Origin of the sequence: Streptomyces sp. NPDC017991, assembly GCF_044328075.1 — a bacterium.
GTDB lineage: Bacteria > Actinomycetota > Actinomycetes > Streptomycetales > Streptomycetaceae > Streptomyces.
In genome coordinates, this window is record NZ_JBIRGP010000007.1 from 248,952 (window position 1) to 306,622 (window position 57,671).

Consider the following 57,671-nt stretch of genomic DNA (forward strand, 5'->3'; position numbering starts at 1 on the left):
TAGTACTCGCCGACCCAGCGTCCGCCGGGGCCGACCTCCACCACCACCTCGGGGTCCTCGGCGGCCGGCTGCACCAGCCCCTCCGAGAGGTCCCGCAGTTCGATCTCGGGCGGCGCGGACGGCTCGTCGAGGATCTTGATCTCGGCGACCCGGTCCAGCCGGAAGGTGCGCCGGGCCTCCGAGCGGCGGCACCAGGCCTCCACGTACGTGTGCCCGACGCTGACCAGACGGATCGGGTCGATCTCGCGCTCGCTCAGCTCGTCCCGCGAGGGCGAGTAGTAGCGGATCCACAGCCTGCGCCGCTCGGAGATGGCCCTGTCGACGTCGGCGAAGACCCCGCCCTCCGCCTCGAAGGTGACCGACAGCCGGGAGCTGGCGCTCGCCGCCTCGCCGGAGGCGGCCTCCACCTTCGCGGTGGCCCGCAGCAGCGCCTGCCGGTCGCCCTCGCGCAATCCAGGCAAGGTCGACACGGCCCGCGCGGCCACAAGGAGCGCGGTCGCCTCGTCGGCGGCGATCCGCAGCGGCTCCGCGACGTCGTCCGGGTTGTGCCACCAGATCCGGTCGCCGTCGGTGTCGATGTCGAGCAGGTCGCCGCCGCGGAAGCTGGTCCCGCACAGCGGCAGCACGTCGAGGTCGGAGATCAGCTCGTCCTCGGTGATCCCGAAGGCCCGCGCTACGTCCTCGATCCGCGCGCCGGGGCGCTCACGCAGATACGTCACCAGGGACAGCATCCGTCGCGTCTGGTCGATCGCGTTCGTGGGCCTGGCCGGTTTTCCTGCCACTTTCCTACGTCCCCCTCAGCCCTTGGCCACAGCGCGCAGCCGGTCCACGACGTCGGCCCGCAGCTCGGCCGGCTCCAGGACCACCACGTCGGGCCCGAACTCCACCAGCCAGGCGTCCAGACCGTGCCCGTACGGAACCTCCAACTCGTCCCACCCGTCGCCGAGTTCCCGCACGGACGCCGCCTTGGCGCGCAGCGGGTAGCCCGAGCCCGTCCGCAGCCGGATCAGCGCGGAACGGTCGGTGATGTCACCGGCCCAGCCCGCGACGGTCTCCCGCACGGTGACGACGTCGGGCACCTCCACCGTGTACTTGCCACTGCGGGTACGGACCTTGCCGGTGATCCGGGACAGCCGGAAGACGCGCTCGGCCCCCCGGTCGCGGTCCCAGCCGGCCAGGTACCAGTGGCCGCGCCAGCACTCCAGGGCCCAGGGCTCCACATGGCGGGGCCCGGGGCGGGCCGCGGTCGCCTTGCGGTAGTCGAAGGTGACGGGACGCCGGTCGCGGCAGGCGAGCATCAGCGGCTCGAAGGCCGCCTCGTGCACGGGGATGCGCGGCTCCAGGGCCCCATGGGGCTCGTACGGGTCGACGCCCTCGGGCAGGCCCGCGGCGCGCAGCTTCTGCAGGGCGCCGCTCGCCGCGCCCGCGAGCCGGGCCTGCTGCCAGACCTTGGCGGCCAGCCCGAGTGCCGCGGCCTCCTCGGCGTCGAGCGTGATGGGCGGCAGCCGGTTGCTGTCGCGCCGGGCCAGATAGCCGACCTCGCCGTCGAGGTTCTCCACCGTCTCGATGACCAGGCCGAGTTCGCGCAGATCGTCCTTGTCCCGCTCGAACATCCGGTTGAAGGAGTCGTCCGAGCCGGCCTCCAGATAGGCCTCGATGGACTCACGGAGTTCGCGCTTGCTGAGGGGTCGCCGCGTCCCGAGCAGACACAGCGCCAGGTTCATCAGCCGCTCTGCCTTGGCAATGGCCATGGACGCCCTTCCTATGGTGCTTCCGACCGATGACCGTACCGCCCCCGGGTGTCGTGGCAAAAGCCGAGGGCCCATGCCCGGACAGGCATGGGCCCCAAGTGATCGAATCCGGTCGGACCACGATCACACGACAGAGGAAGAACGGGACGTCAGACCCCTACGAGGTCACAGACGAAGATCAGCGTCTCGCCGGGGCCGATGCGGGCACCGGCTCCGCGGTCGCCGTACGCGAGGTGCGAGGGGATGACCAGCTGACGTCGGCCGCCGACCTTCATGCCCTGCACACCCTGGTCCCAGCCCGCGATGACCTGACCGACGCCCAGCTTGAACTGGAGCGGCGTACCGCGGTTCCAGGACGCGTCGAACTCCTCGCCGGTGGAGAAGGCCACACCGACGTAGTGGACCGAGACGGTGTCGCCCGCCTTGGCCACAGGGCCGTCGCCCTCCCAGATGTCCTTGATGTCGAGGTCCTTGGGGGGCTCGCCGCCCGGGAAGTCGATCTCGGGCTTCTCGATGCTCACGTCAGTGCTCCTGCTCGTTCTCGGTGGGACAACCCGGACAGTCTGTCATCCTCAGCTCGTGGCCAGGATGTCGACCACGAACACGAGGGTGGACTTGGCGGGCAGCTCCTCGCCCTTGGCCTCGTCGCCGTACGCCTGGGCCGGCGGAATCACCAGCAGGACCCGGTCCCCGACGTGCTTGCCGACGAGCCCCTTGTCCCAGCCCGCGATGACCTGACCCTGACCGATGGCGGTGCTGAAGGGCTGGCCGGTCTTCCAGGACGAGTCGAAGAGCGTGGCCTTCGCCTTGCCCTCGTTGAGCTTCCAGGCGGCCCCGCTGTACTGCATGGTGACCGACTGGCCGCTCTTCACCTCGGCGCCCTTGCCCTCGATGAGGACCTTGTCGACGAGCTTGGCCGGCGGGTCGTTCTTCGGCACGGAGATCGTGGCGGGCGCCTCGTCGTCGGCCTTGATCTGCGGCAGGTCCGACGGGATCGCGGCCTGCTCGCCCTCGACCTTGTTCGGGACGACGTCGCCCACGTCGAGCGCGAAGACCAGGGTGTCGGTGCCCGTGACCCCCGCCTGCTGGTTGCCCTGGCTGCCGAAACCGGCGGCCGGCGGAGCGACGACCAGGACCCGGCTGCCCTCCTTCTGCCCCACCAGCGCCTGCGCGAACGCCGGGATGACCGTCTCGGAACCGGCCGTGATCAACTGCGGCGCCCCGCCCTCCTGGTACGAGGAACCGAGGTCCTTGCCGCTCTTCCAGACCTTGCCGGTGAAGTTCATCGACACCAGGTCGTCCTTCTTCACCACCGAGCCGTCGCCCTCGGAGACCGTGTGCACGACGAACTTGTCGGTCGGGTCGCCCTTGGGCACCTCGATCGTCGCCTTCTTACCGAAGGCACCCTTCACCGCGGGCATCGGCGACGCCGAGTCCACCGGCTTCGGCGCCGCGGCGTTGGACGCGGAGGACGACGCCGACGGATCGGCCTTGTCCTTGTCGCCCTTGTCGTCGTCACTTCCACAGGCGGACGCGGTCAGCGCCAGGGCAGGCACGATCAGGAGAGCAGCAAGTCGGCGTCGCACATCGATCCTCAGGTCGCTCGAATGGGGTCCGGCCACTCTAGGCCCTCACACCACCGGGCCGGGGCAGGCGGAACCGACCGTACCGATCGAGACATACAGAAGACATACAGAGGACGTGACAGGGGTCCTGCACCCCCGCGGCGCACAGGACCCCTGCCGTGCCGACGAACTCCTACATCCCGGCGATCAGCTTCTCCACCCGATCGTCGACGGACCGGAACGGGTCCTTGCACAACACCGTGCGCTGCGCCTGGTCGTTGAGCTTCAGATGCACCCAGTCGACGGTGAAATCACGGCGCTGTTCCTGCGCACGCCGGATGAAGTCACCCCGCAGCCGGGCCCGAGTGGTCTGCGGCGGCACGGACTTGCCTTCGAAGATCTTCAAGTCGTTGCAGATCCTCGCGGCCTGCCCCCGCTTCTCCAGCAGGTAGTAGAGACCCCGACGCCGGTGGATGTCGTGGTAGGCGAGGTCTATCTGGGCGACGCGCGGATGCGACATCGTCATGTTGTGCTTGGCGCGATACCGCTCGATGAGCTTGTACTTCATCACCCAGTCGATCTCGGTACCGATCCGGTCGAGGTCCTCCGACTCGATCGAGTCCAGCGTGCGGCCCCACAGCTCCAGAACCTGGTCCACGACGCCCGTACGGATACCGCGGCGCTCCACGAAGTCCACGGCCTTCTCGTAGTACTCGCGCTGCACCTCCAGCGCGGACGCCTCCCGGCCACTGGCCAGGCGCACCTTGCGACGGCCCGTGATGTCGTGGCTGACCTCGCGGATCGCCCGGATCGGGTTCTCCAGGGTCAGGTCACGCATCACCGTGCCCGCCTCGATCATGCGCAGCACGAGATCGGTGGCACCGACCTTGAGGAGCATGGTCGTCTCGGACATGTTCGAGTCGCCGACGATGACGTGCAGCCTGCGGTAGCGCTCGGCGTCCGCGTGCGGTTCGTCCCGGGTGTTGATGATCGGCCGAGAACGGGTCGTCGCCGAGGAGACGCCCTCCCAGATGTGCTCCGCCCGCTGACTGACGCAGTACACCGCGCCCCGCGGGGTCTGCAGCACCTTGCCGGCACCGCAGAGGAGCTGCCTCGTGACGAGGAAGGGAATGAGAATGTCCGCGAGCCGGGAGAACTCCCCGTGACGGGCCACCAGATAGTTCTCGTGGCAGCCGTAGGAGTTGCCCGCCGAGTCGGTGTTGTTCTTGAAGAGGTAGACGTCGCCCGCGATTCCTTCCTCGTGCAGGCGTCGCTCCGCGTCTACCAGGAGTCCTTCCAGAATGCGTTCGCCGGCCTTGTCGTGGGTGACGAGTTCCGTCAGGTTGTCACATTCGGGAGTGGCGTATTCCGGATGTGATCCCACGTCTAGATAGAGGCGGGCACCGTTTCGCAGAAAGACATTGCTGCTGCGGCCCCATGACACGACACGGCGGAAGAGGTACCGCGCCACCTCGTCGGGAGACAGGCGCCGCTGTCCCCTGAACGTACACGTGACGCCGTACTCGTTCTCCAGCCCGAAAATGCGGCGGTCCATGACTGAACATTACGCCTGATGGACTGTGCTGAAACGGGGTTCGGCTTCTACGTTTCGATCATTTCCGAACTTCCCTCCACCACCACACCGCCGCCCGTAGCTGCGAGGACCCGCCGCGTGGCCAGCAGAACGAGCAGCGCGGCACCCCCCGCCACCGCGAAGCCCCGCACCGCTCCGCCCCACTCGACGACCGGTCCCGCGAGGCCCGTTCCGACCGACGCGCCCACGGTGAACGTCGTCACCAGCCAGGAGAACGCCTCGGTGACCGTGCCCCTCGGCGCGTGCCGGTCGACGATGATGAACGCACAGGCGATGCAGGGCGCCAGGAAGACACCCGCGAGCGCCACCAGCGCCGTCATCGCCACCGCGCCCGGCATGAGCGTCAAAGGCAGGTAGCACAGCGCCAGAAGCGCCACCAGCACCCGCAGCCGCCGCTCCGGCTCACCGCCCCACTGCCGCGCCCCGTAGACCATGCCCCCGACGAGCGCACCGAGCCCGAGCGCCGCCATCAGCCAGCCGTACGTCGCGTCACCTCCGTGGTCGTCCGCGTACGACACGCCCGCGACCGTGATGGAGCCGAGCGCCATACCCACAAAAAGGAACGCGCCGAGGAGCGCGAGGAGCCCGCGCGAGCGCAACGCGCCGAGCCAGTGCGCCTCCCGCGGCGCCGAACGCCACGCGCGCGAGGGCCCCGAGACCACCACGGAGAGGGCACCCAGGACACCGATGACGTTGATGACGACCAGCGCGGCCCGGGCGGACCACAGCGACACGCACAGGGTCACCAGCAACGGCCCGACCGTGAACATGACTTCCTGCGCCACGGCGTCCATCGCGTACGCCGTGTGCACCTGCCCCTCCTTGCGGAGGACCGACGGCCACAGCGCCCGCAGACCGCCCTCCAGCGGCGGCGTGAAGAAGCCCGCGACCACCATGAGGACGTACGCGAGCGGCAGCGACTGCAGGCCGGTGAGGGCGAACACGGTCATCCCGAGGGCGGAGACGAGCGCGGCGGGCAACTGGATCCGCGGCTGCCCATACAGGTCCACGAGACGGCCGAGCAGCGGCTGCCCCACGGCGTTGGACACTCCGTAGACCGCAGTGAGCGCCCCCGCCAGGCTGTAGCTGCCGCCCTCGGCGCGCACGAAGAGCACGACGGCGATGGCACCCGCGGCGTTCGGCAGCCGGCCCACCAGGGTGCCCACGAGCAGCCGTGCCGCATGTCTCGTCCGGAGGATCTCCAGGTAGCCCGCGGCCATGTCCCGCCCCTCTGTCCCGTCCGATGTCCTGTCCGAGTCGTCGCGAACGTCGGAGGTTTTACGTATAACGTCGCTCGTCATACGTACCATGTGCGCTGTCCGCGAGTCCAGCAGAAAGACAGGTCGACGGTGGCAGCAGGCAGCCCCCGCCCCACGAGCCGTGACGTCGCCCAGGCCGCCGGAGTGTCACAGGCGGCCGTCTCCCTCGTGCTCGGCGACAAGTGGCGCGGACGGGTCTCCGAACGCACCGCCGAACGCGTCCGCGAAGCCGCCCGGGACCTCGGCTACCGGCCCAACCTCGCCGCCCGCAACCTCCGCCTGGGCAGCACCCGCACCGTGCTCCTGGTGGTACCCGCCCTCACCACGGAGTTCTTCGCGGGCGTGTACACCGGCGCGGCCCGCGTGGCCGCCCACCACGGATTCGGCGTACTGCTCTACCCCTCCCCCGAAGGCATCGGACCGGCCCGCGACCCCTTCGCCTCCGCACAGGCCGCCCTCGACGGCGTCATCGCCTCCTCCATGGCCGCGGACGCCCTCACCGCCATCCGCGGCGACCAGCTCCCCCTGGTCATGCTCGACAGCGACCCGGCCGGCAGCACCGGCGCGGCGACCGTCAACCTCGACATCCGCGACGGCGTCCGACAGGTCGCGGAACACCTCCTGGCCCTCGGCCACCGCCGCTTCCTGCACCTCGCGGCCGACATCCCGTCCTGGACCTTCGACATTCGCGCCCGCGAACTCGCCGAACGCCTGGCCGCCGTCCCCGGCACCGAACTGCGCACGGCCTCCGCCCCGATCACGATCGACGACGCCCGGGCCGCCGCGGAAACCGCCCTCTCCGCCCCCGGACCCCGCCCCACGGCCCTCGTCTGCGACGACGACAAACTGGCCGCCGGCGCCTACAAGGCCGCCCGCCGCCTCGGCCTGCGCATCCCCGACGACCTCTCCGTCACCGGCCTCGACGACCTGGCCCTCGCCACCGCCCTCGACCCCGAACTGACCACCGTCCGCCTGGACGCCGAACTCTTCGGCGAACGCGGCATGCAAGCCCTCCTGGCCGTCCTGGACACCCGCACCCCCTCCCCCGACGACATCCCGGTCACCCTGGTAATCCGAGGCTCCACGGCACGCCCGGGGATCTTGTAGGAGGCGCGGCTTTTTTTGGGGGCCGCGGGGAACGGCGCAATCCTTCGTCTTCAGGGGCGCGGGGAACGGCGCAGTCTTTCGTCTTCAGGGGCGCGGGGAACGGCGCAGTCTTTCGTCTTAAGGGGCGCGGGGAACGGCGCGACCAGCCCCCACCGGGCCCGTAGAACACCGCGTGCCCCCGGCCGGAAGAGGCCGAGGGCACGCAAGGTTCAAGAAGGTGAAGCAGGTCGAGAAGATCGAGGAGGTCGAAAAGATCACTCCTCGTCTTCAGGGTCCTCCGCCTCCGCAGCGGTGGAAGCCCCACCTTCCTCCAGCAGCCGACCGAGCTGCCGCCCCACAATCCGCTTGAACTTCCGCGCCTGCGGCCGCGTCCGGTCCAGCACAGCGACCTCCAGCCGCTCCGCCGGAATCTCCCGCTCACTGCCGTTCGTGTCACGCGACAACGCCTGAACGGCCAGCTTGAGCGCCTCGGCCAACGACATCCCGTCCTCGTGCCGCTGGTCGAGATACGTACTGATCGTCTCGGCGTTGCCGCCGACCGCCACCGACCCGTGCTCGTCCACGATCGACCCGTCGTGCGGCAGCCGGTAGATCTGATCGCCCTCGGGGGTCTCCCCCACCTCGGCGACCACCAGCTCCACCTCGTACGGCTTCTCCGCCGCGGACGAGAAGATCGTGCCCAGCGTCTGGGCATAGACGTTGGCGAGACCACGGGCGGTCACGTCATCACGGTCGTACGTGTACCCCCGCAGGTCGGCGTAGCGCACACCACCGATCCGGAGATTCTCGTACTCGTTGTACTTGCCGGCGGCCGCGAAGCCGATCCGGTCATAGATCTCGCTGAACTTGTGCAGCGCACGGGACGGGTTCTCGCCGACGAAGACGATGCCGTCGGCGAACTGCAGCACAACGAGGCTGCGGCCACGGGCGATGCCCTTGCGGGCGTATTCCGCCCGGTCGGCCATGGCCTGCTGGGGTGATACATAGAACGGCGTCGACACCGGCTATCCGTCCCTTTCTGTGGAAGTCACTGGATCACCTTGAAAACGGGCCGCTGCTAGAGCAGCGCGGCGCGCGGACCATCGGGCTGCTCCAGGCGCCGCTCGATGATCGCGCCGGCGATCTCGGAGGACTCCTGGTCCGTGAGCCGGCGGAAGCCGTCCTCGGTGATCACGGTGACGATCGGGTAGATCCGGCGGGCGACATCGGGACCACCGGTCGCCGAGTCGTCGTCTGCCGCGTCGTACAGCGCCTGTACGACGAGCGTCGTGGCCTGCTCTTCCGTCAGGCCCTTCTGGTACAGCTTCTTCATCGCACCGCGCGCGAAGAGCGAGCCGGAGCCCGTGGCCGCGAAGCCGTGCTCCTCGGAACGGCCGCCCGTCACGTCGTAGGAGAAGATGCGGCCCCTGTCGCGGTCGACGTCGAACCCGGCGAAGAGCGGCACCACGGCGAGGCCCTGCATGGCCATGCCGAGGTTCGAACGGATCATCGTGGAGAGGCGGTTCGCCTTGCCCTCCAGGGAGAGCGTGGTGCCCTCCACCTTCTCGAAATGCTCCAGCTCCAGCTGGAACAGCTTCACCATCTCGACGGCCAGGCCTGCCGTACCGGCGATACCGACGGCCGAGTACTCGTCCGCCGGGAACACCTTCTCGATGTCCCGCTGCGCGATGACGTTGCCCATCGTGGCCCGGCGGTCACCGGCGAGAACGACACCGCCGGCGAAGGTGACGGCGACGATGGTCGTGCCGTGCGGGGCCTCGATGACTCCCTGCATGGGCGGCAACTGCCGCTTGCCCGGGAGCATCTCCGGCTGGTGGTCGGACAGGAAGTCCATGAAGGACGACGACCCAGGCGTCAGGAAGGCAGCTGGTAGACGCCCGGTGCTACGAGTGTTGGCTTCCACGAGGATCCCTCCAAGTAGGCGGCAGCCCGACGAACTGCGTCGGGATCATCTCCCAACTTGCCGATGGCCGAATTGCAGTTGAAGCACAGTACGCCACGGACCCTACCCGTCTCATGGCAGTGATCCACATGAACGGCCGGAGCTTTCAGGCAGATCACGCAGAGCCCCATTTGGGAGGCGACCATCTCGTCCCGCTCGGCTTCGGTCATGCCGTAGTGGCGCTTAAGGTGACCCGCACGCCCCTTGGCTGCGCGACAGGCTTTACAACTCGTCGAAAGACCGTCAGAGGCTGTCGCGTTGCGGTGCCACTCATCATGCGGCTTGATCTCGCTACAGCTCCGGCAGAACTTGTGTCCGTCAGGCGTCTCCACTCTCGGCCGAACGTTCTCACCCTTCGCTACCTGACGGGACTGGTGATACTCCGCCCAGCACTCTCGGCAGTACGCCTGCAGCCCGTCCCGAGTCGCACTGTTGCCGGCGAACGCTGCCCGCGGTCTGGACTCTTTACACCGCGAACAGCGCTTCACCCTCAGCTCCCCTGACACTTACAGCCCCACACCCTGAACCTTCGATTCCAAGGCAATTAGCCCGACCGAGCCCCTACTGTCCACCCTTCTGAACAAATGAACGAACGAAGTCCTCGGCATTCTCCTCGAGGACATCGTCGATTTCATCCAAGACCGAGTCGACATCGTCGCTCAGTTTCTCCTGGCGCTCCTTGAGGTCCTCCGATGCCTGTGCCTCGGGCGCTTCCTCGACCTGCTCGGTCTCGCGCGTCGCCTTCTGCTGTCCGCCGCCGGTGTCCTTGGTCGCCATAACCCTCACCCCGCTCGGTTTCGACGTTCTTGATCAGACCCTACAAGCAGGGTCCGACATCGGCCCCACAGTTGCCACAACGTCCGGGAACCACCTCGATGATTCCCGGACTACGACTTTTCCACCCTGTCGGGCCGGATCGGCCCGGTGGTCGTTTCAGTTGCCCGACAGGACCTTGACCAGGTCTTCTGCCGTCCGACAGCGGTCGAGGAGCTCTTTCACGTGATTACGCGTTCCGCGAAGCGGCTCCAGGGTTGGAACGCGCTGGAGCGAGTCCCGGCCCGGCAGATCGAAGATCACCGAGTCCCAGGAGGCCGCCGCGACGTCGTCCGCGTACTGTTCGAGGCAGCGCCCGCGGAAGTACGCGCGCGTGTCCTCCGGCGGCTTCGTCTCGGCCCGCTCGACACCCGTCTCGTCCAGGAGCCGCTTGATCCGGCCACGGGCCACCAGGCGGTTGTAGAGGCCCTTGTCGGGCCGTACGTCGGCGTACTGGAGGTCGATCAGGTGCAGGCGCGCGGCGTCCCAGTCGAGGTCGTCACGGCGCCGGTAGCCCTCCATGAGCTCCCGCTTGGCCACCCAGTCCAGCTCGCCGGACAGGCTCATCGGGTCGGTCTCAAGCCGGCCCAGGACGTCCTCCCAGCGGTTCAGCACGTCCTTGGTCTGCTCGTCCGCGTCGGCACCGTAGCGTTCGTCGACGTACTTGCGTGCCAGCTCGAAGTACTCCATCTGGAGCTGGACCGCGGTGAGTGTCCGGCCGCTGCGGAGGGTGATCAGGCGCTTGAGGGTGGGGTCGTGCGAGACCTGGTGCAGGGTGCGCACCGGCTGGTCCACGGCGAGGTCCACGGCGATGAAGCCGTCCTCGATCATGGACAGGACGAGGGCGGTGGTGCCGAGCTTGAGGTAGGTCGAGATCTCGGAGAGGTTCGCGTCTCCGATGATCACGTGCAGGCGGCGGTACTTCTCGGCGTCCGCGTGCGGCTCGTCGCGGGTGTTGATGATGGGGCGCTTCAGAGTGGTTTCGAGGCCCACCTCGACCTCGAAGTAGTCGGCGCGCTGGCTGAGCTGGAAGCCGTGTTCGTGTCCGTCCTGACCGATGCCCACGCGGCCCGCGCCGGTGACGACCTGGCGTGAGACGAAGAACGGCGTGAGGTGGCGCACGATGTCCGAGAAGGGGGTCTCCCGCTTCATCAGGTAGTTCTCGTGCGTGCCGTAGGAGGCGCCCTTGTTGTCGGTGTTGTTCTTGTAGAGGTGGATCGGCTGGGCGCCGGGGAGCTGGGCGGCGCGCTCGGCGGCTTCGGCCATGATGCGTTCGCCGGCCTTGTCCCACAGGACGGCGTCCAGTGGGTTGGTCACTTCGGGGGAGCTGTATTCGGGGTGTGCGTGGTCGACGTACAGCCGTGCCCCGTTGGTGAGGATGACATTGGCCAGGCCGATGTCCTCGTCGGTGAGCTGACTGGAGTCGGCGGCTTCGCGGGCGAGGTCGAAGCCCCGCGCGTCCCGCAGCGGGTTCTCCTCCTCGAAGTCCCAGCGGGCCCGCCGGGCCCGGTGCATCGCCGCCGCGTAGGCGTTGACGATCTGGGACGAGGTGAGCATGGCATTGGCGTTGGGGTGGCCGGGGACGGAGATCCCGTATTCCGTCTCGATGCCCATTACTCGCCGTACGGTCATGCGGCCCTCCTTGCCCGGCGGCGTCCTCGGTCGGGGACGCCGCTCAAGTACCGCTGGCGCTCCGGTGCGTGTGCGGTGCCCGTCCCCGCACTGCGCGACTCGGCGGTACCGAAGAGCCTAGAGCGCCTTTGCACTGGTGGGGAGATCATTTGCGTCATTGCTCAGCTCCAGCTGTGCCCTGGAAAACAGTTGGCTGCGGGTACCCGGTGAGGGCACCCGCAGCCAGCCTGTCTTTTACAGGTACTGACCGGTGTTCGCCACCGTGTCGATGGAGCGTCCGGTGTCCGCGCCCTGTTTTCCGGTGATGAGTGTCCGGATGTAAACGATCCGTTCGCCCTTCTTTCCGGAGATGCGGGCCCAGTCGTCCGGGTTGGTGGTGTTGGGCAGGTCCTCGTTCTCCTTGAACTCGTCCACGCAGGCCTGGAGCAGATGGGAGACCCGCAGACCCTTCTGGGCGTGTTCGAGGAAGTCCTTGATCGCCATCTTCTTGGCGCGGCCGACGATGTTCTCGATCATGGCGCCGGAGTTGAAGTCCTTGAAGTAGAGGACTTCCTTGTCGCCGTTGGCGTACGTGACTTCGAGGAAGCGGTTTTCCTCGGATTCGGTGTACATGTGCTCGACGGCGGTCTGGATCATGCTCTGGACGGTGGTGCTCTTGCTGCCTCCGTGCTCTCCGACGTCGTCGGGGTGCAGCGGGAGCCGCTCGGTGAGGTACTTGGCGAAGATGTCCTTGGCCGCTTCGGCGTCCGGACGCTCGATCTTGATCTTCACGTCGAGGCGGCCGGGGCGCAGGATGGCGGGGTCGATCATGTCCTCACGGTTGGAGGCGCCGATCACCACGACGTTCTGCAGGCCTTCCACGCCGTCGATCTCGGCGAGCAACTGCGGGACGATGGTGTTCTCCACGTCCGAGCTGACGCCTGATCCGCGGGTGCGGAAGAGGGATTCCATCTCGTCGAAGAAGACGATGACGGGGGTGCCCTCGCTGGCCTTCTCACGGGCGCGCTGGAAGACGAGGCGGATCTGCCGCTCGGTCTCACCGACGTACTTGTTGAGGAGTTCGGGGCCCTTGATGTTGAGGAAGAAGCTCTTGCCGGTGGCCTGCCCGGTCACTTCCGCGACCTTTTTGGCCAGTGAGTTGGCGACGGCCTTGGCGATGAGTGTCTTGCCGCACCCGGGGGGCCCGTACAGAAGTACGCCCTTGGGTGGGCGCAGTTCGTGCTCCTTGAAGAGGTCGGGGTAGAGGTAGGGGAGCTCGACCGCGTCGCGGATCATCTCGATCTGGCCGCCCAGACCGCCGATCTGCTCGTAGCCGATGTCGGGGACCTCTTCGAGGACGAGCTCTTCGACCTCGCTCTTGGGCACGACCTCGTAGACGTAGCCGGAGCGGGGTTCGAGGAGGAGGGCGTCGCCCGGACGGATGACTACGTCCAGCAGTGGTTCGGCGAGCCGTACCACCCGTTCCTCGTCGGTGTGCCCCTGTACGAGGGCGCGCTCGCCGTCCTCAAGGATCTCTTTGAGGGTGACGATGTCGCCGACGCTCTCGTATTCCATGGCCTCGACCACGTTGAGAGCTTCGTTGAGCATCAGTTCCTGGCCGCGCCGGAGCTCTTCGAGCTCGACGCCGGGGCTGACGTTCACACGGAGTTTGCGGCCTCCGGTGAAGATGTCGGCGGTGCCGTCCTCGTTCGCTGCGAGGAAGACTCCGAAGCCGGCCGGCGGCTGTGCGAGCCGGTCGACTTCCTCCTTGAGTGCCACGATCTGGTCGCGGGCCTCTCGGAGGGTGTTGGCCAGCCGCTCGTTCTGCGCGGAGACGCCGGCCAGGTTGGTCTGCAGCTCGACGATCCGCTCTTCGAGAATCCTCGTGTGTCGCGGAGAGTCGGCGAGCTTGCGTCGCAGGACGGCGATCTCCTGCTCAAGGTAGGCAATCTGCCCGGACGGGTCGTCGGACCCTCGTCCCGGGCGGATGCCGCGGTTCATGTCGTCGTCGTGGGCTGCCACGGTCCTCACCTCCTCCAAGGGGAGCTGGACGCTTCCAGACCCTACCTGGGTGGGTGTCGATTGAAACCCCTAGATCAAAAGACTGTCGGGGTGTGTCCGATCTTCACCCTTGCGCTCTCCCTCACGCCAGTGGAATACCCACCCAACATGGTTGGGAAGCCGACAGAGGTAGGGTCGAACTGTTCAACACCCGTCAGAGCTGGCCCGATTCCCCGCCTTCAGGCCGCTCTGCGCAGGAAACGGCAGGAGAAATGACCGTGCAGCAGGAGGCCGGAGTCGACGGCGAGGCGCTTGAGGTCTGGATCGACCAGGACCTCTGCACCGGCGACGGGATCTGCGCCCAGTACGCGCCCGAGGTGTTCGAACTGGACATCGACGGGCTGGCCTATGTGAAGAGCCCGGGTGACGAGCTTCTGCAGACCCCGGGTGCGACAACGCCCGTACCCCTGACGCTTCTGCGTGATGTCGCCGACTCCGCGAAGGAGTGTCCGGGCGACTGCATCCATGTACGTCGCGTGTCGGACAGTGTCGAGGTCTACGGTCCCGACGCGGAGTGAGCGCGCGGGCACCTCGCGTGACGCGGGTGCCCGGTTCCTCCCGGTTGTCATTCTTCTCACCTGCGCGGGCTCACCCGCTCGGGTGCCCGGTCTCACATACTGCGGGCCGTGGGTGGTGTCGAGCGTATGAAGGCGCCGTTCTTCCACTGCCACTTGGCGCCCTCGTTCACGTCGGGGCAGCAACTCGGTATGTCGGGCGACGAGTAGCCGAGCAGGGTCGCGGTGACGGTGGCGTCGCGGAGGGCGAAGTCCTTCACGGACAGTCGGTCCTTGGGGTCCACGAGGGTGGCCACGACTCTGGCCTTCGAGGTGCCCTCGGACCTGGTGAGGACGTAGACGCCGCTGGGCGGGGTGCCGGATCCCGCGTCGCAGCGGACGACGGCGACCGTCTCGGGGAGGCCGTCGCCGTCGAGGTCGCCCGAGGCCTTCTTCTGGACGAGGACCTTCGCGGGGCCGCAGTCCAGGGGAAGGTCGGCGTGGGCCGGGTCGGGAGGCGTCACGGCCGCCGGGGCGCTCCTCGCCTCGATGCCGTGCGGGGCGGCCTTGGCCTCGTCGGGCTGCAGGAAGCCCGAGGCGGCGACGACCGCGGCGAGCGCTGCCGCCGTGGCGACCCAATGGATGGGGCGGGCGTGGGTGTGGGCCAGTTCCGGGACGGCGGAGTGCTGCACTAGGAAGTGTCTCCTGTGAGGGCTGTGCCGGTGGGGTGGCCAGAATGGTGCCACACGTCACACCGCGAGGGAACGGTGGGGTGGACGGTACTGGCGGAACGTCAAGGGAAACGCGCTGTGGCCGAGTTCCGAGGGGTCCTCGGGAACTCGGCCACGGTGCTTGCGCGTTGTGTGCGGCACAGGGCCGCTTTAGCGGCCGGCGGCTCCGCCGTCGGCGTTCGGACCGGTGTAGTCGTCGCCGTACGCGCCCTTGGAAGGGCGGCGGCGGCGCATGGGCGGCTCGACGCCGTCCGCGAGGCGGCGGGCGGTGAGCAGGAAGCCGGTGTGGCCGATCATCCGGTGGTCGGGGCGGACAGCCAGTCCCTCGATGTGCCAGTTGCGGACCATCGACTCCCAGGCGGACGGCTCGGCGAAGCAGCCGATCTCGCGGATGGACTCGACGGTCCGGGCGAGCTGGGTGGTGGTCGCCACGTAACAGCAGACGATGCCGCCGGGGACGAGCGCCTTGGAGACGGCCTCCAGGCACTCCCAGGGGGCGAGCATGTCGAGGACCACCCGGTCCACCTCGGTGTCCGAGAGGTTGTCCTGGAGGTCGCCGACGGTGAGCTGCCAGGCGGGGTGGGGGCCGCCGAAGTAGCGCTCCACGTTCTGCTGGGCGATCTCGGCGAAGTCCTCGCGGCGCTCGTACGAGTGGAGCATGCCCTGGTCGCCGACGGCGCGGAGCAGGAAGGTGCTGAGCGAGCCGGAGCCCACGCCTGCTTCCACAACGCGTGCGCCGGGAAAGATGTCGGCGAAGGCCAGGATCTGCCCCGCGTCCTTGGGGTAGACCACGGCGGCGCCGCGGGGCATGGAGAGGACGAAGTCGGGGAGCAGGGGGCGCAGCGCCAGATAGGCGACGTTCCCCGTGGTGCGGACAACGCTGCCCTCGGGTGCGCCGATCAGCTCGTCGTGCGGGAAGGAACCCTTGTGGGTGTGGAAGTTCTTCCCCGCTTCGAGCGTGAACGTGTAGTGGCGGCCCTTGGGGTCGGTCAGCTGTACCTGGTCCCCGACCTTGAAGGGCCCGCGTCGGCGGGCGGCACCGGTCGGTTCGGACATGTCACTCAGCCTACCGGCGATTGCGCAGGGCGCCGACCACGGTCCTGGTGCGCACAGGCCGGCGGAGTTCTACGGGGGGCTAGGAAGGCCTTGCCATGGCTTTTACGAAGGCCTTCTCCACGTCCGCCGCCGAGAGGACTCCATAGATCTCGCCGGAGTCCTCCACCACGAGGTATTCGGTGGCCGGGGTGGCGCGCAGGGCTTCCAGGAGGTCCTCGCCGGCCAGTTCGGCGGAGACGCGCATGCCGTCGGTGAGGTCCTGGGCGAGTCCGCTGACGGCGACCCAGGGGCGGCGGTGTTCCGGTACGCCCACGATGGCGGCCTCGCGGACGAGGGAGAGGGGGTCGCCGTCGGCGTCCACGACGACCAAGGCGCGGGCACCCGCCTCGTTGGCGCGGCGCAGTGCTTCGGAGAGCGGGGTGTGGGTCTCGACGGGGACCGCGCGCCGGGTGAGGGCGCGGGCTCTCAGTTCGGGCAGGTGTTCGCGCAGGCGGGCCACCCGGAGGCTGTTTCCGGCGCCGGTCCAGATGATTCCGGCGAGGATCGCGGCGAGCAGGGCGTCCATGACGGTGTCCATGCCGCCGATGTCCTGGGCGTCGGTGCCGAGGCCTCCGGAGTGGGTGAGCAGGGGCAGTCCGATGAGTACGGAGATCGCGAGGGCGCGGCCGACCCAGGCGGCGGCGATGGTGCCGCTCATGGGCTTGCCGGTGATCTTCCAGACGACCGCCCGGAGCATGCGGCCGCCGTCGAGGGGCAGGCCGGGGAGGAGGTTGAACGCGGCGACGATCAGGTTGGAGATCATCAGTCCGCCCAGCAGGACGCCGGGGACGGTGCCCGGTTCGACGGTCTGGAGGGCGAGGTAGAAGAGGCCGCCGAGGATGAGGGAGAGCAGGGGGCCGACGAAGGCGAGGACGAACTCGCGTCCGGGTGTCTCGGACTCCTTCTCGATCTCGGAGACGCCGCCGAAGAACTGCAGCTGGATACGGCGCACGGGCAGCTTGAAGCGCAGGGCCGCGACCGTGTGCGCCAGTTCGTGGACGAGTACGGAGGCGTAGAAGGCGACCGCGAAGAACAGGGAGACGAGGTAGCGGGCCATGCCCAGTTCGGGCAGGACGCGGTCGAGCTGGCCGCCGAAGACCCAGGTGATGAGCGCGGCGACGAGGAACCAGCTGGGTGCCACGTACACGGGTACGCCGAAGGGGCGTCCCATGAGGAGGCCGCCGCCGGGTTCTTTGGGCCGCTTGGGGGCGGGGCCCTTCCTGCCCTTCTTGCCGCCGGGCGCCGGGGTGGTGTGGGCCTCGGACCTGTGGGCCTCGGTCTCGTGGGTGGCGTGCGGCTGTCCGGTCGTGTGGCTGTCGGTCCCTGTGTCCGCCGGGGTCGGGGCGGGGTGGTGGCTCGTGCCGGTGCGCGGTGCGGGCGTCCGCTCTTCGCTGCCCTGGTCGTCCGTGGGTTCGGGGTGGGCCGGGCCCGTCGTTTCCGCCGTTTCCGTCGTTCCAGCCGGTTCCGTCGGGGTGCCGGCGTCGTGCGGCTGCTGGTCGGAGGGTGGCCGGGCCGTCGTGGTCGCCGGGTCACCGGGTCGCGGCTGACCCGTACGGAACTCGTCCGCGTCGTCAGTACCGGATCGCGGCTGACCGCTCCCGCCGCTCTCGTCCACGATGTCCCCTCGTTCGACGCGTGTCCCGCTCGCGATCATGCACGCGAGAGGTCTTGTGGTCGATGGTATGCGGCCGTCGCGGCGTGTTCGGCCCCGGCACCCCCTCCGTTTCCCGGGCGGGCGTACGGCGCGTAGGTCACCGTGTGTCGCGGTGTCAGTGGCGAGCCGTAAGGTCTGTCGACATGGAAACCAGCACCGACGGCGTCGCGCGGGACGGCTCCGAAGCCGTATCGGCGGACGACGTGGTCCAGCCGTCCGACGCCGTGGCCGCGCCGCCCGCGGTCCCCCCTGCCGGCCCGGCCGGTCCCGCCGGAGCCGTGGTGCCCCGGCCCGCCGACCCGGCCGCCGGGTCCGCGGTCGCGTCGCCGGGGGCCGAGGACGGGAGCGGCAGCGGGTCGGCGCCGGGTGCGGAAGCGCGGTCCGACGGCACCGGGCCCGGGCCCGGGGAGGCCGCGACCACGACGGGCCGGGCCGCCGAGAGCGGGTCCTCCGGTCGGGTCAGGGATCCCGCGGCTCCGACCTCGTTGTCTCCCTCGCGGGCCGGGGACTTCATGCAGTGTCCTTTGCTGTACCGCTTCCGGGTGATCGACAAGCTGCCCGAGAAGCCGAGCGAGGCGGCGACCCGCGGGACGCTGGTGCACGCGGTGCTGGAGCGGCTCTTCGACGCCCCGGCCACCGAGCGGACCGCGCCGCGCGCGAAGTCGCTGATCCCCGGTCAGTGGGACCGGCTGCGGGAGGCGAAGCCCGAGCTGGCCGAGTTGTTCGCGGACTCCGACGAGCAGAGCGCGGGCGAGAAGCTGACGCGCTGGCTCGGTGAGGCGGAGCGGCTGGTCGAGCGCTGGTTCACCCTGGAGGACCCGACCCGTCTGGAACCGGCGGAGCGCGAGCTGTTCGTGGAGGCGCAGCTCGACTCGGGTCTGAAGCTGCGGGGGATCATCGACCGGGTGGACGTGGCGCCCTCGGGTGAGGTGCGGATCGTCGACTACAAGACGGGCAAGGCCCCGCGTCCGGAGTACGCGGAGGGCGCCCTGTTCCAGATGAAGTTCTACGCCCTGGTGGTGTGGCGGCTGAAGCAGGTCGTCCCGCGCCGTCTGCAGCTCGTCTATCTGGGCAGCGGCGATGTGCTCACGTACGACCCGGTGCCGGCGGATCTGGAGCGGGTGGAGCGCAAGTTGCACTCGTTGTGGGAGGCGATCCGGCTCGCCACGGAGACCGGTGACTGGCGTCCGCGGCCCACCAAGCTCTGCGGCTGGTGCGATCACCGGGCGGTCTGTCCGGAATTCGGTGGTACTCCCCCGCCGTATCCGCTGCCGGTGCGGGTGCCCGGGTCCGGGGACGCCTGAGCGCGGGGGCCGTCGGCGTGCCCCGCGGGCGTAGCGGGTGACCCCCGCAGGGCAGAATGGGGCCGGACTAGCGAAGGAGACTCACGTGGCCATCCGCGTCCTACTGGTCGACGACCAGCCGCTGCTGCGCACCGGCTTCCGGATGATTCTGGAGGCGGAGCAGGACATCGCGGTCGTCGGCGAGGCCGGTGACGGTCTCCAGGCGATCGATCAGGTTCGTGCCCTGCAGCCCGATGTGGTTCTGATGGACATCCGTATGCCGAGGATGGACGGGGTCGAGGCGACCCGGCAGATCACCGGTCCGGGCCGGGACGGTCCGGCGAAGGTGCTGGTGCTGACGACCTTCGACCTCGACGAGTACGTGGTGGAGGCCCTGCGCGCCGGCGCCAGCGGTTTCCTCCTGAAGGACGCCCCGGCCAACGAGTTGGTGCAGGCGATCCGGGTGGTGGCTGCGGGCGAGGCCATGCTGGCGCCGAGTATCACCCGCCGGCTGCTCGACAAGTACGCGGGGCATCTGCCCTCGGGCGACGAGCCGGTGCCGGACACCTTGCACACGCTGACCGAGCGTGAGGTCGAGGTCCTGAAACTGGTGGCCCGGGGGCTGTCGAACGCGGAGATCGCCGCCGATCTGTTCGTCAGCGAGACCACGGTCAAGACGCATGTGGGCCATGTCCTGACCAAGCTGGGGCTGCGGGACCGTGTGCAGGCCGCGGTGTACGCGTACGAGAGCGGTCTGGTGCGCCCCGGCGCTCAGTGACCGTGCGCGGCCCGCGGTGACGGCCGAGAACGGTACCGGTGACACAGCAAGAATGGCCGCCCCCTTCTGGAAGGGGGCGGCCATTGTCATGGGGTCGTCAGTCGCTGCCCACTCCGCGGCCCAGCTCCCACAGCTGCAGCGTGGCCGACGAGTTGAGCGCGTACTCGGCGCCGGTGATGTCGTCCCGTACGGCGACGTACTGCTTGCCCTGCCACAGGGGCAGGAGCGGGACGTCGTCGGCGACGATGCTCTGGATCTCCTCGATGCTCTTCGAGGCGCTGAGGCGGTCGGCCTCGCGACGCGACTCCGGGATCAGGTCCTCCCGGATGCGCTTGTTCACGTACGGCGACGCGATGGTGTTGTCCTTGTCCAGGAACGGCGTCAGGAAGGTCTCCGCGTCCGGGAAGTCGGGGAACCAGCCCATGCCGTAGACGGCGAACTTGCCCTCACGCTGCTTGGGGCGGTAGGTCTCCCACTTCTCGCCCTTGATGTCGACGTCGAAGAGGCCGGTGTCGTTGAGCTGCTTCTGCAGTGTCTCGAACTCGACCTTGGTGGCGGCACCGTAGTGGTCCGTCGTGTAGTTCATCGTGAACTTCACCGGCGTCGTGATGTTCGCCGCGGTGAGCAGTGCCTTGGCCTTGGCGACATCCGGCTCGCCGTACTCGTTGAAGAACGAGTTGGCGTGGCCGGTGACGGTGGCCGGGACCATCGAGTACAGCGGGTCGGCGCCGGTGCCGTACACCTTGGAGGTCAGTTCGCCGCGGTTGACGATGTTGGCGATCGCCTGGCGGACCGCCTTGTCCTTCAGGGACGGCTTCTCGACGTCGAAGCCGAGGTAGCGGATCTCCAGGCCCGGCTGCTCGATCACATCGATGTCGCTGTCCTTGGCGTTCTGCAGCTTCTTGATCTGCTCGGGCGACATGGTGCGGGTCATCATGTCGATGTCGCCCTTGTCGATCGCGGCGCCCATGGAGTCCGTGTCCTCGAAGGAGCGCAGCTCGACCTTGTCGTTCTTGATGTCCGAGATCCCCTGGTAATAGGGGTTCTTGGTGAAGACGACCTTGGTGACGTCGTCGCCCTTGGTCTCGGCCTTGAGGCTGTACGGACCGGAGCCGCTGACCTCGAAGCCGTCCCGCAGCTTGTTCTTGGCGTAGTCCTTGGGGTTCAGGATGCCCGCGACCGGCGTGGACAGCTTGAACGGGAAGGTGGCGTCGGCGCTGTTGAGGTGGAAGATCACCTCGCGGTCGCCCTTGGTCTCGACGGCGTCGACGGTCGACAGCAGGGCGAAGACGCCCGTGTCGGCCTTGATCTGCAGCGCGCGGTCGATGGAGAACTTCACGTCCTCGGCGGTGACCGGGTCACCGTTGGAGAACTTGAGGTCCTTGCGCAGCGTGCAGGCGTACCGCTCGTTGCCGGAGTCGGTGAATCCGCACTCCTCGGCGGCCTCCGGAGTGGGGTCGCCGCCGCCGTTGGGCATGGCCATCAGGGTCTGGACCGTCTGGCGCAGCACGTTCCAGGCGCCGACGTCGTACGCGTAGGCCGGGTCGAACGGGGCCGGTGCCTCCTTCGAGGCGGTGAACCGGTCGGTGGTACCGACGACGATTGCGTCGCCGCCGTCGCCTCCACTGTCGGATCCGCCGCATGCGGCGAGGACAGAGGCGAGCAGACCGATCGCGGCCGGCAGCACCAAAGGCTTACGGTTCATGCTCGAAGTTCTCCAGAGCTGTCGATCCCGCGGGCCCGGCGTGCCGGGGTGTTGCGGTCGGGTTCACGGGGGTTACGGCGATGTTCTCGCGATGAGATTAGTCGGGACCGGCAGGACGGTTCGCAGGTACCGGAGTTGAGTTCCCATCACGCTGCGAGACCGGCCGTGGACGCACCGAAAAACCGACAGCGGAAGGATTCGTACACCGTTCCACAAATAAGGACACAAGGGCACGCCAGCGACCATCACAGAGGCCTACCAGGCACGCCGGGGGCCCTCTGTCGACCCCCTCCGCAGTGGCGAACGTCACACCTTCAACTGTGTGTGAGAGTACCGGAATTCGGCCATCCGAGGCGCGCGGCGGGTGATCGAATTATTCCGGTGCAGTGACCACGCGGTTTTTCCGCATTCACTCGCGCACCGTGGGTGAACGATTAGCGCTTTTCCGTCATCAGACCTCGGAGAAAAGGCAGGTCGACCTGTTCGAGGGATCGTACGACGGTCCTTCCGGCAGCCGGGGCGATGGGCGCCACGGAGGGTACGGCCACGACCTGGCAGCCCGCTGCCTCGGCGGCGGCCACGCCCGTCGCGGTGTCCTCGATGACCGCGCACCTGGCCGGATCCGCGCCGAGCCCGGCGGCGGCGATCAGATACGGGTCGGGGAAGGGCTTGGTGCGCTCCACCTCGTCGCCCGCGACGGTCAGGGTGAAGTTCTGCGCGCCGAGCGAGAGCAGTACGCGGTCGATGATGCGGCGGTGCGAGGCGGAGACCAGCGCGGTGGGGATGCCGTGCGCGGCCAGCTCCGCCAGGAGTCTCGCGGCGCCGGGCATCAGCGGGAGGGACCGGGCGATGCGGTTCTCGAACCCGTCGTTCAGCAGCACGGTGAGCTCGGAGAGGGTGATCGTGGCGCCGGTGGCCTCGATGAGGAAGCCGGCGCTGCGGGTCATGGGGCCGCCGACCACGACGTGGCGCCAGGAGTCGTCCAGCCGGTGGCCGAGCTGGGCGAACACCTCCACCTCGGCGTCCCACCAGAAGCCCTCGGTGTCGACGAGGGTGCCGTCCATGTCCAGGAGGACTGCCTGGAGGGTGGAGCTTTCGGCTGTCCGGGTGCCTGGCGGGGGGACCGTACTGGTCATAGGCGCACCTCCGTTTAGGGGACGAGAAGGCCGGTTCCCTCCTGGGGAACCGGCCTGCGCTGGACCGACAAGTGTACGTCGGTGCTCGCGTCGGCGCCTCTTTGGATGGCGGCCCCTGCCGGGGGGGGCGGGGGCGCGGGGTGTCTGGTCGGCTGACGGTGCGTCGTGGTTGCTCGCGCCGTTCCCCGCGCCCCTGAAAGACGAAAGACTGCGCTGTTCCCCGCGCCCCTGTGGGGCGCCCCCCCTCAGCGGGCGTTGAAGTACTTTGCTTCCGGGTGGTGGATGACGATGGCGTCCGTGGACTGTTCCGGGTGGAGTTGGAACTCCTCCGAGAGGTGGACGCCGATGCGTTCCGGTTCCAGGAGGCGGGCGATCTTCGCGCGGTCCTCCAGGTCGGGGCAGGCGCCGTAGCCGAGGGAGAAGCGGGCGCCGCGGTACTTGAGCGCGAACATGTCTTCGACGTCGGCCGGGTCCTCGCCGGCGAAGCCGAGTTCGGAGCGCACGCGCGCGTGCCAGTACTCGGCCAGCGCCTCGGCCAGCTGGACGGACAGACCGTGCAGTTCGAGGTAGTCGCGGTAGGAGTTCGCCTCGAAGAGCTTCGCCGTCTCCTCGCCGATCCGGGAGCCGACGGTGACGATCTGGAGGCCGACGACGTCCGTCTCGCCGGACTCCTCGGGGCGGAAGAAGTCGGCCAGGCACAGCCGGCGGCCACGGCGCTGGCGCGGGAAGGTGAAGCGGGTGCGTTCGTTGCCCTGGTCGTCCAGGAGGATCAGGTCGTCGTCCTTGGAGACGCAGGGGAAGTAGCCGTATACGACCGCCGCTTCGAGGAGGTTGCCGGTCTGCAGCTGGTCCAGGAGGCCGCGCAGCCGCGGCCTGCCCTCCGTCTCCACCAGCTCCTCGTAGGTGGGCCCGTCGCCCGTGCGGGCCTGCTTGAGGCCCCACTGGCCCTTGAACAGCGCGCCCTCGTCGAGCCAGGACGCGTACTCCTTGAGCTGGATGCCCTTGATGACGCGGGTGCCCCAGAAGGGCGGGGTGGGGACCGGGTTGTCGACGGCCACGTCCGAGCGGGCCGCGCCCTCCTCCGGGCGTTCCTCGACGACCGTCTGGGCGGTGGCCCGCACCCGGCGCTGCTTCAGCTCCGGCAGACTCGCGCCGGGCACGCCGCGCTTGACGGCGATCAGCGCGTCCATCAGGCGCAGGCCCTCGAACGCGTCGCGGGCGTAGCGGACCTCGCCCTCGTAGATCTCGTGGAGGTCCTGCTCGACGTAGGCCCGGGTGAGGGCGGCGCCGCCGAGGATGACCGGGTAGTCGGCGGCCATCTTGCGCTGGTTGAGCTCCTCCAGGTTCTCCTTCATGATCACCGTGGACTTGACCAGGAGCCCCGACATGCCGATGACGTCGGCACGGTGTTCCTGGGCGGCCTCCAGGATCGCGGAGACGGGCTGCTTGATACCGAGGTTGACGACGGTGTAGCCGTTGTTGGACAGGATGATGTCGACGAGGTTCTTGCCGATGTCGTGGACGTCGCCGCGCACGGTGGCCAGCACGATGGTGCCCTTGCCGTCGTCGTCGGTCTTCTCCATGTGCGGTTCCAGGTGGGCCACCGCGGTCTTCATGACCTCGGCGGACTGGAGCACGAATGGCAGTTGCATCTGGCCCGAGCCGAACAGCTCGCCGACGACCTTCATGCCGTCGAGGAGCGTCGCGTTGACGATGTCGAGGGCCGGGCGCTCCTTCAGGGCGTCGTCCAGGTCCTGTTCGAGGCCGTTCTTCTCGCCGTCGATGATGCGCCGCTTGAGCCGCTCGTCCAGCGGCAGGGCGGCGAGTTCCTCCGCGCGGCCGGCCTTGCGGGACTTGCTGGTCGCGCCCTCGAAGAGGGCCATCAGCTTCTGGAGCGGGTCGTAGCCCTCGCGGCGGCGGTCGTGGATGAGGTCGAGGGCGGTGGTGACCTCCTCCTCGGTGAAGCGGGCGATCGGCAGGATCTTCGAGGCGTGCACGATCGCCGAGTCGAGGCCGGCCTTGACGCACTCGTCGAGGAAGACCGAGTTGAGCAGGACGCGCGCGGCCGGGTTGAGGCCGAAGGAGATGTTCGACAGACCGAGGGTGGTCTGGACGTCGGGGTGGCGCTGCTTGAGCTGCCGGATCGCCTCGATGGTGGCGACGCCGTCGCCCCGGGACTCCTCCTGGCCGGTGCAGATGGTGAAGGTCAGGGTGTCGATGAGGATGTCCGACTCGTGGATGCCCCAGTTGCCGGTGAGGTCGTCGATGAGGCGCTCGGCGATCGCGACCTTGTGCTCGGGGGTGCGCGCCTGGCCCTCCTCGTCGATGGTCAGGGCGATCAGCGCGGCGCCGTGTTCCTGCGCGAGCTTGGTGACCTTCGCGAACCGCGACTCGGGGCCGTCGCCGTCCTCGTAGTTGACGGAGTTGATGACCGCGCGCCCGCCGAGCTTCTCCAGGCCGGCCCGGACGACGTCGACCTCGGTGGAGTCCAGGACGATCGGCAGGGTGGACGCGGTGGCGAAGCGGCCGGCCAGTTCCCGCATGTCGGCGACGCCGTCGCGGCCCACGTAGTCGACGCACAGGTCGAGCATGTGCGCGCCCTCGCGGATCTGGTCGCGGGCGATCTCCACGCAGTCGTCCCAGCGGCCCTCCAGCATGGCCTCGCGGAACTTCTTCGAGCCGTTGGCGTTGGTGCGCTCGCCGATCGCCATGTAGGCGGTGTCCTGGCGGAACGGCACGGTCTGGTAGAGCGAGGCGGCGCCCGGCTCGGGGTGCGGGTCGCGCGGGGCGGGTGTCAGGTCCCGTACGCGTTCGACGACCTGGCGCAGGTGCTCGGGGGTGGTGCCGCAGCAGCCGCCGATCAGGGAGAGGCCGTACTCGGTGACGAAGGTTTCCTGGGCGTCGGCGAGTTCGGGGGCGGTCAGCGGGTAGTGGGCGCCGTTCTTGCCGAGGACCGGGAGGCCCGCGTTCGGCATGCAGGACAGCGGGATGCGGGAGTGGCGGGCCAGATAGCGCAGGTGCTCGCTCATCTCGGCGGGCCCGGTGGCGCAGTTGAGGCCGATCATGTCGATGCCGAGCGGCTCCAGCGCGGTGAGCGCGGCGCCGATCTCCGAGCCGAGGAGCATGGTGCCGGTGGTCTCGACGGTCACGGAGACGATCAGCGGCAGGTCCACGCCCAGCTTGTCCAGGGCCCGGCGGGCGCCCAGCACGGACGCCTTGGTCTGCAGCAGGTCCTGGGTGGTCTCCACGAGCAGCGCGTCGGCGCCGCCGACGATCATGCCTTCGGCGTTCTGCTGGTAGGCGTCCCGCAGGAGCGTGTACGGGGCGTGGCCGAGGGTCGGCAGCTTGGTGCCGGGGCCCATGGAGCCGAGGACCCAGCGCTGCTGTCCGGTGGAGGCGGTGAACTCGTCGGCGACCTCGCGGGCGATGCGGGCCCCGGCCTCGGAGAGCTCGTGGACGCGTTCGGCGATGTCGTACTCGGCCAGGGCCGCGTGGTTGGCGCCGAAGGTGTTGGTCTCGACGCAGTCGACGCCCACCGAGAAATATTCCTCGTGGACGGAGCGCACGATGTCCGGGCGGGTGATGTTCAGGATCTCGTTGCAGCCCTCAAGGTCCTGGAAGTCCTCAAGGGTCGGGTCCTGCGCCTGGAGCATGGTGCCCATCGCGCCGTCGGCCACCACCACGCGGGTGGCGAGCGCCTCGCGGAGGGCGTCGGTTCGAGCCCGGCTGTAGGCCGACTCGGACGGAAGGGACGGGTTCGGCAACGAGGCCATGGAAGATGCTCCCTGGAGTGCGACGGCTGTCGGCTTTGCGCTTCTTGTGGAAGGCGCACGCCGTCAGGGTAGCCCGCGGCGGCGCCGGAGGGGCGGGAGCGTCCACGGGACGGACGCGCGATCCGTTCCCGGCGTCGGGCTGGATGCGTTCGCAACTCATCACGGCCGCCCATTAGCGGGAGGTCGGCGGCGAGCGGTAATGTTCGACATTGCCGAACGGTGGCAGCGAAGCGGCGACCGACGGTCCAAGGGGACGGAGGGCACGACGGCGATGGCACGGAACATCCAGTCGCTCGAACGGGCGGCCGCGATGCTGCGGCTGCTCGCGGGCGGGGAGCGACGGCTCGGCCTGTCGGACATCGCCTCGTCGCTGGGCCTGGCGAAGGGCACGGCCCACGGGATCCTGCGCACACTGCAGCAGGAGGGCTTCGTCGAGCAGGACGGGCCCTCCGGGCGCTACCAGCTGGGCGCCGAGCTGCTGCGCCTGGGGACGACCTATCTCGACGTGCACGAACTGCGGGCGCGCGCCCTGGTGTGGACCGACGACCTGGCCCGCTCCAGTGGCGAGAGCGTCTATCTGGGGGTGCTGCACCAGCAGGGCGTACTGATCGTGCACCACGTGTTCAGGCCCGACGACAGCCGGCAGGTGCTGGAGGTCGGGGCCATGCAGCCCCTGCACTCCACGGCGCTGGGCAAGGTCCTGTCGGCGTACGACCCGGTGGCGCACAGCGAGGTCCTGGAGGCCGAGCGCGAGGAGTTCACGGCGCGCACGATCAGCGCGCCGGAGGCGTTCGAGCACGTCCTCGACCTGACCCGCGCGCGCGGGTACGCGGCCGATGTCGAGGAGACCTGGACGGGGGTGGCCTCGGTGGCGGCGCCCATCCACAACCAGCGGCGGATGCCCGTCGGCGCGGTGGGGGTCACGGGGGCGGTGGAGCGTGTCTGCGACAAGGACGGCGGGCTGCGTCCCGAGCTGATCGCCGCCGTCCGCGACTGTGCCCGTTCGGTCTCCAGGGACCTGGGCGCCGGGCGGTTCTGAGTCCGCGCCGAGCCCTGGGTGGGGCCTGGCCGAGTCCGGGCCCGCGATCGTGGGAAGAAGGCCGGTACGTCGTCGACGTACCGGCCTTCTTCGCGCCCCGCCGGCCACGGAACGTTCCTGCTCGCACGCGGTGTGCGGCCGTTCTCATGATCGATGGGTCACAGCGGTCAGTAACGATCGTGTTTTCGGCAACAGGGGCCTTGACGAGGTGGTATTGGCGGAGCAAGACTCCCGTCCATCGGTCGGCATTGTCGAACACCTACCGGCAATACGCGTTAGAGTGTGACAAGGCCAAGGGCCGGCAACGACCTCACCTGAGGTCGCGAACCACCGGAGGGACCCGGGGTTCGCCTTCCCCTGGACGAAGGACAAAGGAGTCGCGGGTGTCCAGCTCCGACATCTTCATCGGCGAGACCATAGGTACCGCCATACTCATCCTGCTCGGCGGTGGCGTGTGCGCCGCCGTCACACTGAAGGCCTCCAAGGCACGTAACGCCGGGTGGCTCGCCATCACCTTCGGGTGGGGCTTCGCGGTGATGACCGCCGTGTACATATCGGCGCCGCTCTCCGGTGCCCATCTGAACCCGGCCGTCACCCTCGGCATCGCGATCAAGGACGACGACTGGAGCAACGTCCTGACCTATTGGTCGGGCCAGCTCCTCGGCGCCATGATCGGCGCGGTACTCGTGTGGATCGCGTACTACGGACAGTTCCTCGCGCACCTCACCGACCGCGCCATCGTTGGAGACCAGCACAGTGTGGGCGGCGCCGGTACACAGGACGTCAAGTCCGTGGAGGCCCGGGAGGCCAAGGCGGGTCCGGTGCTCGGTGTCTTCTCCACCGGCCCGGAGGTCCGGGTCGCGTGGCAGAACATCGCCACGGAGATCATCGGCACCATCGTGCTGGTGCTCGCGGTCCTCACCCAGGGGCTCAACGACAGCGGCAAGGGTCTCGGCACCCTGGGCGCGCTGATCACCGCCTTCGTGGTCGTCGGCATCGGTCTCTCGCTCGGTGGTCCGACGGGGTACGCGATCAACCCGGTCCGTGACCTCGGCCCGCGCATCGTGCACGCCCTGCTGCCCCTGCCCAACAAGGGCGGTTCGGACTGGAGCTACGCCTGGATCCCGGTCGCCGGACCGCTGATCGGCGGAGCGATCGCCGCGGGCATCTACAACGTCGCCTTTGCTTAGAGCTTTACAGCTTTGCTTGGAGCCGTACGTCCGCTCGGCGCCGACGTCCGTCCGGTACGGGACGGACGTCGGCCGGAGCCGGGAGCAATACGCCGTAAGCCAGCCCTTCATCCACGGACCTTCAGGAGCACACCGTGACCGACGCGCACACCGCCGGCCCCTTCATCGCCGCCATCGACCAGGGCACCACCTCCAGCCGCTGCATCGTCTTCGACCGGGACGGGCGGATCGTCTCCGTCGACCAGAAGGAGCACGAGCAGATCTTCCCGAAGCCGGGCTGGGTCGAGCACAACGCCGCCGAGATCTGGACCAACGTCCAGGAGGTCGTCGCCTCGGCCGTGGAGAAGGCCGGCATCACCCGCGACGACATCAAGGCCATCGGCATCACCAACCAGCGCGAGACGACGCTGCTGTGGGACAAGAACACCGGTGAGCCCGTCCACAACGCCCTCGTCTGGCAGGACACCCGCACGGACGCGCTCTGCAAGGAGCTCGGCCGCAACGTCGGCCAGGACCGCTTCCGCCGCGAGACCGGCCTGCCGCTCGCCTCGTACTTCGCCGGTCCCAAGGCCCGCTGGCTGCTGGACAACGTCGAGGGCCTGCGCGAGCGCGCCGAGGCCGGCGACATCCTCTTCGGCACGATGGACAGCTGGGTCATCTGGAACCTGACGGGCGGTGTGAACGGCGGCCGGCACGTCACCGACGTCACCAACGCCTCCCGCACGATGCTGATGAACCTGCACACCATGCAGTGGGACGAGAAGATCGCCGAGTCCATCGGCGTCCCGCTGAACATGCTGCCCGAGATCCGCTCCTCCGCCGAGGTGTACGGCGAGGTCACCGGCGGCAAGCTGGGCGATCTGCTCGGTGGCATCCCGGTCGCCTCCGCGCTCGGCGACCAGCAGGCGGCCCTGTTCGGCCAGACCTGTTTCGCCGAGGGCGAGGCCAAGTCCACGTACGGCACCGGCACGTTCATGCTGATGAACACCGGCGACAAGCTCATCAACTCGTACAGCGGTCTGCTGACCACCGTCGGCTACCAGATCGGCGACCAGAAGCCGGTCTACGCCCTTGAGGGGTCCATCGCCGTCACCGGCTCGCTCGTCCAGTGGATGCGCGACCAGATGGGCCTGATCAAGTCCGCCGCCGAGATCGAGACGCTCGCGCTGTCGGTCGAGGACAACGGCGGCGCGTACTTCGTGCCGGCCTTCTCCGGTCTGTTCGCCCCGTACTGGCGCCCCGACGCCCGCGGTGTGATCACCGGCCTGACCCGGTACGTCACCAAGGCGCACATCGCGCGCGCCGTCCTGGAGGCCACGGCCTGGCAGACCCGTGAGATCAGCGACGCCATGACGAAGGACTCCGGCGTCGAGCTCGCGGCCCTCAAGGTCGACGGCGGCATGACCTCCAACAACCTGCTGATGCAGACCCTGGCCGACGTCCTGGACGCCCCCGTGGTGCGCCCGATGGTCGCCGAGACCACCTGCCTCGGCGCCGCCTACGCCGCCGGTCTCGCCGTCGGCTTCTGGACGAACACCGAGGACCTGCGCGCCAACTGGCGCAGGGCCGCGGAATGGACCCCGAACATGGCCGCGGAGACCCGCGACCGTGAGTACAAGAGCTGGCTCAAGGCCGTCGAGCGGACCATGGGCTGGCTCGAAGACGATGCTGACGAGGAGTAATTCGCAATGACCACCCTGCAGAGTGTCCCGGCTCTTGGGACGCACCCGGCCAATGGCTCCGCCGCGTTCCATGCGAAGGCAGTGGGCCGCGCCGAGACCCGGGAGCAGCTGTCCAGGTCGACATACGACCTCCTGGTGATCGGTGGCGGAATCCTGGGCATCTCCACCGCCTGGCATGCCGCGCAGTCGGGTCTGCGGGTGGCCCTGGTCGACGCCGGCGACTTCGCCGGCGCGACCTCCTCCGCCTCCTCCAAGCTGCTCCACGGCGGTCTGCGCTACCTGCAGACCGGTGCGGTGAAACTGGTGGCGGAGAACCACTTCGAGCGCCGTGCGGTCTCCCGTCAGGTGGCCCCCCACCTGGCGAACCCGCTCACGTTCTACCTCCCCGTGTACAAGGGCGGGCCGCACGGCGCGGCGAAGCTGGGCGCGGGTGTCTTCGCGTACTCGGCGCTCTCGGCCTTCGGTGACGGCGTCGGGCACCTGCTCTCGCCGTCGAAGGCCGCGCAGGACGTTCCCGAGCTGCGTACGGACAATCTGAAGGCCGTGGCCGTGTACGGCGACGACCAGATGAACGACTCCCGGATGGCGCTGATGACGGTCCGCGCGGCCGTCGAGTCGGGTGCCACCGTGCTCAACCACGCCGCGGTCACCGGCCTGCGCTTCACCCGTGGCCGGGTGACCGGCGCCGAGCTGAAGGACACGCTCTCCGGTGACGAGTTCGGCGTGTCCGCGCGCCTGGTGCTGAACGCGACCGGGCCGTGGGTGGACCACCTGCGCAAGATGGAGGACGAGAACGCGGCGCCGTCCATCCGCCTCTCCAAGGGCGCGCACCTGGTCCTCAAGCGCACCTCCCCCTGGAAGGCCGCGCTGGCCACGCCGATCGACAAGTACCGCATCACCTTCGCCCTCCCCTGGGAGGACATGCTGCTGCTCGGCACGACCGACGAGGAGTACGAGGGCGACCCGGCGGACGTCTCGGTCACCGAGAAGGACATCTCACAGATCCTGGACGAGGCCGCCTTCTCGATCCGCGACAAGCAGCTGACCCGCGATCTGATCACGTACTCCTTCGCGGGTCTGCGCGTCCTGCCCGGTGGCCCCGGCGACACGTCGAAGGCCAAGCGGGAGACGGTCGTCACCGAGGGCCGGGGCGGCATGCTGTCCGTCGCCGGCGGCAAGTGGACGACCTTCCGGCACATCGGCCGGACCGTCATGAAGCAGTTGGAGTCGCTGCCGGGCCGTCCGCTCGGTGAGGACTTCGAGCCGATCTCGGCGCTCCCGAAGAAGCTGCCGCTGCCCGGTGTCGCCAACCCGCGCGCGGTCGCGCACCGGCTCCTGGTCGACTCGCCCGCGCCCGGTCCGCGCATGGCAGCCGACACGGCCAGGCACCTGGCGACGCACTACGGCTCGCTGGCCTTCGACATCGCCCGCCTGGCCGAGGACAACCCGGAGCTGGCCGGACGCGTGCACGAGGACGCCCCCGAGATCTGGGCGCAGGTCGTCTACGCCCGCGACAACGAGTGGGCGGAGACGGCGGACGACGTCCTGCGCCGCCGCACGACCCTGACGATCCGTGGCCTCGCGGACGACGAGATACGGGGCAAGGTCCAGAACCTCCTCGACAACAAGTAGGCCCGGGGCCCCGCGCCCCTTGAGGGGCGCGGGGAACCGCGCGACCAGCCCCCACCGGCCCGCAGGCGAAACGCTCAGTTCTGCCAACGCCCGCCCGAGAAGCGGGTAAGCGCACCGGCGAGGTCGGGCGGCACGCTCTCCCTGAAGGTCATCGCCATCACCAGGTACCACCCGTCCCGCCCCCGGAACATCCGCGGTGGTTCCGGCGCGCCCGGCCGGAGCCGTACATGGGGTCCGAACACCCGCTGGTTGCGGCCTCGGACGTACACCTGCCGGACACGAACGGCGAGAACGTCCTCCCAGGCGTACGCGGCCCGGCGTCTTCCCCTGGACGCGACGATCCCCCAGTGGTCGATCCGCAGGGTCAGGTGCAGCTTCGGCAGCAGGAACACGGCCACGTTCACGAACACGGCGAACGCGGGCCAGAACAGCACGCTGCTCCAGCCCATCGCGTTGTCCCAGTTGCCGGTCGCCGCCATGCGCACCGCCGCGAGCACCATGAAGAGACCGCACAGCGGCCAGTGCCCCAGCGGCAGACGCCGGTCACGGGCGTCCAGGACGTACTCGTGGTCGTTGGACACGACGGTGTAGCCGGACAGTTCGTGCAGCGGCGGTGGATTGTCCAGGACGTCGGAGAGCCGGGGCTGCGGCGCGGCGGGACGCGGCTGCCGCTGCTCCTGCCGGTACGGCTGGGGGCCGGTCACCGTGAACGGCTGCCGCGGGCCCGTGACCGTGAACGGCTGCCGCGGGCCGGCCCCGGTGGAGGCGGCCGGGAGCGGGTCCGCCGGGAGCACGGCGGACGGACGCCCGGCCAGATGTTCCTGCAGCCGGAGATGCCGGAACCGGTACGTGCCCCCGTACCGCTGGAGCAGTCCCCCGCCGTACGCGTCCCGCAGGAACTCCATGAGGGACCACGGCACCCGGCCGAGCACGGCGAGCCATGACTTGGAGACCACCCACAGGCACCACGGGCTGACGGCGACCAGGACGATCACCGCGCCTGTCATGCCCTTGGCGAAGGCGACCCAGAAGTCGACCGTGCCGTGCTCGGTCAGCAGGCTGTGCGCCCCGGTGCCCAGGCCGATCAGCGGGGCGACCACGGCGAGGGTGAGCAGGCCGGCGCGGCGCTCGCCGGCCAGGAGTTCGTCCGGCGTCGCCGCGTCGACCGTGTCGGCGGGCGCGGCGATCACGAGCATCACGAGCGCGGGAAGGATGTATCCGAAGACGGCCTGAGCCGTGAACGCGTCCCGGTGATGTGTGCCCTGGGCCAGGAACAGGAGGAACGCGCCGGGCACCACGAGCATGGCGAGCGAGGCAAGGGCGCGGCGCACGGAGGCCGCCCGGGTCGCGGAGCGCAGCACGGCACCCGCCTTGAAGGGGTTGGCCCTGCGGCGCGGTTCCCAGAAGCGGTCGCCGTACCACTGGAGCGTGGTCAGCTGGATGCCGGTGGCCAGGATCGCGGCGCCGAACAGGTAGTTGCGGTCGAACAGGTCGATGTTCAGCTGGGGCGAGTCGCTGAAGGTGTTCTCCACGCGCGTCACCACGGCCATCACCGACTCGGTGAGCGCGATGCAGAGGGCCACCAGGGTCGGTATGGCGAGCAGCCGTGCCGCCCTCGCCCGGTTCAGCCGCCACCAGGCGAACTCGCCGGTGCGGCGGCGTTCCAGCTCGCGGGCGAGGAACGCGAGCCAGCCCCGGGCGCGGGCGGGATTCCAGTGGCCCGGCGCGTGCAGCCGCTCGCTGTCGTGGGCGCGGGGTGCGAAGGCGGCCGGGATCACCGTGTCCATCAGGTGGCGCTCGACCGCCTCCCGGGTGGGCAGCCGGGCGCGGTCGGCGAGGCGGGCCGGGTCGGTGTGGGCCGGCCGGTGGGCGCGCCGGGCGAGCCAGATCATCAGCGGGGTGGAGAGGGCCTGGCCGAGGGGTCCTTCGGGGTGTTCGGCGAGTTCGTCGAGGACCGGGCCCCACTGTTCGTGCCGTGCCGGGTCGGCCGTGCGCAGCAGATGGACCACGGCGTCGCGCGGGCCCACCGGCAGCGCCTCGATGTCCGAGGCGCCCACGACCCTGACGTCGAGTGTCCGGTACTCCTGGGTCCGGGAGGCCAGCACGAAGCCCAACTCCCTGGGTGCGGAGTTCAGTTCGCGGACCACGGCGGCCCTGCGGTGGTCGGGGAGTTCGTCGAGGCCGTCGAGTACGGGCAGGACGCGGCCGTCGCGTACGAGGCGGCGGGCCGGATGCGCGCCGGCCACCCGGGGCAGTCCGGGGTGGTCCTCGGTGAGCCGGCCGACCAGCCAGTCGCGCAGCCCCACGCTCTCCGCGTCCCACGACTCCAGCGAGAGGAGCAGCGGGACGGGTACGCCCCGGTCGCCGGGCACGCGGCGGGTCACGTCGCCCAGATGGCGTGCGGCGAGCAGGACGACGGTCATGGCGAGCAGGGTCGACTTGCCGGAGCCTGGGCCGCCGAGCACGAGGAGGCGCCGTGCGTCCAGGGCGAGCAGGGTGTCCACGATGGCGCCCAGGCGGTCGCTGCGCGCGGGCCGTACCGCGGTGGCGTCCGTGGCCGGTGCCGTGGCGCCGGCCGGGGCGGTGGCTCCCCAGCGGGCGAGCCAGCGCACCGCGAGCGGGCCCTCGATGTCGCCGAGTTCCCAGGCGGCCACCTCGCCCGACCACTGGGCGCGTACGGACCGGGCGAGTTCCTCGGCCGCGGTGTCGACGGGCTCGCGCGGGGGCGGCAGGTTGACGACCAGGTCGCCCTGGATCCAGCCGGCCTGGACGAGGTATTCGATCGTGCTGTCGCGCACGATGTTGCGCACCTCGGACGGTGGTCTCCACCCGTCCCGCCCCTGGCCGCCGTGCCCCCCGTCGCGCCCGCCCCGTCCGCCCCGTAGCGTTTCCATGAGCAGATTGTCACCGTGCGCACGCTGCCCGTCACGGGAAATCACAGCATCGGCACACCTGTTGGCTCGTTCACATCCGCGATGCCCTGATGCCGTCGACGCTGCTGAGGCTGCCGACGTTCGCTACGTTCTCTGCGTTCTCGATGGCTTCGACGTCCTCGATGTCCTCGGGGCGGAGCAACTCCGTTCTGCGGAGGATGAGTTGCCGTCCGAGCCGGAGCGTGGCGCGTGAGGCGGGGACCGGGTCGGGCAGGGTCGTCAGGTCGGTGAGGTGGGCGAAGCCGATGACGCGGCGCACGATCTCGGTGCCGGCGAATCCGACGGCGTCGGTCCACACCCGGCGCAGGAAGCGGTCGAGGTAGGCGTCGTCGAAGAAGGTGTCCACGCGGGTCGGCCACAGACGGCGGAACTCGGACTCGAACCCCTCCCAGGCAAGCCGGAGTTGGGCGGCGTGGTCGGTGACCGTGCCCAGAGCCCGCGCCCGGGCCGTGGCTACCAGGACGTTGGCCCAGTACAGGCCGAGGTCGTAGCCGATCGGGCCGACGAAGGAGAACTCCGGGTCGAAGACCCGGATCACGGGGGTGTCGTCGCGTTCTCCGACCATGACGCTGCCGGTGTGCAGGTCGCCGTGGAGCAGGGCCTGCGCGGACGTCATGAAGGTGTGGCGGAGGTCGGCGACCTCGGTGCGCAGCCGGGTGTCGGAGCGGAACTCGGCGGCGAGGTCGTCGAGTTCGGGGTGCCAGTGGTTGTGCTCGTGCTCGACGTACGGCTCGGAGAGGACGACGTCCTCGGTGATCCTGCACAGCTCGGGGCTGACGGAGGCCGCGATCAGTGCCTTGCGCTCGGCGGACGGCATACCGAAGTCGCTGGTGGCGAAGGTGAGTTGGGCGACGAACTCGCCGATCCTGTGTGAGGTGTCCGGGCCGTAGGAGCCGCCCTCGTTGAGGACCGTGCGCAGGACCTCCAGGTCGGACATGTCCTCCATGACGAGGGCGTGGTTGGCGGCGTCGTAACCGAGGATCGCCGGGATCTTGTCCGGGGCGACCCTGGCGACCTGCTGGTAGGCGCGGGCCTCGGCGTCGGCACGCTCGGGGCTCATCGGCCAGGAGGGACCCGCGACCCGGACCCAGGGCAGGGCCTGCTTGACGGCGAGGCCGCGGGTGCCGGCGCCGTTCGAGGCAAGGAACACGCGGTTCATGTTGCCGTCGGAGACCTCGCGGACCTGGATGTCGTCCGGGTCGTCCCAGTGGCCGCGCTCGCGCAGGTACGCGGGCACGTCCTCGGTCTCCAGGATGCGGTAGTCCATGTGAACTCCCTTGTGCGGTAAGGCTGTTCGGTCTGGTTGTTCGGTACGCGGCAGACGGTCGGCGGTGCGGCTACGCGGTGCGGCGCCTGGCCAGGGTGAAGCTGAAGATCAGGGCGAGGATGAGGACCGCGCCCTCGACGACGTCCTGCGTGTAGTACGGCAGGCCCTTGATGGTCAGTCCGGTCGTGATGATGCCGATCAGGACGGCACCCAGCGCGGTGCCCCAGACGTTCGGGCGGCCCCGGCCGAGGACGGAGGTGCCGACCAGGGCGACCGCCACCGCCTCCAGGAGCTGGGAGGTGCCGGCCGAGACGTCCCCCTGGCCGATACGGGAGGCCAGGATGAGGCCGCCGATCGAGGCGAGGACGCCGGACAGGACGTACGCCAGGGCCCGGTAGGCGCCGACGCGGATGCCGGCCAGCCGGGAGGCCTCCGGGTTCGCGCCGATCGCGTACAGGACGCGGCCCCAGCGGGTGCGGGCGAGGAACACCCAGGCGACGACCGTGAGCGCGCCGAAGATCAGCACCGAGACCGGGATGCCGAGGACCGTGCCGCGGTCGATGCGCAGGAAGCCCTCGGTGAACCTGCCCGGCGCGGTGGAGCCGTCGGACTGGGTCATGCCGGGGGTGATGGACTGGCCGTCGACCAGGACGAGTTTGGTGCCCTGGATCACGAACATGGTGCCGAGCGTGGCCAGCATGTCGGGGATCTTGAGGACCACGATCAGCAGCGCGTTGAGCAGCCCGGCGAGCGCGCCCGCCGCGATCACGGCGAGGATCGCCACGAGCCCGACCTGGTTGTACGAGACCATCGTCTTGGCGGCGACCGTGACGCCGAGCCCCGCGACGGCGCCGACGGACATGTCGATGCCGCCCACGGCCATGGTGAGGGTGACGCCCAGGCCGAGGATCGCGGCGACGGACACGTACCGGAGGGTGTCCAGGAGCGTCGCGGAGTCGCGGAAGGACGGCTCGCTGAGCGCGAAGTACGCGAAGAGCGTGACGGTGACGAAGATGAAGCCGTACTTGATGACGGCGCCCTGGACCCGCAGGGCCGGGGAGGTCGCGGGCGGAAGGGCCGCCTTGGTCGGCACCTCGGTGCTCTGGGTGGTGGTCATGGCGTGCTTCCCCGTGCTTCCCGCTGTGGCTTCGTGGTGGCCGGCATCAGACGGACGCCGAGATGGTCCGGATGACGCGGTCGCGCTCCGCGTCCTCGCCGTACGCGTCGAGGTGGATCTCGCCCGCGGCGAGGACGACGACCCGGTCGGCGACCTCCAGGACCTCGTCGACGTCGGCGGACAGGACGAGGACGGCGGCCCCTTCGGCGGCCAGGGCGCGGGCCCGGCGGCCGATGTCCCGACGGGCACCGATGTCCACGCCTCGGAACGGCTCGTCCAGGATGAGGACACGGGGTTTCTCGGCGAGCCAGCGACCGACGACGACCTTCTGCTGGTTGCCGCCGGACAGCTCCTCCACCGTGCTGTGCTCGTCGCGGGCGACGACGCCGAGCTGTTCGATGGTGTCGCGGCCGAGGGCGTTCTCCCTGCGTCGGTTCACGAGCCCGGCCGTGGAGAGGGACCTGAGGAACGGCAGCGAGACGTTCTGGGCCAGCGACCAGCCGGGGACCAGGGCGTCGGTGTGCCGGTCCTCCGGGACGAGATGCACACCCCGGCGGATCGCGTCGGCGGGGCGGCGGGGCGCGTAGGGCCTGCCGTCCAGCTCGACGGTTCCGCTCGGGAACGGCTCGGCGCCGAAGAGGCCGCGGGCCAGTTCGGTCTTGCCCGCGCCCAGCAGCCCGACCACACCGGTGACCTCACCCGCCCGGAGATCGAGGTCCTGGGGGGTACGGCCCGGGAGCAGCGGTACGCCCTTGAGTGAGACGGCGATCTCACCGGAACCGGAACCGGAACCCGCGTCAGTGCCGGTGCCTGTGCCGGTGCCTGTGTCTCTGGCTTGCTTGGCGTCCGTGGGGCGGGCCGTCCGCGCGCCCTGGGCCTGCGCGAGCATGGCGTGCAGGGCGCGGTCCCAGTCGAAGGGCTTGGCCTGGTCCTCGGTGAGACGGCCGTCCCGAAGGACGACCAGCCGGTCGGCGAGCGCGTCGATCTCGCCGAGGCGGTGGGAGACGTACAGGACGGCGATGCCGTCGTCCCGCATCCGTTCGACGAGTGCGAACAGGCGCTCGGCCTCGGCGGCGGAGAGGGCGGAGGTCGGTTCGTCGAGGACGAGGAGGCGGGGGCTGGTCGCGAGAGCGCGGGCAAGGATGAGCAACTGCCGGTCGGAGATGCCGAGTTCGGTGACGTCCCGCTTGAGGATCTGGTCGCTCCAGCCGAGGTCGAGCGCCGACTGGATCTCTCGGGCGCGGGCCAGCAGCCGGCGTCCGTCGAGGAACGGGTTGCCGCGCCGCTGGGCCAGTTCCTCGAAGACGAGGTTCTCGGCGACCGTGAGACCGGGGACGATCCCCTCGCCGATGCGCTGGTGCACGGTCTGGATGCCCAGCTGGCGGGCGGCGAGCGGGGACCCGAGGGCGGCGGGCTCGCCGTTCACCTCGACCTGTCCGCTGTGGTCGGTGTGCACCCCGGAGAGGATCTTGATCAGGGTGGACTTGCCCGCGCCGTTGGCGCCGAGCAGCGCGACCACGCTGCCGGGCGCGATGTCCAGCGAGACGGACTCCAGGACCGTCTTCCCGCCGAAGGCCATACCGACGTCACGCAGGCTCACGGCGGCGGGAGCGGCCGACGGAGCAGCCGGTGGGCCGCCGGGCCGGTCGCCGGGCCGGTCGCCGGACCTGTCGCCGGACCTGTCGCCGGACCTGTCAGTGGACCTGTCAGTGGGCCGGTCAGTGGGCTGGTCAGTGGGCTGGTCAGTGGGCGACATTGGGGATCCAGTCGGCCGTGCTGACCTTGGCGAGGTCCAGCGCGGGCAGCGCCTCGCGCAGCTGGTCCATGTTCTCGATGCTCTTGCTCTTCAGGAAGTCCTGGGTGATCGCGACGGCCGGGAACTCGACCGAGGTCTTGTTCAGCTGTCCGGCCAGTTCCAGGGCCGCGGTCCGGACGACGGCGGCGCCGACCGCCGAGGGGTCCGTGCCCGCGGTGGCCACCCAGGGGCTGTCCTTGGCGGTCATGTTCTGGATGTCGGCGTTGGAGACGTCCGCGCCGAAGACCTTCACCTTGCCCTGGAGCTTCTTGTTGTTGACGGCGAGGACGGTGCCCTTGGCGAGTTCGTCGTAGGGGGCGAAGACGCCCGCCACGTCCGAGTGCTGGGTGAGCGCGGCGCTGACCAGGGGCACGTTGTCGGTGGCCGTGGAGTCGGTCACCTTGCCGACCTTGAACGCCTGCTTCCAGCCGTTGGCGTCGGCCGTCTTCTTCCAGACGCTGTCGCGCTTGTCGAGGGCCGCGTACCCGGCGACGTTGACGTAGCCGACCTTCGCGTCCTTGCCGAGTTCGTCGGCCATCACGTCGAGGACGGCCTGGGCCATGCTGGCGTCGTCCTGCTTGGTGCTGACGACCGACTTGTTCGTGGTCTCCACGTCGTAGACGACGACCTTGATGCCCTTCTTCACCGCCTTGTCGATCTCCGGCTGGATCGTGGCCGGGAAGCCGTGGTCGACGATGATCGTCTTCGCCCCGGAGTTGATGGCCGAGGAGAGGTCGGTGGCCTGCTTGGCGTTGTCCGCCTGGGCGTCGTACACCGTCAGGTCGATGCCGAGGGCCTTGGCCTGGGCCTTGGCTCCGTTGCCCCACTGCTCGAAGTAGTCGCCGGCGCCGCTCTGCCGGACCAGCGCGACCTTGACCTTGCCCTCGCTGAAGGGCGCGGGCTTCTTTCCGGTGGCGGTGGCGGCGGGCGCGGCGCTGTCGCCGGCCTTCTGCGAGGCGTCCGACGACTGCGAGCACCCGGCGAGGAGGAGGGCGGAGGCGGAGGCCAGCGAGAGTGCGGCGAACGGCAGACGCGTACGGGGCAGACGGGTGCGGGGCAGACGAGCACGAGTACGGGGCATGACGGCTCCAGGGGCGGTGCGCGGAAGGAAGGAAGAGGGCGTGCGGAGTGCGGGGGTGCCGGTCCGGAGCGCCGGGGCGGGGGCCAATTCAGGCCATGGCCGCGGGCGGGTCAGCGACAGCGGGCTGTGGTCGACCGGAGCAAGTCCACGTACAGCCGCCGCACGAGCAGCAGCGTCTTCATACGCAGATCATGAGAACGTTTCCAGCCAGCCGTCAAAGTATTGGGACCGCATTCTCAGTAGTTGAGACAACAACTTCGTCACACTCGGCCGACCACCGGTCGGGAGTTACGATCTCGGGACCGGCACCCGACCCGGGACAGTGAGGTCTCCGATGGCGACACCAGGCGCGACAGCGACACACCGCTGTACCGGCGCGGTGTGTCGCGGCTGATCACGGGTCCGGATCCCCACGTCGGGATCCCTGCTTCGAGCCGCCGCTCGCCGCGCTGAACCGGGTCGCCTGCCTTTCGACCGGTCCGGCCGGCCGGACCGGTCGCCGGTCCGGTATCCGGACAGGTGTCCACCGTTCCGGGCCGTCCACGGTTCCGGGCCGTCCGCCGTCCTTGTCCTTCGTCCCTCCCCACTCCTGGAGTTGCTCCCATGACCTTGCTGACCACGTGGCCCGAGTCCGGACCCGAGACGACGGTGCGCCGCACCTCCGAGCCCGCCGAGATCGCCGCCGCGCTCGCTCCGCTCGGGGTGCGCTACGAGCAGTGGCCGGTCCGCGAGGACGTTCCCGCGGACGCCGACACCGAGACCGTCTTCGCCGCGTACGGCCGGGAGATCGACAAGCTGAACGCCGAGGAGGGCTTCACCACGGTCGACGTCCTCGGGCTGCACCCGAGCGACGACCCCGAGTTCCCGGCGAAGGCGAAGGCCGCGCGGGAGAAGTTCCTCCAGGAGCACACCCACGACGACGATGACGAGGTCCGGTTCTTCGTCGCGGGCTCCGGGATCTTCTATCTGCACGTCGACGGCGAGGTGCACGCCGTGTTCTGCGAGAAGGGCGACCTGCTGGGCGTGCCGCGCGGCACGACGCACTGGTTCGACATGGGGACCTCGCCCGCCTTCACCGCGATCCGGTTCTTCCACGAGGAGGACGGCTGGATCGGCAGCTTCACCGGTTCGACCATCGCCGGCCGCTTCCCCGACTACGACACCATCGCGGCGGGGTACGAGCAGGACCGGGCCGCGGCGTGAGCCTGCGGTTGACGTTCGACGTGGACGCCGTGGTGCTCGACATCGAGGGCACCACGAGCGCCACGGGTTTCGTCGTCGACGTGCTCTACCCGTACTCGCGCTCCCGTTTCGCGGCGCTGCTGGCGGAGCGGGGCGACGACCCGGAGGTGCGGCGGGCGGTCGACCAGGTACGTGAACTGCTCGGCGAGCCGGACGCCGACACCGTACGCGTCGAGAAGGCGCTCGACGTGTGGCTCGACGAGGACGTGAAGGCCACCCCGCTGAAGACCCTTCAGGGCCTCATCTGGTCGGAGGGGTTCGCCCGGGGCGACCTGGTCTCGCACTTCTACGACGACGTGGTGCCGGTGCTGCGGCGGTGGCACTCCGCCGGCGTACGGCTGCATGTGTACTCGTCCGGGTCCGTGGCCGCGCAGCGCGCGTGGTTCGCGAGCAGCCCGGACGGTGATCTGCTGCCGCTGGTCGACGGGTTGTACGACACGGAGAACGCGGGGCCGAAGCAGGAGCCGGAGTCGTACCGGCGTATCGCCGCGGCGACCGGTACGGAGGCCGGGCGCCTCCTCTTCCTCTCCGACCGGCCGGGCGAGCTGGACGCGGCGCGTGCCGCGGGCTGGCACGCGGTCGGGATCAGGCGGGCCGGTGAGCCGTACTACGAGCAGGGCGTCGGTGATCACGCGCAGGCGGGTTCGTTCGACGAGATCGACATCAGCGGCAGCGGCAGCGGCAGCGGCAGCGGCGCCAGAACTTCAGGGAGCACCACGTGAGTACGGACGTCAGCACGCTCGATCTGGAGGAGGCCGGGGCCGTCCTCGCCGCCGAGTCCGCCCGCTTCGCCTCGTTCGGCTGGATGCGCGGCACCTCCGGGAACCTGTCCGTGGTGCTCTCCCGCGATCCGCTGCGGCTCGCGGTCACCGCGAGCGGTCACGACAAGGGTGAACTGACGCCGGCGGATGTGGTGCTGGTCGACGGGCGGGGCTCCGCGGTGAGCGGTGGCAAACCGTCCGCCGAGGCGGAGCTGCACGCGCGCGTGGCGGCGCTGACCGGTGCGGGTGCCGTGGTGCACGTGCACACGGTGGCGTCCGTCGCGCTGGGGCGGCGGTCGCCGGGCGGGATCGTGCTCAAGGACCTGGAGATGCTGAAGGGTGTGGGGGTGCCGGCCCATGACGTGGAGGTCACCCTTCCCGTCATCGCCAACAGCCAGGACATGACGGTGCTCGGCGATCGGCTGGAGGCGGCGCGGGATCCTCGGATGCCGGCGGTTGTCGTGGCGGGCCACGGCTTGTACGTCTGGGGCGACACGGCTCGCCAGGCGCGCCACCACACGGAGGTCGTGGAGTGGCTCCTGGAACTGGAACTCACGGGCCGCTGAGCGCTCTTCGCCGACGGCGGGCTGGCGGGGACGTGCTGCGCCGTTCCCCGCGCCCCTTTAACGGGGACGCCGGACGTTCGTTCGCTGCGGGTGCGTGGGGGTTGGGCGCGCCGTTCCCCGCGCCCCTTAAGTGGCGGACGCCGGACGTTCGATTGCTGCGGGTGCGTCGAGGCTGGGCGCGCCGTTCGCCGCGTCCCTTTTGGGTGCTGAGTGGGTGCCCGTTTTCGGTTGCTGCGGGCAGAAGTTGGGGCGCAGCCCCGTTTTTAGGGGCGCGGGGAACTGCGCGGCACGCCCCCACCGGCGGTCAGCCGGGCGCCGGGAGGAGCCGGGCGCCAGGCCGGACTAGATCAGCCGGTCTCCCGGCAACTCCCCCGCGGAGACCTCCAGTACGCCCCGTTCCGTGACCAGCCCCGTCACCAAGCGCCCCGGCGTGACGTCGAACGCGGGGTTGTACCCGCGGGACCCCGCCGGCGCGGTCCGCACGCCCGACCACTCCAGCACCTCGGACCCGTCCCGCAGTTCGATGTGGATGTCGGCCCCCGTGGCCGTCGCCACATCGACTGTCGTCGTGGGCGCGGCCACCAGGAACGGCACACCCGCGTCGGCGCACGCCAGTGCGACCCCCACCGTGCCGACCTTGTTCGCCGTGTCCCCGTTGGCCGCGATCCGGTCGGCCCCGACGATCGCCGCGTCCACCTCGCCCCGAAGGATCGTCCCCGCCGCCGCCCCGTCCGCCTGGACGAAGTGCGGGATGCCCTCCTGCACCAACTCCCAGGCGGTGAGGCGCGAGCCCTGGAGCAAGGGACGCGTCTCGTCGGCGTACACGAGCTCCAGCCTCCCCCTCGCGTGCAGTTCGCGGATGACGCCGAGCGCCGTACCCCATCCGGCCGTGGCGAGCGCCCCGGTGTTGCAGTGCGTCAGCACCCGCAGCGGCCGGTCCACGCCGACACGCTTCAACAGCCAGTCCGCCCCGAACGCGCCCATCGCCCGGTTCGCCGCCACGTCCTCGCGCTGTACCGCGGCCGCCTCCGCCAGCACCGCGTCGAGGCCGTCGTCGAAGCGGGTCAGCACCCGGTCGACGCACACCATCAGGTTCACCGCGGTGGGCCGTGCCTCCCGGACACGCGCGACGGCCGCGAGCACCTGGCCGCGCGACCATCCCTCGCGCTCCCCCTGGAGCATCGCGAGCGCCACCCCGTACGCCCCGGCCGCCCCGATCGCGGGCGCCCCGCGGACGACGAGCCGCCGGATCGCGTCCACCAGGTCGTCCACGTCACGGATGTGGCGGGTCTCGGTGCGCTGCGGCAGGACGGTCTGGTCGATGAGGGCGAGGCTGTTTCCGGTCCAGTCGACAGCGCGCAGTTCCTGGGGCATAGCGGGGCACTCCTGAAGTTCCGAAGATGCGCGACACCGTACATGACCTCGGAGAACCCCGAGATGAGCGGCGGGAACCACAGTTCGAGACAGGTGCGCGGATGTCCGGAAACCGGTGTTACAGTCCAGCACCCGCAGCCCTGAAGGCCGATGTGTTGGAGGACGTGTGCTGCTGACGATGCGCCGCTTCCTCGACCACGGCCGCTGTGCAAGCGACGGCTGTCGACGCTGACCGCCGAGACACCGGCTCCCGTTCCGGTGTCCCCCGTGCCACCCCTGGTCCCCCTCACCTCTCAGCGTTTGTGCTGGAGCGCGCACCGCCGCACGCACCTTCATGGAAGGCCGGTCCCATGCCCCGTACCCGTACCCGTAGACCCCGTTCGCCGCGCCTCGCCGCCGTCGCCACCGGCAGCGTGCTGCTGGCCGTGGCCGCCACCGGCTGCAACGCCGCCGCGAAGGACGACAGTTCCTCGGCCGGTGCCAAGGGCGGCGGCAAGTCCTTCACGCTGGTGACGCCGGACTCGGTCGGCCAGAACCAGTTCCTGAAGCTGGCGGTCGACGGGGTGAAGGCGGCGGCGAAGGCGCACGACGGGACGCAGAAGGTCTACCAGTCCTCCGACAGCGCCTCGCAGCAGCAGAACGTGCAGGCCGCGGTCGACGCCGCGCCCGACGTCGTCGTGCTGGTCGGCTTCGAGTTCGCCGACGTGGTCGCGCAGCAGGCCGAGGCGCACCCGAAGCAGCAGTTCCTGATGGTCGACGCCTGCACCGAGAAGACGTTCGAGAACGTGAGCTGTGCCGTCTTCCGTGAGCACGAGGGCGTCTACCTGGCGGGCGCCGAGGCCGGGCTGCTCAGCGGGAGCGGCAAGGTCGGCGCGGTCGTCGTGCTGGACACGGGGCAGTTCCGGCGCTACAGCGACCCGTTCGCGGCCGGTGCGAAGAAGGTCGCCCCGAAGGCGTCCGCGAGCACCCGCTTCGTCGGCGGGCAGTCGCCGTTCGACGACTCGGCGCGCGCCAAGGAGCAGGCGAACTCGCTGCTCGCCAAGGGCACCGACCAGATCATGGCGGCGGCCGCGGCCGGCAACTACGGCGTCTTCGAGGCGGCCGAGGCGAAGAAGGCGTACGCGTACGGCGTGGACGTCAACCAGTGCACGGCCGCTCCCGGCACCGTCGTCGACAACGTGATCAAGAAGACCGATGTCGCCGTCCAGGAGGGCATCGAGCAGGTCCTGGCCGGCAAGGCGGGCAGGACCGTCTCGTACGGACTCAAGGAGGGCGGCATCAGCCTGACCGGCCTTGAGGACGGCGTGGACGCGTCGAAGTGCGTGATCGCCGACCACAAGGACGTGCTGAAGAAGGTCGAGGCGCTGCGCGACCAGATCGTGTCCGGAGAGCTGACGGTCGATGACCCGGCCGCCAAGTGACATACCGACGGCCGTGGGCGGGCTGCCCCCCGCCGTCGAGCTGCGCGGCATCACCAAGCGCTTCCCCGGCACCCTCGCCAACGACTCGGTCGATCTGACGGTCCGGCGCGGCGAGATCCACGCGCTGATGGGCGAGAACGGCGCGGGCAAGTCGACACTGATGTCCGTCCTGTACGGGATGGAGCGGCCGGACGCGGGTTCGATCCGTATCGACGGTGTCGAGGTGTCCTTCGGGAGCCCGGCCGCCGCGATGGCCGCCGGGCTCGGCATGGTCCACCAGAGTTTCAAGCTGTTCGACTCGCTGACGGTCGCCGAGAACGTCGTCTACCGGGCCGAGCCGCGCCGCTTCGGCCTGCTGGACCGGGCCGCGGCCCGGCGCCGGGTACGTGAACTGGGCGCCGAGCACGGCCTCGTCGTCGATCCGGACGCCCGGGTGGGCGACCTGCCGGTGGGGCTGCGCCAGCGCGTGGAGATCCTGAAGCTGCTGCACCGCGGCGCCCGTACGCTCATCCTCGACGAGCCGACGGCGGTCCTGACGCCCGCCGAGGCCGACGCGCTGTTCGCGGTGCTCAGGTCGCTGACCGCACGCGGCCGGACGGTGATCCTTGTCACCCACAAGCTGCGTGAGGTGCTGGAGGGCAGCGACCACGTCACGGTGCTGCGGGACGGGCGGGTCGTCGCCCGGCTGCGTACGGCCGACACGAGCGGCGCCGGGATCGCGGCGGCGATGACCGGCCGCGATGTCGAACTGGACCGCGTCCACCCGCCGGGCACGCCCGGTGACGTGGTGCTGGACGTCGAGGGTCTGAGCACGGCGGGCGTGCACGAGGTCGGGCTGTCCGTGCGGGCCGGGGAGATCGTCGGCATCGCGGGGGTCGCGGGGAACGGGCAGAGCGAGCTGGTCGAGGCGCTCGCCGGGCTGCGGCCGGCCACCGCCGGGCGGGTCGGGCTGCGGGGTGAGGACATCACGCACGCCTCGGCCACCGAGCGGCGTGCGAGGGGCCTCGCCTACGTTCCGGAGGACCGGCACGCGGTCGGTACCGCGCCCGCGGCCTCGGTCGCGGACAACCTCGCGATGGGCCACCACCGCACCTCGCTGTCCTCGCGGCACGGTCTACTGCCGCCCTCGGCCGTACGGTCCCACGCGCGCGATCTCGTCGAGCGTTTCGGCATCAAGGCGTCCACACCCGACGTGCCGGCCTCGGCCCTGTCCGGCGGCAACCTGCAGAAGCTGCTGATCGGCCGCGAACTGGCGCACGGAGCGCCGCTGTTGCTGGTCGAGCAGCCCACGCGCGGGGTGGACATCGGCGCGATCCAGGCCATCCACGACGAGCTGGTCGCCTACCGCGACGCGGGCCACGCCGTCCTCCTCGTCTCCGCCGAACTGAGCGAGAATCGCGGCCTCGCCGACCGGATCCTGGTGATGTACGAGGGCCGGGTGACGGCCTCGTACGACAGGTCGGACGCGGACGAGACGACGCTGGGCCTGGCCATGGCGGGCGGCGGGTCCGGGACGCCGGCCCCGGCAGCCGCCCCGACAGCCGCCGCATCGGACACCTCTGCCGCAACCGACACCCCCGCGCCGGACGGAGACTGACATGGCCTCGGCCCTGGACCTGGCCCGTATCAAGAGGGCGGCTCGTGGCAAGGGGGCAGCCCGTATCAAGGGGGCCCTGCGCTCCCCCGTCACCTTCTCGGTCGTCGCCGGGCTCGTCATCGGTGCCCTGTTCCTGGTGGGCACCGGCGCCGATCCGTTCGCCGCGTACGGGGCGGTCGTCACCGGCTCCCTGGGGGCCGACGGGATCGGGTCGACGCTCACCACGGGCACGAGCGTGCTGGGCATGGCCCTCGCACTAGCGATCCCCCTGCGCGCCGGGCTCATCAACCTGGGCGGGGACGGGCAGATGGTGCTCGGCGGCATCGCCGCCGCCGTCACCGGCCTCTACTCACCGCTGCCCGCGCCGCTCACCGTCGTCACGGCGCTGCTCGCCGGAATCCTGGCTGGCGCCGCGTACGCCGCGCTGGCCGCGCTGTGCGAGAACCGGTTCGGGGTGCCGCTGCTGGTCAGCAGCCTGCTGCTGAGCTATCCGGCGACCTCGCTCGCCTCCTATCTGGTGCGCTATCCGCTGAAGGAACCCGGCTCCAGCCTGCCCCAGACACGGCGGCTCCCGGAGGGCGTGGCGCTGCCCGCCCTCGGCACGTCGACCGTGACGGCCGGACTGCTGCTGGTCGTGCTGGCGGCTGGCGCGTACTGGTTCGCCGACCGGCGCACGGCCATCGGGTACGAGATCCGGATGACCGGCCTCAACGCGCGCTTCGCCGCCTACGCGGGCGTGGAGCGCAAGGGGCTCACGCTCCGGCTGGTGGCGACTTCGGGCGCGTTGGCCGGGCTGGTCGGCGCGATCGGTGTGCTGAGCTTCCCCTACCGCTTCCTCGACGGGTCGCTGACCGCCCCCGGCTACACCTGGACGGGCCTCACCGCGGCACTGCTCGCCGCGGCGGCCCCGCTGGGCACGGTGCTGGCGGCGTTCTTCTTCGCCGTCCTCCAGGTCGGCGGACTGTCCATGGAGCGCACGACCGAGGTGCCTCGCGAGCTGACGCAGGTGCTCCAGGCCATCGTCATCGTGTTCCTCGCGGCACGGCTGCGCTTCCCTCGGCTGCGGGGCCGAAAGCCCCAGGACCCCCAGCAGTCCGAGGAGCCCGCCGACCCGGCGACCGACGCCAAGGAACCCGCCTCCCAGGGGGAGTTCGCCTGATGTTCTTCGACTCCGATCTCCTCATGTCGGCGCTGCGCGCGCTGACGCCGATCCTGCTGGCCGCGCTCGGCGGGGCCCTGTGCGAACGGGCGGGCGTCTTCAACATCGGCCTTGAGGGCATGATGCTGATGGGCTGCTTCACGGCCGTCACGACCAGCTGGTTCACCGGCAGCCCCTGGCTCGGTGTCCTGGCCGCCGCGCTGGCCGCCGCCGCGTACTCGCTGGTCCTCGCCGTCGGCGCGGTCACCCTGCGCGGTGACGCGGTCGTGCTCGGCATCGCCATGAACCTCCTGGCGGTGGGCCTGACCGGCTTCCTGCTGCGTACGATCTTCGGCGTGCAGGGCACTTTCGACGACCCGTCACTGGCCGGACTGCCGCTGGTCGGCGGTTTCTCGCCGCTCGCCTATCTGGCGTGGGCGGCGGTGGGAGTGTCCGCGCTGTTGCTGTCCCGCCATGTGTGGGGGCTGCGGCTGCGCGGGGTCGGTGAGGCACCGGAGGCCGCCGCCACGCTCGGGGTGAGCCCGGCGCGCTACAAGTACGCGGCCGTGCTGGTGTCGGGTGTGCTGTGCGGACTGGCCGGGGCGCAACTCGCCCTGGGCAACGTCACGTTGTTCTCCGAGAACATGACGGCCGGCCGTGGCTGGATCGCGGTCGTGGCCGTCATGCTCGGACGGGCCCTGCCGCTCGGTGTGCTGCTCGCCGCGCTGCTCTTCGGACTCGCCGAGGCCGCGGGCTTCCGGCTCCAGGGCCTCGGCATGCCGCAGCAGGCCACCGACGCCGCCCCCTACGTCGTCACCCTCGTCGCCCTCTTCCTCAGCACGGCGCAGCGCCGCCGCCGCGCCGCCCGTACCCGCATGACCACGCGTACGACTGGAGTCACCTCATGACGCAGGAACAGGCCCCGCAGGACCTGGCCCCCATCACCCGCATACCCCGCGGCGGACTGCCCGCGCGCGCCGTCGTCGTCGGCGATCCCGCGCGCGCCGCGATCGTCGCCGCGCTGCTCGACGGCGCCGAGGAGGTCTCGTACCACCGCGAATACCGTCTGTTCAGGGGGACTTGGCAGGGTGTGCCGGTCGTCGTCGCCTCCCACGGGGTCGGCGCGCCGGGTGCGATCCTGCTCTTCCAGGAGCTGGCGGACGCGGGCGTGTCCACCTTCGTGCGGTTCGGTACGGCGGGTGCGATGCGGCCCGGGATCCAGGACGGCGACCTGGTCATCGCGGAGGCCGCGGTACGCGACGACGGTGTGACCCAGCAGTTGCTGCCCCCCGAGTATCCGGCGGTGGCCACCCCGGAGGCGGTGCTCGCGCTCCAGCTGGCGGCACGTGAGCAGGGCGCTCCGCACCACCGCGGCCTCGTGTGGACGCGGGCAGCCTTCCAGCCGGGGCTGATACCCCTGTTCTCGTACGACGGGGCGGGGCTCGCGGCCATCGAGATGGAGCTGTCCGCGCTGTACGTGACGGCTTCACTGCGCGGGCTGACCGCGGGCGGGCTGCTCGTGATCGACGGCGCGAACGCGGACGAGCTGGTCGACGAGGCCGGTACCGGCGGCTACGACCCGCACCGCGAGATCGTCGCGACGGGCGTGGAGCGCGGCGCGGTGGTCGCGCTGGAAGCCCTGCGCCTGCTGGCCGAGGCGGAGGAGCGCGCGCTGTGACCGTCCCCTCGCAACGCCCCGCGGCCACCACCGCCCCCGCCGACCTGCTGGTGCACGGCGGTGACGTCCTGACCGTCGACGAGGCCGGCACGATCGTGGCCGGCGGAGCCGTGGCCGTCCGCGACGGCGAGATCGTCGAGGTGGGCCCGGCCGAGGAGCTGCTGGCGCGATACCCGGCCGCCGAGACCCTCGACGCCACCGGCTGTCTCGTGCTCCCCGGCCTGGTCAACGCGCACACCCATCTGGCGATGACGCTGCTGCGCGGCCGCGCCGACGACGTGACCCTCCAGGGGTTCCTGGAGCGGGTGATCCGCTGGGAGAGCGAACTGCTGTCGGCCGAGAACGTCGCCACGGCGATCCGGGTCGCGATCGCGGAGAGCGTACGGGCCGGGGTGACCTCGGCGCTCGACATGTACTGGTTCCACGAGGCCGCCGAGCAGGTCGCGCGCGAGGCGGGCTGGCGGCTGCACACGGGCCCGACCTTCATGGACGTACCGGACCCGCCGGACGGCATCGCGTACGAGGACCGGCTGGAGTGGGCCCGACGTGACCTGGCGGGCCGTGCCGGGACGGGGGCGCGGCGGCCCGGTACGCGCCCCGTACTCTTCGCGCACTCCGCCTACACCCTCTCCCCCGGGCAGTTGACCGAGATCGCGGCGCTGGCGAGGGAGTTCGGCGCGCTGCTGCACATCCACGCGGCGGAGAACGCCACCGAGGTCGCCACCGTCGAGGTGCGGTACGGGAAGCGACCGGTCGAACTGCTCGACTCGCTCGGACTGCTCGGCCCCGATCTGCTGCTGGCCCACACCGTGGACCTCACCGGAGCCGAGATCGCGGCACTGGCCCGTACCGGTACGTCGGTCGCCCACTGTCCGGTGTCCAACCTCAAACTGGGCTGCGGCATCGCCCCCGTGCCGCGGCTGCTGAGCGCGGGCGTGACGGTCGGCCTCGGCACGGACGGCGCGGTCAGCTCCAACACCCTGGACGTGCTGCGCGCGCTGGGCCTCGCCGCCCTGGTGCACAAGGCCGACGGGGACCCCACGGCCGTCGGCGCCGAGCAGGCCGTGCGGATGGCCACGATCGAAGGGGCCCGGGCGCTGGGACTGGACGCCCAGCTGGGTTCGCTGGAGGCCGGAAAGCGCGCCGACCTGATCGTCCTGGACCTGGGCGGCCCGCATCTGGCGCCCCGCCACGACCCGTGGTCGACGCTCGCGTACGCGGCCCGAGCCGAGGACGTACGGGACACGCTCGTCGACGGCCGGGTCCTGATGCGCGGCCGTACGCTCACCACCCTCGACGAGGGCGCCGCGCTCGCGGACCTGGCGGATCTCGTGTCACGCTCCGACCTCGTGTGAGCCGCATAATGAGACATCGGATGTAAGACGGACGCAAGACAGAGGCAAGTCATCGGGTGTCCGCGTGACAGCCTGAGCGACGGGGAGGCCTGCCATGGCAGTCACCGATGAGGCGATCGAGAAGATCAAGGCAATGATCGTCTCCGGCGCACTGCGTCCCGGCGACCGGCTGCCGAAGGAGAGCGAGCTCGCCGCCGATCTGGGCCTGTCCCGCAACTCCCTGCGGGAGGCGGTGCGCGCCCTCTCCCTGATCCGCATCCTGGACGTACGGCAGGGCGACGGCACGTACGTCACGAGCCTCGACCCGCAGCTCCTCCTGGAGGCGCTGAGCTTCGTCGTGGACTTCCACCGCGACGACACGGTCCTGGAGTTCCTCGCGGTACGCCGCATCCTGGAGCCGGCCGCGACGGCGATGGCGGCGCAGCGGATCAGCGAACAGCAACTGGACGCGCTGACCGCCCAGTTGGACGCTCTGGGCGCCGGGCCCTCGGTGGAGGAACTGGTCGCCTGCGATCTGGAGTTCCACCGGGGCATCGTGCGGAGCTCGGGCAACTCGGTGCTCTGCTCCCTCCTCGACGGCCTCTCGGGGCCCACCACCCGTGCCCGCGTCTGGCGGGGCCTGACCCAGGAGGACGCGGTCGGCCGCACCCTGCGCGAACACCGCGCGATCCTCGGCGCCCTGCGCGACCGGGACGCGGAGGCGGCCCGCTCGTGGGCGACCGTGCACATCGCGAGCGTGGAGCAGTGGCTGCGCTCGACGCTGTGAGGGATCCCGGCAGATCGGACGACCGCGGGGTGTTCCGGGGCACCGAACGGGGCAGTGATCCGGTCACTCCCCCATGCGAGGGGGCTGCGGACGCCCTGTGCACAAGCCGTAAGGTTGGGGCGTACGTGAGGGTACGTCGGAAGGAGGCGCTGAGTGATCGAGCTCGACGGGGTTCCCGAGCTGGTCGACCCGGTCATGGTGGCCGCGTTCGAGGGCTGGAACGACGCCGGCGACGCCGCCTCCACCGCGGTCGCGCATCTGGACAGCGAGTGGAAGGGCGAGGTGTTCGCGGCGCTCGACGCCGAGGACTACTACGACTTCCAGGTGAACCGGCCCACGGTGTGGCTGGACGGCGGTGTACGCAAGATCACGTGGCCGACGACAAGGTTGTCAGTGGTCCGGGTCGGCGGCGACAAACCGCGGGACCTGGTGCTGGTGCGGGGCATCGAACCGTCGATGCGCTGGCGCTCCTTCTGCAACGAGCTGCTCGGTTTCGCCCATGAGCTGGGCGTGGAGCTGGTGGTGATCCTCGGCGCGCTGCTCGGTGACACCCCGCACACCCGTCCGGTGCCGGTCAGCGGGGTCACCTCGGACCCGGACCTGGCCCGCACGATGGATCTGGAGGAGACCAAGTACGAGGGCCCCACGGGCATCGTCGGCATCCTCCAGGAGGCGTGCACGCACGCGGGCGTACCGGCGGTGTCGCTGTGGGCGGCCGTGCCGCACTACGTGTCGCAGCCCCCGAACCCGAAGGCGACGCTGGCCCTCCTGAACCGCCTGGAGGACCTCATCGACCTGCGGATCCCGCTGGGCGAGCTGCCCGAGGACGCCCGGGCCTGGCAGGTGGGCGTGGACCAGCTGGCCGCGGAGGACAGCGAGGTCGCGGAGTACGTGCAGACGCTGGAGGAGGCCCGGGACACCGCCGAGCTGCCGGAGGCGTCGGGCGAGGCGATCGCCCGTGAGTTCGAGCGCTATCTGCGCAGACGGGACGGGAGCGGGCCGGCGGCGGCGCCGGGCAGCCACGCGACGGAGAGCGGCGACCCCGCCTCGTATCTCCGTGACGGTCCGGGCGGTCGCGCGAGGCCGCTCCGTCCGCAACGGCCGGAGCCGACCGACGGCGCCGCCGGTGACACCCCCGACGCGGCGGGTGACGCCGAGGACAGCACCGACGGCTCCGCCGGGGAGTCGCCCGGCACCGCGGACTCGAACGAGCCGCCGGATTCGTCGGAGTCATCGGAGGACTGACCGAACGAAAGGGCGGTGCGCTGCGGGCGCACCGCCCTTTCGCATGTCATGCACCGCCCTTCCGCGCGTCACGCGGCACGCGTCGTGGGGATGCGGAAGCGCGCGTCGGCGATCCGGGTGATCACCCGGCCCCCTGCGGTCAACAGGCGCTGTCACCCCATCACATGACACCCGTCTCCTCAGCCTTTGGCCGGATTGTGGCGTGACATCGGTTTCCGGACGAATTGCACACGGTACCCAATTCAATTTGTCTCCAAACGCAGTTGGCGAACTCGGGGGTGGACGAGTCGGCCCGGGAGGAGCAGGGTGTGCCCCGCAGGACACACCCGAAGGAACAACCGGAGGACACAGCACCGGAACGGTTCGCCGACGGACAACGACAACTGGACAGCGGCACCGACAACTTGAGCACCCGCACGGACCGAAGGGAGCGGCACGCGATGACCGACCAGGTACAGCCGGAGCAGGGCCCGGGAGCGTCCGGACCGGGGCCCGACGGAGCGGGATTCAACTACCGGGGAGCCGAGCAGGAGCTGATCGTCGTCGCCCGGCCCGAGGCCCAACTGCGCGCCGGGGCGCAGGGGGTTCGTTCGGCGGCCGGCGCCGACGTGTCGGCACTCACCATGTTCCTCAGCGACGAACAGCTCGCCCTGGAACCGCTGTTCGGCAGCGAGGAACGGCTCCGGTCGGCGTCCCGGCCGCCGGCCGCCGGCGCCGAGGCACTGCCCGACCTCGGACTGTTCTACCGGGTACGGGGCGGCGAGGAACGGGCCCAGGAACTGCGTTCACGGATCGCCGCGCTGCCGGAGATCGCCACGGCGTACGTGAAGCCGGCCGCCGTACCGGCTTCCGTGGGGTCCGTCGGTCAGAGCGCCGACGAGACCAGGCGTCACAAGGAGGGCGCCCCCGTCACCCCCGACTTCACCAGCCGCCAGGGCTATCTGCGCCCGGCGCCCGAGGGCGTGGACGCGTACTGGGCCTGGCAGCGGCCCGGCGGGTCCGGCCAGGGCGTCACCGTGATCGACGTGGAAGGGGCCTGGCAACTGGGCCACGAGGACCTGGCCGCGAAGCTGGCGGGTGTTGTCGTCGGCACCCCGATCCAGGACCTGGCCTGGCGCAGCCACGGCACCGCCGTGATCGGCGTGATCGGCGGCGACCGCAACGAGTTCGGGATCACCGGCATCGCGCCGGACAGCGTGACCGCTGCCGCGTCCTTCCACGGCATCGGCACGGCTGCGGCGATCCACGCGGCGGCCGACCGACTCGGCCCCGGCGACATCATCCTGATCGAACTGCACCGCCCGGGACCGCGGTTCGACTACCACCAGCGCGACGACCAGCGTGGTTACACCCCCATCGAGTGGTGGCCCGACGACTTCGCGGCCATCCGGTACGCGACCGCCCGGGGCATCATCGTGGTGGAGGCGGCGGGCAACGGCGGCGAGTCGCTGGACGACGCCGGGTACGAACGCCGCCCCGACGAATTCCCCGAGTGGTGGCGCAACCCCTTCAACCCGTCCCACCAGTCCTCCGGCGCGATCCTGGTCGGCGCGGGCGCCCCGCCGCCCGGCACCCACGGCCGCGACCACGGCCCGGACCGTTCGCGGCTGGCGTTCTCCAACTACGGGGCACGGGTGGACGCGCAGGGCTGGGGCCACGAGGTCACCACGACCGGCGGCTTCTGGGACCGGCCCGGCGATCTGCAGGGCGGTGCCGAGGAGATCGCCTGGTTCACGGACACGTTCTCCGGGACGTCCTCCGCCTCCCCGGTGGTGGTCGGCGCCCTGGCCGCGCTGCAGGGCATGCTCAGGGCGGCCGGCCAGGAGTCGATGACCCCGGAGAAGGCGCGCAAGGTACTGCGGGCCACCGGTTCCCCGCAGCAGGACGCGCCGGGCCGGCCCGCGTCGCAGCGGATCGGCAGCCGGCCTGACATCAAGGCGGCGGTCGCCCATCTGCTGCCCGGGGCGGTCGGCTCGGGCCGGGCGGAACGGTACTGGGACGAACTGGTGCCCTATCCGCGTGAACTCCCGCCCAGGCTCCGGCTCTTCGTGGCCGGCGGCTGGCGGAGCCTGAACAACCCGTCTCCCGATATCCGCCATTCGGTGCAGGCCGCCTTCGCCGGTGGCCGGCCCGACGTACGGGTCTGGTTCTCGGACGACGAGATCGTCGGCCTGGTCGTCACGGGCTGACCCGACCGACCGGCCATCGGTTCACATCCGGTGAGCGGTCACCACGACCAACCATCACAGCCATCAACACGCAACCATCGCCCAACCATGCCCAACCATGCCCAACCATTGAGGGAAGGTGGCACCCGCATGAGCACCACCCCGCAGATGAGCCAACAGGGCCAGCAGGGCCAACAGGGTTTCGGCCAGCAGGGGTTCGGCCAGCAGCAAGGCCAACAGCAGGGTCCGAGCACAGCTCCCCCGCAGCAGGGTCAGCAGCAGGGCTTCGGCCAGCAGCAACAGCCGTTCGGGCAGCAGCAGGGATACGGTCAGCAGCAACCGTCCGGCCAGCAGGGCATGGGCATGGGCCAGCAGGTGCCGCAGCATCTGCAGCAGCAGCTCCAGCAGCTGGGCCAGCAGCAGCCGTACCAGCAACTGCTCCAGCAACTCGGCGGGCAGCAGCAGCAACAGCACGGCCAGCCACTGGTCATGCGCAGCGCCGTCGAGGCCGCCGCGCTGACGAGCGGTGTCGCCGAGCACTTCTGGGACGTCGTCACCCCGCTGCCGGGCCAGCCGTCGATCCTCTACCTGTACGTCAACCAGGGCTGGCGTCCGCTGGTCAACCCGAACCAGGTGACGCACGACGAGGTCCAGCAGGCCTTCGCCTTCGGCCAGCAGGTCATCGGGATCTACGACTCCGCGACGAACACCGTCCAGGCCGTGATCGTGAACAAGTAGCGGCATGACGAACAGACCGCCGCACGCGTGACACGCGGTGGAGCGCACAGAGGGCGCCGGACGGGCGACGACCCGTCCGGCGCCCGGCGTTGTTCCTGCGCCCGCTCTTCGAAGGCTTCCGGATGCCTCTAGAGAGCCACGCCCATCAGCGCGTCCACCGCACGGGAGACGATGCCGGGGGCGCCCTCGTCCCTACCGCCGCGCTCCGCCTGGAGCGCGGCCCAGCGGTCGACGGCCGCGAGGGCGGCCGGCGCGTCCAGGTCGTTCGCGAGGGCCTCGCGGATCTCGTCGACGAGCGCCTCGGCCGACGGGCCGTCGGGCCGCGACACGGCCGCCCGCCAGCGCTCCAGGCGCGCGAGGGCGTCCTGGAGCACCTGGTCGGTCCACTCCCAGTCGGCCCGGTAGTGGTGCGAGAGCAGGGCGAGCCGGATGGCCGCCGGGTCGACACCCTCGCGGCGGAGCGTGGACACGAAGACGAGGTTGCCCCTGGACTTGGACATCTTCTGGCCGTCGAGCCCGACCATGCCGGCGTGCACGTACGCTTTGGCCATGGGGAACTCGCCGGTCAGCGCCTGTGCGTGGGAGGCGCCCATCTCGTGGTGCGGGAAGGCGAGGTCCGAGCCGCCGCCCTGGACGTCGAAGCCCATCCCCAGGTGGTCGAGCGCGATCGCGACGCACTCGATGTGCCAACCGGGCCGTCCCCGGCCGAGCGAACCGCCGTCCCAGCTGGGCTCGCCCTCGCGGGCCGCCATCCACAGCATCGGGTCGAGCGGGTTCTTCTTGCCCGGACGGTCCGGGTCGCCGCCGCGCTCGGCGGACAGCAGCCGCATGGCCGCCGCGTCGAGGTTGGCCACCCCGCCGAAGTGCGGATCCGCCTCCACGGAGAAGTAGACGTCACCTTCCAGTTCGTAGGCGGCACCGGAGTCCCGCAGCCGTTCGACCAGCGGGACGATCCCGGGTATGGCCTCGACCGCGCCGATGTAGTGCCTCGGGGGCAGCATCCGCAGGGCGGTCATGTCCTCGCGGAAGAGGGTGGTCTCCTGCTCGGCGAGGGAGACCCAGTCGACGTTGTCCCGCGCGGCGCGCTCCAGCAGAGGGTCGTCGACGTCCGTCACGTTCTGGACGTAGTGAACCTGCCGCTTGGTGTCGAGCCACACGCGCTGTACGAGGTCGAACGCGTTGTAGGTCGCCGCGTGACCGATGTGGGTCGCGTCGTACGGAGTGATGCCGCAGACGTAGATTCGGGCGACGGGACCGGGGTCGAGGGTCACAGGACCACCGGTCGCGGTGTCGTGGACTCTGAGGTCGCGGCCCTTGCCGGGCAGGGCGGGGACCTCGGAAGCGGGCCAGGCATGCATACCCTGACCCTAACCGGACGGATGTTCCGTATACGAACCGGACCAGGGCAGATGGCCGGACAGGCGTTCTTGCGCGCGGCCTCGAAGTATGCGTCCGGGCTATACGGGTGGCCACGGGATCGCGGGCCAGTCCCCCGAGGGCTCCGGGTGCCGTCCGGAGGCGAGCAGACCGGCCA

General features: G+C 70.2%; 47 protein-coding genes and 1 pseudogene (2 of these 48 cut by a window edge). 21 read left to right on the forward strand and 27 right to left on the reverse strand.

The annotated features are described in order from the left end of the window. From ACH4DZ_RS22230 to ACH4DZ_RS22255, 6 genes and pseudogenes are all read right to left on the reverse strand, one after another. Positions 1-782 carry the 5' portion of a helix-turn-helix transcriptional regulator gene (locus tag ACH4DZ_RS22230; RefSeq protein ID WP_398288986.1) on the reverse strand. It extends 352 nt beyond the left edge of the window, so 782 of the gene's 1,134 nt are visible here — the first part of the coding sequence; it begins with the start codon at positions 780-782; its stop codon lies beyond the left edge, outside the window. A gap of 15 nt (positions 783-797) precedes the next feature. Beyond that, on the reverse strand, positions 798-1,751 hold the full coding sequence (locus ACH4DZ_RS22235; RefSeq protein ID WP_398288988.1) for a helix-turn-helix transcriptional regulator: 954 nt from the start codon (positions 1,749-1,751) through the stop codon (positions 798-800). Positions 1,752-1,900: 149 nt separating this feature from the next. Continuing rightward, the gene (locus tag ACH4DZ_RS22240) at positions 1,901-2,272 is read right to left on the reverse strand and encodes an FKBP-type peptidyl-prolyl cis-trans isomerase (protein ID WP_398288989.1); all 372 of its coding nucleotides are present in this window, start codon (positions 2,270-2,272) and stop codon (positions 1,901-1,903) included. Positions 2,273-2,323: 51 nt separating this feature from the next. After that, on the reverse strand, positions 2,324-3,337 hold the full coding sequence (locus ACH4DZ_RS22245) for an FKBP-type peptidyl-prolyl cis-trans isomerase (protein ID WP_398288990.1): 1,014 nt from the start codon (positions 3,335-3,337) through the stop codon (positions 2,324-2,326). A gap of 172 nt (positions 3,338-3,509) precedes the next feature. Then, positions 3,510-4,871: a Pup--protein ligase gene (gene pafA, locus ACH4DZ_RS22250; protein WP_149512755.1), complete on the reverse strand. Its 1,362-nt coding sequence runs from the start codon at positions 4,869-4,871 to the stop codon at positions 3,510-3,512. A gap of 9 nt (positions 4,872-4,880) precedes the next feature. Next, positions 4,881-6,130, reverse strand: a pseudogene (locus tag ACH4DZ_RS22255) (MFS transporter). Between the two features lie 129 nt (positions 6,131-6,259). On the opposite strand from ACH4DZ_RS22255, the gene ACH4DZ_RS22260 reads away from it, so the two are divergent. Further along, a complete protein-coding gene (locus tag ACH4DZ_RS22260; protein ID WP_398288991.1) occupies positions 6,260-7,276 on the forward strand; it encodes a LacI family DNA-binding transcriptional regulator in 1,017 nt (338 codons plus the stop codon). Between the two features lie 254 nt (positions 7,277-7,530). Here ACH4DZ_RS22260 and prcA read toward each other — a convergent pair whose 3' ends face one another. The 6 genes from prcA to arc all read right to left on the reverse strand — a co-directional run bounded on the left by prcA (position 7,531) and on the right by arc (position 13,664). After that, entirely contained in the window at positions 7,531-8,277 is a 747-nt protein-coding gene (gene prcA, locus ACH4DZ_RS22265; RefSeq protein WP_189779325.1) for a proteasome subunit alpha, read from the reverse strand. Between the two features lie 56 nt (positions 8,278-8,333). Next, positions 8,334-9,179 (reverse strand): proteasome subunit beta, encoded by an 846-nt coding sequence (gene prcB / locus ACH4DZ_RS22270; protein ID WP_398288992.1) that lies wholly within the window; start codon positions 9,177-9,179, stop codon positions 8,334-8,336. Beyond that, complete coding sequence (locus tag ACH4DZ_RS22275; RefSeq protein ID WP_398288993.1) at positions 9,131-9,706, reverse strand: endonuclease VII domain-containing protein; 576 nt, start codon at positions 9,704-9,706, stop codon at positions 9,131-9,133. The genes prcB and ACH4DZ_RS22275 overlap by 49 nt, the downstream gene beginning before the upstream one ends. Before the next feature lie 73 nt (positions 9,707-9,779). After that, complete coding sequence (locus tag ACH4DZ_RS22280; protein ID WP_107019856.1) at positions 9,780-9,995, reverse strand: ubiquitin-like protein Pup; 216 nt, start codon at positions 9,993-9,995, stop codon at positions 9,780-9,782. 156 nt (positions 9,996-10,151) lie between these two features. Continuing rightward, complete coding sequence (dop, locus tag ACH4DZ_RS22285) at positions 10,152-11,663, reverse strand: depupylase/deamidase Dop (protein ID WP_398288995.1); 1,512 nt, start codon at positions 11,661-11,663, stop codon at positions 10,152-10,154. Positions 11,664-11,897: 234 nt separating this feature from the next. Further along, on the reverse strand, positions 11,898-13,664 hold the full coding sequence (arc, locus tag ACH4DZ_RS22290) for a proteasome ATPase (RefSeq protein WP_398288996.1): 1,767 nt from the start codon (positions 13,662-13,664) through the stop codon (positions 11,898-11,900). 251 nt (positions 13,665-13,915) lie between these two features. On the opposite strand from arc, the gene ACH4DZ_RS22295 reads away from it, so the two are divergent. Next, a complete protein-coding gene (locus tag ACH4DZ_RS22295) occupies positions 13,916-14,221 on the forward strand; it encodes a ferredoxin (RefSeq protein WP_189779315.1) in 306 nt (101 codons plus the stop codon). Positions 14,222-14,313: 92 nt separating this feature from the next. Here the strand turns inward: ACH4DZ_RS22295 and ACH4DZ_RS22300 are convergent, their stop codons facing one another. The 3 genes from ACH4DZ_RS22300 to ACH4DZ_RS22310 form a co-directional block, all read right to left on the reverse strand. Next, positions 14,314-14,889 (reverse strand): hypothetical protein, encoded by a 576-nt coding sequence (locus ACH4DZ_RS22300; RefSeq protein WP_398288997.1) that lies wholly within the window; start codon positions 14,887-14,889, stop codon positions 14,314-14,316. Between the two features lie 189 nt (positions 14,890-15,078). Then, positions 15,079-15,984, reverse strand: a complete 906-nt coding sequence (locus ACH4DZ_RS22305) for a tRNA (adenine-N1)-methyltransferase (RefSeq protein ID WP_107019861.1) — start codon at positions 15,982-15,984, stop codon at positions 15,079-15,081. A gap of 79 nt (positions 15,985-16,063) precedes the next feature. Further along, a complete protein-coding gene (locus ACH4DZ_RS22310; protein ID WP_398288998.1) occupies positions 16,064-17,638 on the reverse strand; it encodes a site-2 protease family protein in 1,575 nt (524 codons plus the stop codon). A gap of 182 nt (positions 17,639-17,820) precedes the next feature. Between ACH4DZ_RS22310 and ACH4DZ_RS22315 the strand changes: the two genes are divergently transcribed. Both ACH4DZ_RS22315 and ACH4DZ_RS22320 read left to right on the forward strand, forming a co-directional pair. Next, positions 17,821-18,981 carry a RecB family exonuclease gene (locus ACH4DZ_RS22315; protein ID WP_398288999.1) on the forward strand — a complete coding sequence of 387 codons (1,161 nt, stop codon included), beginning with the start codon at positions 17,821-17,823 and terminating at the stop codon, positions 18,979-18,981. Between the two features lie 85 nt (positions 18,982-19,066). After that, the gene (locus ACH4DZ_RS22320; RefSeq protein ID WP_107019862.1) at positions 19,067-19,738 is read left to right on the forward strand and encodes a response regulator transcription factor; all 672 of its coding nucleotides are present in this window, start codon (positions 19,067-19,069) and stop codon (positions 19,736-19,738) included. A gap of 97 nt (positions 19,739-19,835) precedes the next feature. Here ACH4DZ_RS22320 and ACH4DZ_RS22325 read toward each other — a convergent pair whose 3' ends face one another. From ACH4DZ_RS22325 to metH, 3 genes are all read right to left on the reverse strand, one after another. After that, the gene (locus ACH4DZ_RS22325) at positions 19,836-21,443 is read right to left on the reverse strand and encodes an ABC transporter substrate-binding protein (RefSeq protein WP_398289000.1); all 1,608 of its coding nucleotides are present in this window, start codon (positions 21,441-21,443) and stop codon (positions 19,836-19,838) included. A gap of 434 nt (positions 21,444-21,877) precedes the next feature. After that, entirely contained in the window at positions 21,878-22,579 is a 702-nt protein-coding gene (locus tag ACH4DZ_RS22330) for an HAD-IA family hydrolase (RefSeq protein ID WP_398289001.1), read from the reverse strand. 245 nt (positions 22,580-22,824) lie between these two features. Continuing rightward, complete coding sequence (gene metH / locus ACH4DZ_RS22335; RefSeq protein WP_398289002.1) at positions 22,825-26,352, reverse strand: methionine synthase; 3,528 nt, start codon at positions 26,350-26,352, stop codon at positions 22,825-22,827. A gap of 271 nt (positions 26,353-26,623) precedes the next feature. Here metH and ACH4DZ_RS22340 point away from each other — a divergent pair, with 271 nt between their 5' ends. From ACH4DZ_RS22340 to ACH4DZ_RS22355, 4 genes are all read left to right on the forward strand, one after another. Then, the gene (locus ACH4DZ_RS22340; protein ID WP_398289003.1) at positions 26,624-27,391 is read left to right on the forward strand and encodes an IclR family transcriptional regulator; all 768 of its coding nucleotides are present in this window, start codon (positions 26,624-26,626) and stop codon (positions 27,389-27,391) included. 383 nt (positions 27,392-27,774) lie between these two features. Then, positions 27,775-28,581, forward strand: a complete 807-nt coding sequence (locus ACH4DZ_RS22345) for an MIP/aquaporin family protein (RefSeq protein ID WP_398289004.1) — start codon at positions 27,775-27,777, stop codon at positions 28,579-28,581. A 134-nt stretch (positions 28,582-28,715) separates the two neighbouring features. Continuing rightward, a complete protein-coding gene (gene glpK / locus ACH4DZ_RS22350) occupies positions 28,716-30,263 on the forward strand; it encodes a glycerol kinase GlpK (protein ID WP_398289005.1) in 1,548 nt (515 codons plus the stop codon). Between the two features lie 6 nt (positions 30,264-30,269). Then, complete coding sequence (locus tag ACH4DZ_RS22355; RefSeq protein WP_398289006.1) at positions 30,270-31,895, forward strand: FAD-dependent oxidoreductase; 1,626 nt, start codon at positions 30,270-30,272, stop codon at positions 31,893-31,895. A gap of 74 nt (positions 31,896-31,969) precedes the next feature. Here ACH4DZ_RS22355 and ACH4DZ_RS22360 read toward each other — a convergent pair whose 3' ends face one another. The 5 genes from ACH4DZ_RS22360 to ACH4DZ_RS22380 all read right to left on the reverse strand — a co-directional run bounded on the left by ACH4DZ_RS22360 (position 31,970) and on the right by ACH4DZ_RS22380 (position 40,088). Continuing rightward, the gene (locus ACH4DZ_RS22360) at positions 31,970-34,693 is read right to left on the reverse strand and encodes an NACHT domain-containing protein (RefSeq protein WP_398289007.1); all 2,724 of its coding nucleotides are present in this window, start codon (positions 34,691-34,693) and stop codon (positions 31,970-31,972) included. A gap of 166 nt (positions 34,694-34,859) precedes the next feature. After that, on the reverse strand, positions 34,860-36,095 hold the full coding sequence (gene mtnK / locus ACH4DZ_RS22365; protein ID WP_398289008.1) for an S-methyl-5-thioribose kinase: 1,236 nt from the start codon (positions 36,093-36,095) through the stop codon (positions 34,860-34,862). A gap of 70 nt (positions 36,096-36,165) precedes the next feature. Next, a complete protein-coding gene (locus ACH4DZ_RS22370) occupies positions 36,166-37,212 on the reverse strand; it encodes an ABC transporter permease (protein WP_398289009.1) in 1,047 nt (348 codons plus the stop codon). A gap of 46 nt (positions 37,213-37,258) precedes the next feature. Beyond that, the gene (locus tag ACH4DZ_RS22375) at positions 37,259-38,791 is read right to left on the reverse strand and encodes a sugar ABC transporter ATP-binding protein (protein ID WP_398289224.1); all 1,533 of its coding nucleotides are present in this window, start codon (positions 38,789-38,791) and stop codon (positions 37,259-37,261) included. Positions 38,792-38,954: 163 nt separating this feature from the next. After that, a complete protein-coding gene (locus ACH4DZ_RS22380) occupies positions 38,955-40,088 on the reverse strand; it encodes a substrate-binding domain-containing protein (protein ID WP_398289010.1) in 1,134 nt (377 codons plus the stop codon). Positions 40,089-40,691: 603 nt separating this feature from the next. On the opposite strand from ACH4DZ_RS22380, the gene ACH4DZ_RS22385 reads away from it, so the two are divergent. The 3 genes from ACH4DZ_RS22385 to mtnB are packed head-to-tail and all read left to right on the forward strand — an operon-like array spanning position 40,692 to position 42,657. Next, the gene (locus tag ACH4DZ_RS22385; protein ID WP_398289011.1) at positions 40,692-41,291 is read left to right on the forward strand and encodes a 1,2-dihydroxy-3-keto-5-methylthiopentene dioxygenase; all 600 of its coding nucleotides are present in this window, start codon (positions 40,692-40,694) and stop codon (positions 41,289-41,291) included. Between the two features lie 2 nt (positions 41,292-41,293). Further along, positions 41,294-42,052 carry an acireductone synthase gene (gene mtnC, locus ACH4DZ_RS22390; protein ID WP_398289225.1) on the forward strand — a complete coding sequence of 253 codons (759 nt, stop codon included), beginning with the start codon at positions 41,294-41,296 and terminating at the stop codon, positions 42,050-42,052. Continuing rightward, a complete protein-coding gene (gene mtnB / locus ACH4DZ_RS22395; protein WP_398289012.1) occupies positions 42,049-42,657 on the forward strand; it encodes a methylthioribulose 1-phosphate dehydratase in 609 nt (202 codons plus the stop codon). Before mtnC ends, mtnB begins: the two co-directional genes overlap by 4 nt. 342 nt (positions 42,658-42,999) lie before the next feature. On the opposite strand, the gene mtnA is transcribed toward mtnB, so the two are convergent. After that, entirely contained in the window at positions 43,000-44,031 is a 1,032-nt protein-coding gene (gene mtnA / locus ACH4DZ_RS22400) for an S-methyl-5-thioribose-1-phosphate isomerase (RefSeq protein WP_398289013.1), read from the reverse strand. A gap of 350 nt (positions 44,032-44,381) precedes the next feature. On the opposite strand from mtnA, the gene ACH4DZ_RS22405 reads away from it, so the two are divergent. The 9 genes from ACH4DZ_RS22405 to ACH4DZ_RS22445 all read left to right on the forward strand — a co-directional run bounded on the left by ACH4DZ_RS22405 (position 44,382) and on the right by ACH4DZ_RS22445 (position 55,420). Next, the gene (locus ACH4DZ_RS22405; RefSeq protein WP_398289014.1) at positions 44,382-45,452 is read left to right on the forward strand and encodes a BMP family ABC transporter substrate-binding protein; all 1,071 of its coding nucleotides are present in this window, start codon (positions 44,382-44,384) and stop codon (positions 45,450-45,452) included. Continuing rightward, complete coding sequence (locus ACH4DZ_RS22410) at positions 45,433-47,049, forward strand: ABC transporter ATP-binding protein (RefSeq protein WP_398289015.1); 1,617 nt, start codon at positions 45,433-45,435, stop codon at positions 47,047-47,049. The genes ACH4DZ_RS22405 and ACH4DZ_RS22410 overlap by 20 nt, the downstream gene beginning before the upstream one ends. Position 47,050: 1 nt before the next feature. After that, on the forward strand, positions 47,051-48,208 hold the full coding sequence (locus ACH4DZ_RS22415; RefSeq protein WP_398289016.1) for an ABC transporter permease: 1,158 nt from the start codon (positions 47,051-47,053) through the stop codon (positions 48,206-48,208). Continuing rightward, the gene (locus ACH4DZ_RS22420; RefSeq protein ID WP_398289017.1) at positions 48,208-49,095 is read left to right on the forward strand and encodes an ABC transporter permease; all 888 of its coding nucleotides are present in this window, start codon (positions 48,208-48,210) and stop codon (positions 49,093-49,095) included. Before ACH4DZ_RS22415 ends, ACH4DZ_RS22420 begins: the two co-directional genes overlap by 1 nt. Beyond that, complete coding sequence (locus tag ACH4DZ_RS22425; protein ID WP_398289018.1) at positions 49,092-49,865, forward strand: nucleoside phosphorylase; 774 nt, start codon at positions 49,092-49,094, stop codon at positions 49,863-49,865. The genes ACH4DZ_RS22420 and ACH4DZ_RS22425 overlap by 4 nt, the downstream gene beginning before the upstream one ends. Then, a complete protein-coding gene (locus ACH4DZ_RS22430) occupies positions 49,862-51,220 on the forward strand; it encodes an amidohydrolase (protein WP_398289019.1) in 1,359 nt (452 codons plus the stop codon). Before ACH4DZ_RS22425 ends, ACH4DZ_RS22430 begins: the two co-directional genes overlap by 4 nt. Before the next feature lie 94 nt (positions 51,221-51,314). Then, positions 51,315-51,986, forward strand: a complete 672-nt coding sequence (locus ACH4DZ_RS22435) for a FadR/GntR family transcriptional regulator (RefSeq protein WP_398289020.1) — start codon at positions 51,315-51,317, stop codon at positions 51,984-51,986. 153 nt (positions 51,987-52,139) lie between these two features. Then, entirely contained in the window at positions 52,140-53,231 is a 1,092-nt protein-coding gene (locus ACH4DZ_RS22440; RefSeq protein WP_398289022.1) for a PAC2 family protein, read from the forward strand. Positions 53,232-53,671: 440 nt separating this feature from the next. After that, positions 53,672-55,420: a S8 family peptidase gene (locus tag ACH4DZ_RS22445; RefSeq protein ID WP_398289023.1), complete on the forward strand. Its 1,749-nt coding sequence runs from the start codon at positions 53,672-53,674 to the stop codon at positions 55,418-55,420. 63 nt (positions 55,421-55,483) lie between these two features. Here the strand turns inward: ACH4DZ_RS22445 and ACH4DZ_RS22450 are convergent, their stop codons facing one another. Then, entirely contained in the window at positions 55,484-55,873 is a 390-nt protein-coding gene (locus tag ACH4DZ_RS22450) for a hypothetical protein (protein ID WP_398289024.1), read from the reverse strand. A gap of 15 nt (positions 55,874-55,888) precedes the next feature. Between ACH4DZ_RS22450 and ACH4DZ_RS22455 the strand changes: the two genes are divergently transcribed. Further along, on the forward strand, positions 55,889-56,137 hold the full coding sequence (locus ACH4DZ_RS22455; RefSeq protein WP_398289025.1) for a hypothetical protein: 249 nt from the start codon (positions 55,889-55,891) through the stop codon (positions 56,135-56,137). Positions 56,138-56,265: 128 nt separating this feature from the next. Here the strand turns inward: ACH4DZ_RS22455 and mshC are convergent, their stop codons facing one another. Both mshC and ACH4DZ_RS22465 read right to left on the reverse strand, forming a co-directional pair. Next, positions 56,266-57,495: a cysteine--1-D-myo-inosityl 2-amino-2-deoxy-alpha-D-glucopyranoside ligase gene (gene mshC, locus ACH4DZ_RS22460; protein ID WP_398289026.1), complete on the reverse strand. Its 1,230-nt coding sequence runs from the start codon at positions 57,493-57,495 to the stop codon at positions 56,266-56,268. A gap of 99 nt (positions 57,496-57,594) precedes the next feature. Further along, on the reverse strand, positions 57,595-57,671 hold the 3' portion of the coding sequence (locus ACH4DZ_RS22465) for an SCO1664 family protein (protein ID WP_398289027.1). The gene runs 796 nt beyond the window's last position; 77 of the gene's 873 nt are visible here — the last part of the coding sequence; its start codon lies off the right edge, out of view — the gene reads right to left on this strand; it ends in the stop codon at positions 57,595-57,597.

Bases quoted from the DNA above. Each gene is read 5' to 3' on its own strand.
- ACH4DZ_RS22425 (WP_398289018.1), top strand. From the start codon at position 49,092: ATGACGCAGGAACAGGCCCCGCAGGACCTGGCCCCCATCACCCGCATA.
- ACH4DZ_RS22370 (WP_398289009.1), bottom strand. From the start codon at position 37,212: ATGACCACCACCCAGAGCACCGAGGTGCCGACCAAGGCGGCCCTTCCG.
- mtnK (WP_398289008.1), bottom strand. From the start codon at position 36,095: ATGGACTACCGCATCCTGGAGACCGAGGACGTGCCCGCGTACCTGCGC.
- pafA (WP_149512755.1), bottom strand. From the start codon at position 4,871: ATGGACCGCCGCATTTTCGGGCTGGAGAACGAGTACGGCGTCACGTGT.
- ACH4DZ_RS22280 (WP_107019856.1), bottom strand. From the start codon at position 9,995: ATGGCGACCAAGGACACCGGCGGCGGACAGCAGAAGGCGACGCGCGAG.
- ACH4DZ_RS22380 (WP_398289010.1), bottom strand. From the start codon at position 40,088: ATGCCCCGTACTCGTGCTCGTCTGCCCCGCACCCGTCTGCCCCGTACG.
- ACH4DZ_RS22305 (WP_107019861.1), bottom strand. From the start codon at position 15,984: ATGTCCGAACCGACCGGTGCCGCCCGCCGACGCGGGCCCTTCAAGGTC.
- mshC (WP_398289026.1), bottom strand. From the start codon at position 57,495: ATGCATGCCTGGCCCGCTTCCGAGGTCCCCGCCCTGCCCGGCAAGGGC.
- ACH4DZ_RS22420 (WP_398289017.1), top strand. From the start codon at position 48,208: ATGTTCTTCGACTCCGATCTCCTCATGTCGGCGCTGCGCGCGCTGACG.
- ACH4DZ_RS22385 (WP_398289011.1), top strand. From the start codon at position 40,692: ATGACCTTGCTGACCACGTGGCCCGAGTCCGGACCCGAGACGACGGTG.
- ACH4DZ_RS22330 (WP_398289001.1), bottom strand. From the start codon at position 22,579: ATGACCAGTACGGTCCCCCCGCCAGGCACCCGGACAGCCGAAAGCTCC.
- ACH4DZ_RS22235 (WP_398288988.1), bottom strand. From the start codon at position 1,751: ATGGCCATTGCCAAGGCAGAGCGGCTGATGAACCTGGCGCTGTGTCTG.
- ACH4DZ_RS22325 (WP_398289000.1), bottom strand. From the start codon at position 21,443: ATGAACCGTAAGCCTTTGGTGCTGCCGGCCGCGATCGGTCTGCTCGCC.
- ACH4DZ_RS22410 (WP_398289015.1), top strand. From the start codon at position 45,433: ATGACCCGGCCGCCAAGTGACATACCGACGGCCGTGGGCGGGCTGCCC.
- ACH4DZ_RS22415 (WP_398289016.1), top strand. From the start codon at position 47,051: ATGGCCTCGGCCCTGGACCTGGCCCGTATCAAGAGGGCGGCTCGTGGC.
- ACH4DZ_RS22340 (WP_398289003.1), top strand. From the start codon at position 26,624: ATGGCACGGAACATCCAGTCGCTCGAACGGGCGGCCGCGATGCTGCGG.
- ACH4DZ_RS22405 (WP_398289014.1), top strand. From the start codon at position 44,382: ATGCCCCGTACCCGTACCCGTAGACCCCGTTCGCCGCGCCTCGCCGCC.
- ACH4DZ_RS22295 (WP_189779315.1), top strand. From the start codon at position 13,916: ATGACCGTGCAGCAGGAGGCCGGAGTCGACGGCGAGGCGCTTGAGGTC.
- ACH4DZ_RS22445 (WP_398289023.1), top strand. From the start codon at position 53,672: ATGACCGACCAGGTACAGCCGGAGCAGGGCCCGGGAGCGTCCGGACCG.
- ACH4DZ_RS22355 (WP_398289006.1), top strand. From the start codon at position 30,270: ATGACCACCCTGCAGAGTGTCCCGGCTCTTGGGACGCACCCGGCCAAT.
- ACH4DZ_RS22375 (WP_398289224.1), bottom strand. From the start codon at position 38,791: ATGGCCTTCGGCGGGAAGACGGTCCTGGAGTCCGTCTCGCTGGACATC.
- mtnA (WP_398289013.1), bottom strand. From the start codon at position 44,031: ATGCCCCAGGAACTGCGCGCTGTCGACTGGACCGGAAACAGCCTCGCC.
- ACH4DZ_RS22315 (WP_398288999.1), top strand. From the start codon at position 17,821: ATGGAAACCAGCACCGACGGCGTCGCGCGGGACGGCTCCGAAGCCGTA.
- metH (WP_398289002.1), bottom strand. From the start codon at position 26,352: ATGGCCTCGTTGCCGAACCCGTCCCTTCCGTCCGAGTCGGCCTACAGC.
- dop (WP_398288995.1), bottom strand. From the start codon at position 11,663: ATGACCGTACGGCGAGTAATGGGCATCGAGACGGAATACGGGATCTCC.
- ACH4DZ_RS22455 (WP_398289025.1), top strand. From the start codon at position 55,889: ATGCGCAGCGCCGTCGAGGCCGCCGCGCTGACGAGCGGTGTCGCCGAG.
- ACH4DZ_RS22435 (WP_398289020.1), top strand. From the start codon at position 51,315: ATGGCAGTCACCGATGAGGCGATCGAGAAGATCAAGGCAATGATCGTC.